Origin of the sequence: Paenibacillus jepli (assembly GCF_047238105.1) — a bacterium.
Classification (GTDB): Bacteria; Bacillota; Bacilli; order Paenibacillales; family Paenibacillaceae; genus Paenibacillus_D.
Genome location: NZ_JBDFMD010000001.1, coordinates 2,587,501 through 2,642,761, shown reverse-complemented (window position 1 = coordinate 2,642,761; position 55,261 = coordinate 2,587,501). Strand labels below are relative to the sequence as shown.

68 protein-coding genes, 3 pseudogenes and 1 other annotated feature (2 of these 72 running past the window's edge) are annotated in these 55,261 nt (G+C 54.0%); of the genes and pseudogenes, 67 read left to right on the top strand and 4 right to left on the bottom strand.

Features of this window, described 5'->3' with window-relative positions; genetic code table 11:
• From radA to pssA, 3 genes and pseudogenes are all read left to right on the top strand, one after another.
• Nucleotides 1–384, top strand: partial view of a DNA repair protein RadA gene (radA, locus tag ABC336_RS11710; protein ID WP_413238814.1) — the 3' portion only. 984 nt of this gene lie to the left of the window's left edge; the window shows 384 of its 1,368 coding nt (coding positions 985–1,368); its start codon lies off the left edge, out of view; its stop codon occupies nt 382–384.
• Between the two features lie 10 nt (nt 385–394).
• Nucleotides 395–1,469, top strand: a pseudogene (gene disA / locus ABC336_RS11705) (DNA integrity scanning diadenylate cyclase DisA).
• A gap of 94 nt (nt 1,470–1,563) precedes the next feature.
• A complete protein-coding gene (pssA, locus tag ABC336_RS11700; RefSeq protein WP_413238813.1) occupies nt 1,564–2,313 on the top strand; it encodes a CDP-diacylglycerol--serine O-phosphatidyltransferase in 750 nt (249 codons plus the stop codon).
• 366 nt (nt 2,314–2,679) lie between these two features.
• Here pssA and ABC336_RS11695 read toward each other — a convergent pair whose 3' ends face one another.
• Nucleotides 2,680–3,075, bottom strand: a complete 396-nt coding sequence (locus tag ABC336_RS11695) for a nucleoside triphosphate pyrophosphohydrolase family protein (RefSeq protein WP_413238812.1) — start codon at nt 3,073–3,075, stop codon at nt 2,680–2,682.
• A 188-nt stretch (nt 3,076–3,263) separates the two neighbouring features.
• Between ABC336_RS11695 and ABC336_RS11690 the strand changes: the two genes are divergently transcribed.
• The 59 genes and pseudogenes from ABC336_RS11690 to rpsI all read left to right on the top strand — a co-directional run bounded on the left by ABC336_RS11690 (nt 3,264) and on the right by rpsI (nt 47,827).
• The gene (locus ABC336_RS11690) at nt 3,264–4,361 is read left to right on the top strand and encodes a PIN/TRAM domain-containing protein (protein ID WP_413238811.1); all 1,098 of its coding nucleotides are present in this window, start codon (nt 3,264–3,266) and stop codon (nt 4,359–4,361) included.
• A 123-nt stretch (nt 4,362–4,484) separates the two neighbouring features.
• Nucleotides 4,485–5,204: a 2-C-methyl-D-erythritol 4-phosphate cytidylyltransferase gene (ispD, locus tag ABC336_RS11685; RefSeq protein ID WP_413238810.1), complete on the top strand. Its 720-nt coding sequence runs from the start codon at nt 4,485–4,487 to the stop codon at nt 5,202–5,204.
• A complete protein-coding gene (gene ispF, locus ABC336_RS11680) occupies nt 5,201–5,683 on the top strand; it encodes a 2-C-methyl-D-erythritol 2,4-cyclodiphosphate synthase (RefSeq protein ID WP_413238809.1) in 483 nt (160 codons plus the stop codon). Before ispD ends, ispF begins: the two co-directional genes overlap by 4 nt.
• 104 nt (nt 5,684–5,787) lie before the next feature.
• Nucleotides 5,788–7,248, top strand: a complete 1,461-nt coding sequence (gene gltX / locus ABC336_RS11675; RefSeq protein WP_413238808.1) for a glutamate--tRNA ligase — start codon at nt 5,788–5,790, stop codon at nt 7,246–7,248.
• A 470-nt stretch (nt 7,249–7,718) separates the two neighbouring features.
• On the top strand, nt 7,719–8,450 hold the full coding sequence (epsC, locus tag ABC336_RS11670; RefSeq protein ID WP_413238807.1) for a serine O-acetyltransferase EpsC: 732 nt from the start codon (nt 7,719–7,721) through the stop codon (nt 8,448–8,450).
• Nucleotides 8,447–9,869: pseudogene (cysS, locus tag ABC336_RS11665) on the top strand (cysteine--tRNA ligase). The gene epsC and the pseudogene cysS overlap by 4 nt, the downstream one beginning before the upstream one ends.
• Entirely contained in the window at nt 9,866–10,345 is a 480-nt protein-coding gene (locus ABC336_RS11660; RefSeq protein ID WP_413238806.1) for a Mini-ribonuclease 3, read from the top strand. The pseudogene cysS and the gene ABC336_RS11660 overlap by 4 nt, the downstream one beginning before the upstream one ends.
• Nucleotides 10,335–11,102 carry a 23S rRNA (guanosine(2251)-2'-O)-methyltransferase RlmB gene (gene rlmB / locus ABC336_RS11655; RefSeq protein ID WP_413238805.1) on the top strand — a complete coding sequence of 256 codons (768 nt, stop codon included), beginning with the start codon at nt 10,335–10,337 and terminating at the stop codon, nt 11,100–11,102. The genes ABC336_RS11660 and rlmB overlap by 11 nt, the downstream gene beginning before the upstream one ends.
• A 2-nt stretch (nt 11,103–11,104) precedes the next feature.
• The gene (locus ABC336_RS11650) at nt 11,105–11,635 is read left to right on the top strand and encodes an NYN domain-containing protein (RefSeq protein ID WP_413238804.1); all 531 of its coding nucleotides are present in this window, start codon (nt 11,105–11,107) and stop codon (nt 11,633–11,635) included.
• A 185-nt stretch (nt 11,636–11,820) separates the two neighbouring features.
• Nucleotides 11,821–12,471: an RNA polymerase sporulation sigma factor SigH gene (sigH, locus tag ABC336_RS11645; protein ID WP_413238803.1), complete on the top strand. Its 651-nt coding sequence runs from the start codon at nt 11,821–11,823 to the stop codon at nt 12,469–12,471.
• Nucleotides 12,472–12,857: 386 nt separating this feature from the next.
• Nucleotides 12,858–13,007, top strand: a complete 150-nt coding sequence (gene rpmG / locus ABC336_RS11640; RefSeq protein ID WP_081666981.1) for a 50S ribosomal protein L33 — start codon at nt 12,858–12,860, stop codon at nt 13,005–13,007.
• A 17-nt stretch (nt 13,008–13,024) separates the two neighbouring features.
• A complete protein-coding gene (gene secE / locus ABC336_RS11635; RefSeq protein WP_413238802.1) occupies nt 13,025–13,234 on the top strand; it encodes a preprotein translocase subunit SecE in 210 nt (69 codons plus the stop codon).
• Between the two features lie 23 nt (nt 13,235–13,257).
• Nucleotides 13,258–13,791 (top strand): transcription termination/antitermination protein NusG, encoded by a 534-nt coding sequence (nusG, locus tag ABC336_RS11630; protein WP_413238801.1) that lies wholly within the window; start codon nt 13,258–13,260, stop codon nt 13,789–13,791.
• A gap of 99 nt (nt 13,792–13,890) precedes the next feature.
• Nucleotides 13,891–14,316 carry a 50S ribosomal protein L11 gene (rplK, locus tag ABC336_RS11625; protein WP_020620125.1) on the top strand — a complete coding sequence of 142 codons (426 nt, stop codon included), beginning with the start codon at nt 13,891–13,893 and terminating at the stop codon, nt 14,314–14,316.
• 96 nt (nt 14,317–14,412) lie between these two features.
• Complete coding sequence (rplA, locus tag ABC336_RS11620; protein WP_413238800.1) at nt 14,413–15,105, top strand: 50S ribosomal protein L1; 693 nt, start codon at nt 14,413–14,415, stop codon at nt 15,103–15,105.
• Nucleotides 15,106–15,118: 13 nt separating this feature from the next.
• Nucleotides 15,119–15,288 (top strand) — a sequence feature (ribosomal protein L10 leader region).
• Nucleotides 15,289–15,344: 56 nt separating this feature from the next.
• Entirely contained in the window at nt 15,345–15,857 is a 513-nt protein-coding gene (gene rplJ, locus ABC336_RS11615) for a 50S ribosomal protein L10 (protein ID WP_413238799.1), read from the top strand.
• A 39-nt stretch (nt 15,858–15,896) separates the two neighbouring features.
• On the top strand, nt 15,897–16,265 hold the full coding sequence (gene rplL, locus ABC336_RS11610; RefSeq protein ID WP_413238798.1) for a 50S ribosomal protein L7/L12: 369 nt from the start codon (nt 15,897–15,899) through the stop codon (nt 16,263–16,265).
• Between the two features lie 80 nt (nt 16,266–16,345).
• Nucleotides 16,346–16,942, top strand: a complete 597-nt coding sequence (locus tag ABC336_RS11605; protein ID WP_413242492.1) for a class I SAM-dependent methyltransferase — start codon at nt 16,346–16,348, stop codon at nt 16,940–16,942.
• A gap of 329 nt (nt 16,943–17,271) precedes the next feature.
• Nucleotides 17,272–20,835 (top strand): DNA-directed RNA polymerase subunit beta, encoded by a 3,564-nt coding sequence (rpoB, locus tag ABC336_RS11600; protein WP_413238797.1) that lies wholly within the window; start codon nt 17,272–17,274, stop codon nt 20,833–20,835.
• A gap of 138 nt (nt 20,836–20,973) precedes the next feature.
• Entirely contained in the window at nt 20,974–24,594 is a 3,621-nt protein-coding gene (gene rpoC, locus ABC336_RS11595) for a DNA-directed RNA polymerase subunit beta' (RefSeq protein ID WP_413238796.1), read from the top strand.
• Between the two features lie 183 nt (nt 24,595–24,777).
• Nucleotides 24,778–25,008 (top strand): ribosomal L7Ae/L30e/S12e/Gadd45 family protein, encoded by a 231-nt coding sequence (locus ABC336_RS11590; protein WP_413238795.1) that lies wholly within the window; start codon nt 24,778–24,780, stop codon nt 25,006–25,008.
• Nucleotides 25,009–25,143: 135 nt separating this feature from the next.
• Nucleotides 25,144–25,563, top strand: a complete 420-nt coding sequence (gene rpsL, locus ABC336_RS11585) for a 30S ribosomal protein S12 (RefSeq protein WP_413238794.1) — start codon at nt 25,144–25,146, stop codon at nt 25,561–25,563.
• Nucleotides 25,564–25,829: 266 nt separating this feature from the next.
• A complete protein-coding gene (gene rpsG, locus ABC336_RS11580) occupies nt 25,830–26,300 on the top strand; it encodes a 30S ribosomal protein S7 (protein WP_128659922.1) in 471 nt (156 codons plus the stop codon).
• A gap of 77 nt (nt 26,301–26,377) precedes the next feature.
• Nucleotides 26,378–28,455, top strand: a pseudogene (gene fusA / locus ABC336_RS11575) (elongation factor G).
• A gap of 97 nt (nt 28,456–28,552) precedes the next feature.
• Nucleotides 28,553–29,743 (top strand): elongation factor Tu, encoded by a 1,191-nt coding sequence (gene tuf / locus ABC336_RS11570; RefSeq protein ID WP_413238793.1) that lies wholly within the window; start codon nt 28,553–28,555, stop codon nt 29,741–29,743.
• A 579-nt stretch (nt 29,744–30,322) separates the two neighbouring features.
• On the top strand, nt 30,323–30,631 hold the full coding sequence (gene rpsJ / locus ABC336_RS11565; protein ID WP_005544556.1) for a 30S ribosomal protein S10: 309 nt from the start codon (nt 30,323–30,325) through the stop codon (nt 30,629–30,631).
• 57 nt (nt 30,632–30,688) lie between these two features.
• Nucleotides 30,689–31,312 (top strand): 50S ribosomal protein L3, encoded by a 624-nt coding sequence (gene rplC, locus ABC336_RS11560; protein ID WP_413238792.1) that lies wholly within the window; start codon nt 30,689–30,691, stop codon nt 31,310–31,312.
• A 27-nt stretch (nt 31,313–31,339) separates the two neighbouring features.
• Nucleotides 31,340–31,963, top strand: a complete 624-nt coding sequence (rplD, locus tag ABC336_RS11555; RefSeq protein ID WP_413238791.1) for a 50S ribosomal protein L4 — start codon at nt 31,340–31,342, stop codon at nt 31,961–31,963.
• Nucleotides 31,963–32,256, top strand: a complete 294-nt coding sequence (rplW, locus tag ABC336_RS11550) for a 50S ribosomal protein L23 (RefSeq protein WP_413238790.1) — start codon at nt 31,963–31,965, stop codon at nt 32,254–32,256. Before rplD ends, rplW begins: the two co-directional genes overlap by 1 nt.
• A gap of 32 nt (nt 32,257–32,288) precedes the next feature.
• Nucleotides 32,289–33,119: a 50S ribosomal protein L2 gene (gene rplB / locus ABC336_RS11545; protein WP_413238789.1), complete on the top strand. Its 831-nt coding sequence runs from the start codon at nt 32,289–32,291 to the stop codon at nt 33,117–33,119.
• A 66-nt stretch (nt 33,120–33,185) separates the two neighbouring features.
• The gene (gene rpsS, locus ABC336_RS11540; RefSeq protein ID WP_413238788.1) at nt 33,186–33,467 is read left to right on the top strand and encodes a 30S ribosomal protein S19; all 282 of its coding nucleotides are present in this window, start codon (nt 33,186–33,188) and stop codon (nt 33,465–33,467) included.
• Between the two features lie 43 nt (nt 33,468–33,510).
• Entirely contained in the window at nt 33,511–33,849 is a 339-nt protein-coding gene (gene rplV, locus ABC336_RS11535; RefSeq protein ID WP_020620142.1) for a 50S ribosomal protein L22, read from the top strand.
• A 13-nt stretch (nt 33,850–33,862) separates the two neighbouring features.
• A complete protein-coding gene (rpsC, locus tag ABC336_RS11530) occupies nt 33,863–34,534 on the top strand; it encodes a 30S ribosomal protein S3 (protein ID WP_413238787.1) in 672 nt (223 codons plus the stop codon).
• Nucleotides 34,535–34,536: 2 nt separating this feature from the next.
• On the top strand, nt 34,537–34,971 hold the full coding sequence (rplP, locus tag ABC336_RS11525) for a 50S ribosomal protein L16 (protein WP_020620144.1): 435 nt from the start codon (nt 34,537–34,539) through the stop codon (nt 34,969–34,971).
• The gene (rpmC, locus tag ABC336_RS11520) at nt 34,961–35,161 is read left to right on the top strand and encodes a 50S ribosomal protein L29 (protein WP_020620145.1); all 201 of its coding nucleotides are present in this window, start codon (nt 34,961–34,963) and stop codon (nt 35,159–35,161) included. Before rplP ends, rpmC begins: the two co-directional genes overlap by 11 nt.
• A gap of 61 nt (nt 35,162–35,222) precedes the next feature.
• A complete protein-coding gene (gene rpsQ, locus ABC336_RS11515; protein ID WP_128659932.1) occupies nt 35,223–35,486 on the top strand; it encodes a 30S ribosomal protein S17 in 264 nt (87 codons plus the stop codon).
• Nucleotides 35,487–35,542: 56 nt separating this feature from the next.
• Nucleotides 35,543–35,911 (top strand): 50S ribosomal protein L14, encoded by a 369-nt coding sequence (rplN, locus tag ABC336_RS11510; RefSeq protein WP_413238786.1) that lies wholly within the window; start codon nt 35,543–35,545, stop codon nt 35,909–35,911.
• A 58-nt stretch (nt 35,912–35,969) separates the two neighbouring features.
• A complete protein-coding gene (rplX, locus tag ABC336_RS11505) occupies nt 35,970–36,320 on the top strand; it encodes a 50S ribosomal protein L24 (protein ID WP_413238785.1) in 351 nt (116 codons plus the stop codon).
• A gap of 30 nt (nt 36,321–36,350) precedes the next feature.
• Complete coding sequence (gene rplE / locus ABC336_RS11500) at nt 36,351–36,893, top strand: 50S ribosomal protein L5 (RefSeq protein WP_413238784.1); 543 nt, start codon at nt 36,351–36,353, stop codon at nt 36,891–36,893.
• A gap of 26 nt (nt 36,894–36,919) precedes the next feature.
• Nucleotides 36,920–37,105, top strand: a complete 186-nt coding sequence (locus ABC336_RS11495) for a type Z 30S ribosomal protein S14 (protein ID WP_013312154.1) — start codon at nt 36,920–36,922, stop codon at nt 37,103–37,105.
• A gap of 32 nt (nt 37,106–37,137) precedes the next feature.
• Complete coding sequence (gene rpsH, locus ABC336_RS11490; protein ID WP_020620150.1) at nt 37,138–37,536, top strand: 30S ribosomal protein S8; 399 nt, start codon at nt 37,138–37,140, stop codon at nt 37,534–37,536.
• A gap of 30 nt (nt 37,537–37,566) precedes the next feature.
• On the top strand, nt 37,567–38,109 hold the full coding sequence (gene rplF, locus ABC336_RS11485) for a 50S ribosomal protein L6 (RefSeq protein ID WP_413238783.1): 543 nt from the start codon (nt 37,567–37,569) through the stop codon (nt 38,107–38,109).
• Nucleotides 38,110–38,173: 64 nt separating this feature from the next.
• Complete coding sequence (gene rplR / locus ABC336_RS11480) at nt 38,174–38,539, top strand: 50S ribosomal protein L18 (protein WP_413238782.1); 366 nt, start codon at nt 38,174–38,176, stop codon at nt 38,537–38,539.
• A gap of 30 nt (nt 38,540–38,569) precedes the next feature.
• On the top strand, nt 38,570–39,067 hold the full coding sequence (gene rpsE, locus ABC336_RS11475; RefSeq protein WP_413238781.1) for a 30S ribosomal protein S5: 498 nt from the start codon (nt 38,570–38,572) through the stop codon (nt 39,065–39,067).
• A 13-nt stretch (nt 39,068–39,080) separates the two neighbouring features.
• The gene (gene rpmD / locus ABC336_RS11470; RefSeq protein WP_020620154.1) at nt 39,081–39,266 is read left to right on the top strand and encodes a 50S ribosomal protein L30; all 186 of its coding nucleotides are present in this window, start codon (nt 39,081–39,083) and stop codon (nt 39,264–39,266) included.
• Nucleotides 39,267–39,316: 50 nt separating this feature from the next.
• A complete protein-coding gene (rplO, locus tag ABC336_RS11465) occupies nt 39,317–39,757 on the top strand; it encodes a 50S ribosomal protein L15 (protein ID WP_020620155.1) in 441 nt (146 codons plus the stop codon).
• A gap of 1 nt (nt 39,758) precedes the next feature.
• Nucleotides 39,759–41,060: a preprotein translocase subunit SecY gene (gene secY / locus ABC336_RS11460; RefSeq protein ID WP_413238780.1), complete on the top strand. Its 1,302-nt coding sequence runs from the start codon at nt 39,759–39,761 to the stop codon at nt 41,058–41,060.
• 90 nt (nt 41,061–41,150) lie between these two features.
• Nucleotides 41,151–41,801 carry an adenylate kinase gene (locus ABC336_RS11455; protein ID WP_413238779.1) on the top strand — a complete coding sequence of 217 codons (651 nt, stop codon included), beginning with the start codon at nt 41,151–41,153 and terminating at the stop codon, nt 41,799–41,801.
• Entirely contained in the window at nt 41,798–42,550 is a 753-nt protein-coding gene (gene map, locus ABC336_RS11450) for a type I methionyl aminopeptidase (protein WP_413238778.1), read from the top strand. Before ABC336_RS11455 ends, map begins: the two co-directional genes overlap by 4 nt.
• A 7-nt stretch (nt 42,551–42,557) precedes the next feature.
• A complete protein-coding gene (locus ABC336_RS11445; protein ID WP_413238777.1) occupies nt 42,558–42,845 on the top strand; it encodes a hypothetical protein in 288 nt (95 codons plus the stop codon).
• Between the two features lie 2 nt (nt 42,846–42,847).
• A complete protein-coding gene (infA, locus tag ABC336_RS11440) occupies nt 42,848–43,063 on the top strand; it encodes a translation initiation factor IF-1 (protein WP_020620160.1) in 216 nt (71 codons plus the stop codon).
• 45 nt (nt 43,064–43,108) lie between these two features.
• Nucleotides 43,109–43,222 (top strand): 50S ribosomal protein L36, encoded by a 114-nt coding sequence (gene rpmJ, locus ABC336_RS11435; protein ID WP_003333770.1) that lies wholly within the window; start codon nt 43,109–43,111, stop codon nt 43,220–43,222.
• 18 nt (nt 43,223–43,240) lie between these two features.
• A complete protein-coding gene (gene rpsM, locus ABC336_RS11430) occupies nt 43,241–43,609 on the top strand; it encodes a 30S ribosomal protein S13 (protein ID WP_020620161.1) in 369 nt (122 codons plus the stop codon).
• A 14-nt stretch (nt 43,610–43,623) separates the two neighbouring features.
• Nucleotides 43,624–44,019, top strand: coding sequence for a 30S ribosomal protein S11 (gene rpsK, locus ABC336_RS11425; protein WP_020620162.1), 396 nt, complete (start codon nt 43,624–43,626; stop codon nt 44,017–44,019).
• A gap of 126 nt (nt 44,020–44,145) precedes the next feature.
• A complete protein-coding gene (locus tag ABC336_RS11420) occupies nt 44,146–45,090 on the top strand; it encodes a DNA-directed RNA polymerase subunit alpha (protein WP_413238776.1) in 945 nt (314 codons plus the stop codon).
• A gap of 55 nt (nt 45,091–45,145) precedes the next feature.
• Complete coding sequence (rplQ, locus tag ABC336_RS11415) at nt 45,146–45,511, top strand: 50S ribosomal protein L17 (RefSeq protein ID WP_020620164.1); 366 nt, start codon at nt 45,146–45,148, stop codon at nt 45,509–45,511.
• A gap of 482 nt (nt 45,512–45,993) precedes the next feature.
• Entirely contained in the window at nt 45,994–46,749 is a 756-nt protein-coding gene (gene truA / locus ABC336_RS11410) for a tRNA pseudouridine(38-40) synthase TruA (RefSeq protein ID WP_413238775.1), read from the top strand.
• 228 nt (nt 46,750–46,977) lie between these two features.
• Complete coding sequence (gene rplM, locus ABC336_RS11405; protein ID WP_413238774.1) at nt 46,978–47,415, top strand: 50S ribosomal protein L13; 438 nt, start codon at nt 46,978–46,980, stop codon at nt 47,413–47,415.
• A 19-nt stretch (nt 47,416–47,434) separates the two neighbouring features.
• Nucleotides 47,435–47,827: a 30S ribosomal protein S9 gene (gene rpsI / locus ABC336_RS11400; RefSeq protein WP_020620167.1), complete on the top strand. Its 393-nt coding sequence runs from the start codon at nt 47,435–47,437 to the stop codon at nt 47,825–47,827.
• Nucleotides 47,828–47,893: 66 nt separating this feature from the next.
• On the opposite strand, the gene ABC336_RS11395 is transcribed toward rpsI, so the two are convergent.
• The gene (locus ABC336_RS11395; protein WP_413238773.1) at nt 47,894–49,285 is read right to left on the bottom strand and encodes an aldehyde dehydrogenase; all 1,392 of its coding nucleotides are present in this window, start codon (nt 49,283–49,285) and stop codon (nt 47,894–47,896) included.
• 193 nt (nt 49,286–49,478) lie between these two features.
• Here ABC336_RS11395 and ABC336_RS11390 point away from each other — a divergent pair, with 193 nt between their 5' ends.
• From ABC336_RS11390 to ABC336_RS11375, 4 genes are all read left to right on the top strand, one after another.
• Complete coding sequence (locus ABC336_RS11390) at nt 49,479–50,171, top strand: phosphoadenylyl-sulfate reductase (RefSeq protein ID WP_413238772.1); 693 nt, start codon at nt 49,479–49,481, stop codon at nt 50,169–50,171.
• A gap of 67 nt (nt 50,172–50,238) precedes the next feature.
• Nucleotides 50,239–51,405 (top strand): sulfate adenylyltransferase, encoded by a 1,167-nt coding sequence (gene sat / locus ABC336_RS11385; RefSeq protein ID WP_413238771.1) that lies wholly within the window; start codon nt 50,239–50,241, stop codon nt 51,403–51,405.
• 128 nt (nt 51,406–51,533) lie between these two features.
• Nucleotides 51,534–52,325: an N-acetylmuramoyl-L-alanine amidase CwlD gene (cwlD, locus tag ABC336_RS11380; RefSeq protein WP_413238770.1), complete on the top strand. Its 792-nt coding sequence runs from the start codon at nt 51,534–51,536 to the stop codon at nt 52,323–52,325.
• A 120-nt stretch (nt 52,326–52,445) separates the two neighbouring features.
• Entirely contained in the window at nt 52,446–53,555 is a 1,110-nt protein-coding gene (locus ABC336_RS11375) for a P-loop NTPase (RefSeq protein WP_413238769.1), read from the top strand.
• Between the two features lie 90 nt (nt 53,556–53,645).
• Here ABC336_RS11375 and gerD read toward each other — a convergent pair whose 3' ends face one another.
• Complete coding sequence (gene gerD / locus ABC336_RS11370) at nt 53,646–54,344, bottom strand: spore germination lipoprotein GerD (protein WP_413238768.1); 699 nt, start codon at nt 54,342–54,344, stop codon at nt 53,646–53,648.
• Nucleotides 54,345–54,518: 174 nt separating this feature from the next.
• Here gerD and ABC336_RS11365 point away from each other — a divergent pair, with 174 nt between their 5' ends.
• On the top strand, nt 54,519–55,142 hold the full coding sequence (locus ABC336_RS11365; protein ID WP_413238767.1) for a KinB-signaling pathway activation protein: 624 nt from the start codon (nt 54,519–54,521) through the stop codon (nt 55,140–55,142).
• On the opposite strand, the gene pdaB is transcribed toward ABC336_RS11365, so the two are convergent.
• Nucleotides 55,143–55,261, bottom strand: the end of a protein-coding gene (gene pdaB / locus ABC336_RS11360; protein WP_413238766.1) for a polysaccharide deacetylase family sporulation protein PdaB. 691 nt of this gene lie beyond the right edge of the window; the window shows 119 of its 810 coding nt (coding positions 692–810); its start codon lies beyond the right edge, outside the window; its stop codon occupies nt 55,143–55,145. It abuts the gene before it with no gap.

The window sequence follows — 55,261 nt, the reverse complement described above, 5'->3', positions numbered from 1 at the left end:
GATCATAACCGGATGGCGCTCATCATCGCCGTGCTGGAGAAGCGGATGGGGATGTTCCTGCAGAACCAGGATGCTTATCTCAATGTTGCCGGCGGGGTCAAGCTCGACGAACCGGCAGTCGATCTGGCTGCGGCGATCTCGCTGGCTTCCAGCTTCCGCGACGTGCCGACCCGCCCCTTCGATGTGGTATTCGGAGAGATCGGCCTAACGGGCGAGGTCCGTGCGGTACCGCGGGCGGAGCAGCGGGTGAAGGAAGCCCAAAAGCTTGGCTTCCGGCGAGTAATTATGCCGCACAAAAGTCTCAAAGGGTGGAAGCCGCCCGAAGGAATCGAAATTATCGGCGTGAATACCGTCTCAGAAGCGCTCTCGGCAGCGCTTGGCTAGAGGAGGCCATATGAAAGATACTAACCAACAAGACATAACCAATCAACTGCTGCAGCTGGTCGCCCCCGGCACAGCATTTCGAGAAGGGGTGGAGAATGTACTTCGTGCCAAAACTGGCGCGCTGATCGTCGTCGGTTACAGCCCCGAAGTGATGGAGGTGGTCGATGGCGGCTTCTCCATCAACTGCGATTTCTCGCCCAACTATCTGTATGAACTTGCCAAGATGGATGGAGCGATTATCCTAAGCGAGGATCTGCGGCGCATCCTGTTTGCCAATACCCAGCTGATCCCGGACAGTTCTATCCCCTCCATCGAGACGGGTCCGGCACCGGACTGCGGAGCGGGTCGCCAAGCAGACCGGCAAGCTAGTCGTCTCCATCTCCCAGCGGCGGAATGTCATCACGCTTTACCAGGGCAGCCTGCGCTATTCGCTCAAAGAGATGGGGGTTATCCTCACCAAGGCGAATCAAGCGATCCAGACGCTCGAGAAATATAAAGCGGTGCTCAGTCAAGGGCTGACCAATCTGTCCGCCTCCGAGTTCGAAGAGCTGGTCACGCTGCAAGAAGTGGCAGCTGTCATCCAGCGTTTGGAAATGGTGCTGCGCATCAAAACGGAGATCAAGCGCTACGTCAATGAGCTTGGCACCGAAGGACGGCTGATCAGCATGCAGATGGAAGAACTGGTAGGTGGCGTCGAGGAGGATGCATGGTTCCTACTCAAAGACTACGCAAGAGACAACAGCGATGAGCGGATCCGGGAAATCCGGGCTGGACTGAAGAAGATGACCTCCGAAGAGCTGCTCGATATCCATCATATCGTCAGGCTGCTGGGTTTCCCGTATACCAATACCATTGCGGACGAGGCGATTCTGCCGCGGGGGTACAGGCTTTTGCACAAAATTCCGCGGCTGCCGATTATTATCATCCACAATTTGGTGGAACGCTTCAAATATTTGCCTGATGTCGTAAATGCGAGTATCGAGCAGCTGGATGAAGTGGACGGCATCGGCGAAGTGCGCGCCCGGGCGATCCGGGAAGGGTTGAAACGAATTCAAGAGCAGGTATTGATTGACAGACAGATTTAATTCCCATACAATATTAAAATGCTTTCATAACGCTTACGGACAATGTAGAGGCGATGAAGTATAATTGGGCATAGTAAAGATGAGGTGGATAGAGATGTTCATAAAATCGATACCGAATCTTTTTACCATAGGCAACTTATTCCTTGGCGTAGTAGCGATTATCCTCGTATTCAATGAAAGACCGGAATATGCGGCAATGATGGTGATTATTGCGATGCTGCTCGATGGTGTCGACGGCAAAGTAGCTCGCGCTTTAAATGTGCAGAGCGAATTTGGCAAAGAGCTGGACTCCTTGTCGGATGTCATCTCATTCGGGGTGGCGCCGGCATTTATCATGTACGTCGTCGCTTTCCAGGAGCTGAGCCCCGCAGCAGCCTGGATCATTACCGCGCTGTTCCCGATCTGCGGGGCGCTGCGGCTGGCCCGGTTCAACGTCGTAGCCGGCACGCCAGGTTATTTTATCGGCTTGCCGATTCCGGCGGCTGGCGGCGTGCTGTGTACGCTGGCGCTGTTCTATCAGGATATCCCGGTGGTCGTCCTGCTGCTCAGTACGGTTGTGCTGTCCTATTTGATGGTGAGCAAGGTGAAGTATCCCAACTTCAAAAAAGTCGGCATTCCCAAAGGCTCGATCTGGGTCATTCCGCTCGTCGTGCTGATAGCGGTTGTGCTGGGGATTATTTTCCCCGATCAGCTGTCCAAGATTATCTTCGTGCCGCTGGTGCTTTATGCACTATATGGCCTAAAAAAAAACGTTGACCGCAGGCTATCGGGACGCAAGCGCAAACGACGCGGCCAGGTTGTGGATTGCCCGGAAGACGCTTCAAAATCAGAGAATAGCGCTTAGAGCTTGGAAGGATTCATGAAGTTGCAGCAAGGACACCTATCGTAACTCGGTAGGTGTCTTTTCTATATTATTAGGGAGTTGTTAACAAACTGTGCACACTCTGTGTGTAACTGGACAACTTCTGTGGGCAACCGAGACGTTTTTGGGGATAAAGCTGTGGATAGAATGAATCAAGGTGAAACGGCTGTCGCCGTCTGCTTACGATGCCAGTTTTGCTTCGCAAAACTCTGAGCGCAGCGCGTTTCATTCCGGAGAAATATAAGCCAAGTAAATATGTGATAACACATACTTTCTAATATTTTGAAAAAAGCCGTCTGTCGACGGCTTGCCTTGCGATAATTGGTATCGTGACTTCGTAATCATAGTTCAGGTCAGATTGAACATGCCAAGCGTGGAACATTTCTGCGACTCGGCCTCCACAACTTCCTCCAGCTTGATATCGAGCAGATTGCACAAAGCGGACATATAGAAAAGGTTCTTGCCCAGTTCGGACTGCAATACGTCCTTGCAGTGCTCGCACAGATCGCCGTCCATGTGGCTGTCCAGCTGATCCTTGGCTTCATCCAGTCCAAGATCGGCAGGGAATACTTGCTTGCGGGCATTCAGCTCGACACATCCGCACTCGGTGATGGTTTTGGTCACCGCACGGTTGACGGATGCGGCGGCCTGCCCATATTTGGACATTACGTCAAGCAAACTCCGGTGACGAAGCAGCAATTCGGACACCTGCTGCTGAAATTGCTCCAGTGTAGGGGCGCTCATCAGTTCCACCTCATTCCATGATTTGCTTTCCCCTCCCATTATAGTCGATTTGAAGTCCACTTTACAAAAGTCTTTTTTGCTGACACCGGCCAATACCACTCGCGGAGCTGTCCCGCCAACTTCCGTGAGGCTCCCCGTTTAAGGCGCCGAAAACTGGCACATAATGGATAGTGGAGGTGTGGATAATAATGATGAAACGCATGATTCAACTGTTGGGTCTTATTTTAGGAGGCATGCTCGGAACGGAACTGAATCGGATGATCTCGGGCGCTATGCTGCGTTCCCAGGGACTGATCCCGATGACGGATTATACGGGCATGCATTACATGAGTATGGCGCTCGGAGCGCTGGGCGGCTGGGTGTTGGCTACGCTGATCGCCGGACCGCTGCTGATGCAGCTGCGGCGGGGAGCCGAGCAGGCGGCGCAGCTGCCCACCGGCGATCTGGTGTCAGGCGGCGCCGGTCTGATCTCGGGGCTGGCTGTCGCGGCGCTGATCTTCCCGGCGATGTCGCAGCTGCAAGGCGCCTGGCTGCTCCTGCCGGCTGCGGTGACATTGATCCTCGGCTACATGGGATTGGCTATCGGCTGGCGAAAACGCGAGGCGATCGCAGCAGCATACGAGGCTTTCCTCCTCTCGCGGGAGCCCAAGGAGGCGCCGCCGGAGACGCCGCGCTTTGAAGAGCACAAGATTCTGGATACGAGCGTGATCATCGACGGCAGGATTGCGGATATCTGCAAAACCGGATTCATCGAGGGTACGCTGGTCATCCCGGAGTTCGTCCTGGAGGAGCTGCAGCATATCGCGGACTCATCGGATCTGCTTAAGCGCAACCGGGGACGCCGGGGACTCGACATTCTCAATAAGATCCAAAAAGAGCTCAATGTGCATGTGCTGATCTACGAAGGGGACTTTGAGGAGATCGGCGAGGTGGACAGCAAGCTGGTCAAGCTGGCCAAGGTGCTGGGCGGCAAAGTCGTCACCAATGATTTCAATTTGAATAAGGTGTGCGAGCTGCAGGGTGTATCCGTGCTCAATATTAATGACCTGGCCAATTCGGTCAAGCCGGTCGTCCTGCCGGGCGAGGAGATCGTCGTCCAGGTTATCAAGGACGGCAAGGAGCATGGTCAGGGCGTCGCGTATCTCGACGACGGGACGATGATCGTCGTCGAAGGCGGCCGGGATTATATCGGGATGACGATGGAAGTGCTGGTAACCAGCGTGCTGCAGACGTCGGCAGGACGGATGATCTTCGCCAAGCCCAAGCTGCTGGAGCGGGCTCAATAACGCCGGCTTGCCTGCTTCTGCCTGCCTGTTGAAGGAAAAGGACTTTATGAATCGGTGTCTTCATTGTATGATGGGAATATCCATTCATTTTGAACAACCTCAAGAAAGCGGGCAGAGAAACTAATGCAGAATGACAGATGGGCGGCGGTCGTCGTCGCGGCCGGCCGGGGGACCCGTATGGGCTCGGCCGAGAGCAAGCAGTATCTGATGCTGGGCGGTCAGCCGATCCTGGCCCGCTCGCTCGCGCTGTTCGAGTCGATGCCCGAGGTCACGGAGATCGTGCTGGTGGTCGGCTCGCAGGATGTGGAGCGCTGCAGCGGCTGGGCCGCGCGCTATGGACTGGACAAGCTGAGCAGGGTTGTCGCGGGCGGCAAGGATCGGCAGGAATCAGTCTATCTCGGCCTTCAGGCCGTAACGGCGTCATGGGTCATGGTGCATGACGGCGTGCGGCCGCTGGTCAGCCGGGAGGCAGTACGGCGTTGCTGCACGATGGCAGAGCGTCAAGGTGCGGCCGTACTGGCCGTGCCTGTGAAGGATACGATCAAACAGGTAGACGAAGACGGTCTTATCGCGGCAACTCCGGACCGGCGAAGCTTGTGGGCGATCCAAACCCCGCAGGCTTTTCGCTATGATCTGCTGCTGGCTGCTCACGAATCCGCCCGGGAGGCCGGCTTCGCCGGTACTGACGATGCGATGGTGGTGGAACGCGCAGGAGCGCCAGTGGCCGTCGCCGAGGGCGAATATACCAATATCAAAATTACTACACCGGAGGATCTGCCTTATGCGGAGTTCCTGCTCACACAGGCGATCGGCGATCCTGGCGGAGGAGGAGCTAGATCATGATAAGGGTTGGACAAGGATTCGATGTGCATCAACTGGTGGAGGGACGTCCCTGTATTATCGGCGGCGTGTCAATCCCTTATGAACGGGGACTGCTGGGCCATTCGGACGCTGACGTACTGCTGCATGCCATCACCGATGCGGTGCTCGGAGCGCTGGGGCTCGGCGATATCGGCAAGCATTTTCCCGATACTGATGAGGCCTATAAGGATGCGGACAGCCTGAAGCTGCTGACCGACGTATGGCAGATGGTCAAGGACAAAGGGTATAAGCTGGGCAATCTGGACGCGACGATCATCGCCCAGAAACCCAAGATGTTGCCCTACATCCCGCAAATGATCGAGACGATCGCCGGCGCGCTTGAAGCCGAGCCGTCCCAGGTCAATGTCAAGGCGACGACGACCGAGCAGCTCGGTTTTACCGGCCGCGGCGAAGGGATCGCCGCCCAGTCGGTTGTCTGTCTGATCAGGGATGTGCTATGATGTTGACCAACTGAACCGGCTCCGCGTTTTCGCAGACAACGACTTGGGAAGCGTGGCCAGGTAAGAACCTAATCGCAAGCTTCATAAGAAAGGAATGATTGTACATGGCACAGGAAGTCCGCGTACGCTATGCACCCTCACCGACGGGACATTTACATATCGGCAATGCCAGAACGGCCTTATTCAATTATTTATTCGCACGCAGCCAGGGTGGCAAATTCATCATCCGCATCGAAGATACGGATCTGAAACGCAATGTCGCCGGAGGAGAAGAAAATCAGCTGAATTATCTGAAGTGGCTCGGCATCGACTGGGATGAGAGCGTCGATATCGGCGGCGGCTACGGGCCGTACCGTCAGACCGAGCGGCTGGATATCTACCGTCGGCATTATGAAGAACTGCTCGACAAAGGGCTCGCTTATCGCTGCTACTGTACGGAAGAAGAGCTCGAGCGCGAGCGCGAGGAGCAGACGGCACGCGGGGAGATGCCCCGTTATTCCGGCCGGCACCGCGATCTGACACCAGAGCAGCAGCAGGCCTTCGAGGCGGAGGGCCGGGTGCCGAGCATCCGTTTCCGCGTTCCGGAGGGGAGAACCTACACCTTCCACGATATGGTCAAGGGCGATATCAGCTTCGAATCGGAAGGGACGGGCGACTTTGTCATCGTCAAAAAAGACGGCATCCCGACCTACAACTTTGCTGTCGTCATCGACGACTATCAGATGCGGATCAGCCATGTGCTGCGGGGCGAGGACCATATCTCCAATACGCCGCGCCAGCTGATGATCTACGAGGCGCTGGGCTGGGAGCCGCCGCAGTTTGCCCATATGACGCTGATCGTCAACGAACAGCGCAAGAAGCTGAGCAAGCGGGACGAGTCGATCGTCCAGTTTATCGAGCAGTATGACGAGCTGGGATATCTGCCGGAGGCGCTCTTCAACTTTATTGCGCTGCTGGGCTGGTCGCCGGAGGGCGAGCAGGAGATCTACACCCGCGGCGAGCTGGTGGAGATCTTCAATGCTGCCCGCCTCTCCAAGAGCACGGCGGTGTTCGATACACAAAAGCTCAGCTGGATGAATAATGAATATATCAAGCAGGCGGACACCAGCCGGATCGCCGAGCTGGCCTTGCCTTATCTGCAGCGTGCCGGACGACTGCCCGAGGTGCTGAGCGAAGAGCAGCGCGCCTGGACAGATGAGCTGGTGGCGCTGTACCAGGAGAAGCTGACCTGCGTGTCGGAGATTGTACCGCAGACCGCGCTTTTCTTCAAGGATGCGGTGGAGGACGAAGAAGAGGCTGTCGCCGTGCTGGCCGAGGAACAGGTGCCGGCGGTGCTGGCCGCCTTCGCTGCGCAGCTCGATGTAGCCGAAGAGGCGCTTACCGCAGACAGCATCAAGTCGATGATCAAAGCGGTACAGAAAGAGACCGGGGCTAAAGGCAAGCAGCTGTTCATGCCGATCCGCGCTGCCGTGACCGGTCAGACGCACGGCCCCGACCTGAACCAGACGATCAAGCTGCTCGGCAGCCACAAAGTGCGGGAGCGGCTCGCTGACAGACTGGCCTAGCGACATGGCCGGGGAACTCTTGTCATCCCTAGGGGATAGGAGTATACTATGGGTACCATTTTCGTTGACTGTAAGAGGTTGTACAATAAGCGATGAATTTAACTGCGTTGATGATTAATGATAGATAACAGCTGTGAACAGGAGAAGTAAGCCGGGCAGGAGATCTCAGAGAGGACGACCGGCGCCATCGCACCCTTCAGGTGCGGCGTCGGCTGCGAGTCGTCCATCTCCCCCGGCCGAACATGCGCCTGGGAGCCGCGCACTGAGCCTGATGTCCGCGCGACGGACATGAGGGGTAGGCTGCGCCGCGTGCCTGCGTTACAGGCTAGAGAAGGATGACGAGTCACTTGTATGCCGGCATGGGCGCAGCGGAGTGATGCGTCTGTCCAAGCAGAGTGGGACCGCGTCGAGACGTCTCTGCAGCGCAAGCTGCAGGGGCGTTTTCTTTTATAGGTTAGGAGGTGGAAAGCATGGGTCATATCAAATCCGATATTCAAGCTGTCATGGAAAACGATCCGGCAGCCCGCAGCAAATGGGAAGTTATCTTTACGTATTCCGGTCTTCACGCCATCTGGGCGCACAGGGTGGCCCATGCATGCCATAAGCGCGGCATGCCGACGCTGGCCCGATGGATCTCGCAGGTCAGCCGCTTTTTCACCGGCATCGAGATCCATCCCGGCGCTCGAATCGGCAAGAAGCTCTTCATCGACCACGGTATGGGCGTCGTCATCGGAGAGACGTGCGAGATCGGGGAGAATGTCGTTATCTATCAGGGCGTGACCCTGGGCGGCACCGGCAAGGAGCGCGGCAAGCGCCATCCGACGATCGGCAACAATGTGGTCATCTCCTCCGGCGCCAAAGTACTGGGATCGTTCACCGTGGGAGACAATTCAAATATCGGCGCCAATTCGGTCGTACTCCGGGAGGTGCCGCCCTATAGTACGGTCGTCGGCATCCCCGGACGGATCGTCAAGCGCAACGGCGTACGGGTGAAAGACCGGCTCGACCATGCGCAGATGCCGGATCCTGTGGTCGAGATGTTCCGCCAGATGCAGGCCGAGATCCAGCAGCTGCGTGCCGAACTGGAGGCGGTCAGGGAGCAGAGATCATCTGATGAGCGCGGACAGAGTGGTCCGGGGGACCCAGGGGACCCGGAGACGGACAAAGAACCGATAGGCAGTGGGAGGAATACGAGAACATGACTGTAACGATCTATAATACGCTGACCCGGCAGCGGGAAGCGTTCGTACCGCTGGAGCCGGGCAAAGTGAAGATGTATGTTTGCGGCCCAACCGTGTATGACTATATCCATATCGGCAATGCAAGACCGGTCATCTTCTTCGATGTGGTGCGGCGTTACCTGGAGTCGGTGGGCCACGAGGTGCATTATATCGTCAACTTCACGGACGTCGATGATAAGCTGATCCGCAAAGCCGAACAACTCGGGACGACTGTGCCGGAAGTGGCCGATCGCTTCATCGCCGCCTTCAATAGCGATATCGAGGGGCTGGGCGTCCGCAAGGCGACGCTCAATCCCCGCGTAACGGAACACATCGGAGAGATTATCGAGTTTATCCAGGGGCTGGTGGACAAAGACCTTGCCTACTCGAGCAGCGGCGATGTCTACTTCCGCACCTCGCGGTTCGAGGATTACGGCAAGCTGTCCCATCAGAATCTTGACGAGCTGCAGATGGGCATCCGGATCGGGATCGGCGAGCGCAAGGAGGACGCCCAGGACTTCGTGTTGTGGAAGGGCGCCAAGCCGGGCGAGATCTTCTGGGAGAGTCCGTGGGGCCCGGGCCGTCCGGGCTGGCACATCGAATGCTCGGCGATGGCCCGCAAGTATCTGGGCGATACGCTGGACATTCATGGCGGCGGCCACGATCTGCAGTTCCCGCATCATGAATGCGAGGTGGCCCAGTCCGAGTCCCTGACCGGCCAGCCGCTGGCGCGGTACTGGATGCATAACGGCTACATCCATATCAATAATGAGAAAATGTCCAAATCGCTGGGCAACGGCATCACGGTTCAAGCGCTGCTGCAGCAGGTGAAGCCCGAGGCGATCCGTTACTTTATGCTCTCTACCCACTACCGCTCGCCGCTCAATTTCAGCGACGAGACGATCAAGCAGGCAGAGAACAGCGTCGAGCGGATACGCAATTGCCGGGATAATCTGCTGCATCGCCTGCAGGCGATGCAGGCCGCTCACGGTCTGCCGCTGCCGCCCGGACCGAAGCCGGTGCTCAGTGAGCGGATCCAGGCGATCCGCGATACCTTTCACCAGAAGATGAACGATGATTTCAATACGCCGGATGCGATCACCGCCTGGTTCGAGCTGGTCAGCGAGGCCAATCAGTATCTGCAGCGCGATGTGGTCTCGGCACAGGATCTGGAGGAGCTGCTGGCGCTGATCAGCGGTCTGGACCGTGTGCTGGGTCTCCTGCCTGCGGAGCGAGGCGGAGGGTCTGGCGGCGGACGAGGTGGAGCGTCTGATCGAAGAGCGGATCGCGGCCCGCAAGGCCAAGAACTGGGCGCGGGCCGACGAGCTGCGGGATCAGCTGGCGGCGGAAGGCATCATCCTTGAGGATACGCCGCAAGGCATCCGCTGGCGGCGCCGATGAGCGAGCCCCGCACAGGCGAGCTCGGAGAGCCGGGATTGTGGTTCCACATCCCCGCCAAGCATCCGAACCAGATGAACCCTGTCGTCCTCGCCTACATCGGAGATGCCGTCTATGAGCTGCTGGTCCGCCAGTACCTGCTCTCCAAACCGAACCACAAGCTGCATCACTTGCATTCGCAAGCCGTGTCTTTCGTCTCCGCCAAAGCGCAAAGCGCGCTGCTGCGGCGTCTGCAGCCGCTGCTGACGGAAGAAGAGGCGGATATCGTCAGACGGGGACGCAACGCCAAATCCGGGGCCCCGCCCAAAAATGCGGACGTCCAGGAATACCGGTTGGCGACTTCTTTCGAGTGTCTGCTGGGCTATCTGTACTGCCAGAAACGGACGGAGCGTCTACACGAGCTGCTGGCATATGCTTGGCCGGAGGCAAACGGCCGGCAAGAGGATCAACATGAGGAGGCAACGGAGGATGGACATTGACAAACAGGAAGAGTGGATTGCCGGCAAGCATCCGGTCCTTGAAGCGTTAAGGTCGGGACGCGAGATCAACAAGCTGTTGATTGCGGAGAATGCCCAGAAAAATCTGACCCTGCCGATCATTGCGGAGGCCAAAAAGCATGGCGTCATCATCCAGCATGTCGACAAGCGAAAGCTGGATCAGCTGGCTGATGGTGTCCAGCACCAGGGCGTGATCGCTCAGGCGGCGGCCTACCGGTACGCTGAGCTTGAAGAAATCCTCGAGAAGGCGCATTCCCGAGGCGAGGAGCCGTTCCTTCTGCTGCTCGACGAGATCGAGGACCCGCACAATCTCGGCTCGATCCTGCGAACGGCTGAGTGCACCGGCGCCCACGGCGTTATTATCCCCAAGCGCCGCTCCGCTTCGCTCAATGCCACGGTGTATAAGACTTCTGCCGGGGCGGTCGAGCATGTGCCGGTAGCGCGCGTGACCAACCTGGCTCAGACGATCGAGTCGCTGAAGAAGCAAGGCGTCTGGATCGCCGGCGCAGATGCGGCGGCAGAGCAGGAAGTGTACGAGACCAATCTGAACCTGCCGCTTGCCGTCGTGATTGGCAATGAGGGCAAGGGGCTGGGCCGGCTGATCCGCGAGAAATGCGATTTTCTCGTCAAGCTGCCGATGCGGGGCCGGCTCAACTCGCTGAATGCGTCGGTAGCTGCGGGCGTGCTGATGTACGAAATCGTCCGGCAGCGCGGCGCAGGAATCCCGGCCAGGGACTAGGCATGCGCCGGCAGGATGTACTGTTGGTCGACGGCTATAATATGATCGGAGCCTGGCCTGAGCTGGAGCGGCTCAAGGAAGAGGGGCTGGAGGAAGCCAGAGACCGGCTCCTCGAGCTGTTGGCCGATTACCAGGGTTTTACCGGCATACAGGTGATCGTCATCTTCGACGCCCATCGCGTACCGGGACATGGAGCGATGTACAAGCAGTACAACATCACAGTGATCTACACCCGTGAGAAGGAAACGGCGGACGAGGTCGTCGAGCGGCTGGTCGGCGAGCTCAAGCAGCGCGGTCGCGACATCTACGTCGCAACCTCGGACATGGCCGAGCAACATATGGCCTTCGGCAAAGGGGCGCTGCGCCTCTCCGCCCGCGAGCTGCTGATCGAGCTGGGCCAGAGCCGCAAAGAGCTGGAGCAAACGCTTAGGTCCAGCGACGCATCGCCGGGCAAGCGCAATCCGCTCGACGATGTGCTCAGTTTGGACGTGCGGACGAGGCTGGAGCGGCTGCGCCGGGGCGGGAAGCCGTGATGCTTCGGAGCAGAGGCCATGTCATCTTTCCGTACGAGAGGAGCAGTTGTTCTGTTGACGCCTCAAGGTTACATAATGTATACTGATCCTATGTTTTATGGATAAGAACGGTATTTGCAAGGTGGTTCGACCTTTTGAGCACGTACTTTAAGCAGCGCACGCCGTGCAGGCCGGAGGGATAGTTCGTGAGCATCGACCTCAAAGAATTGAGTATGCACGAATATGACTGCAATACGGACGAGGACAACGTCGAAGCCGTGCGCGAAGGCGACAGCGAAGCCTTGGAATACTTGATCAACAAGTACAAGAACTTCGTCCGCGCCAAAGCCCGGTCCTATTTTCTGATCGGCGCCGACCGCGAGGATATCGTGCAGGAAGGCATGATCGGATTGTACAAGGCGATCCGCGATTTCAAAGGGGACAAGCTGGCTTCATTCAAGGCTTTCGCCGAGCTCTGCATCACCAGGCAGATCATTACCGCGATCAAGACGGCGACCCGTCAGAAGCATATCCCGTTGAATTCTTACGTATCTCTGGACAAGCCCATCTATGACGAGGACTCCGACCGTACGCTGCTGGACGTGATCTGCGGCTCGCGCGTCTCCGACCCGGAGGAACTCATCATCAACCAGGAAGAATTCGTCGGGCTTGAGGACAAGATGGCTGAGATTCTGAGCGATCTCGAACGCAAAGTGCTGATGCTGTATCTCGATGGAAGATCGTATCAAGAAATTGCAGTTGACCTCGACCGTCACGTCAAGTCGATCGATAATGCGCTGCAGCGCGTCAAGCGCAAGCTCGAGCGTTATCTGGAAGTGCGGGATGTCCCGGGGTGAGTCCAGCCCGCCGCTGGAGTAAGAGATGTGAATACGCAGTACACCTAAGGCTCGCGGGCGAGTCTTTTTTTATTTCGCGCCACCGAGTTTCTTTGAGGTGCAGGATTATCCGCCGGAGCATCTGGCAATAATGGGAAGACAGACGGCCAGTCTGCTATTTTTGTGGAGATCTACCGAGAGGGACCTGCGGCTGGTTCATACCGAAATAATCCAGCCGGGGGGCTTGACATTTGCACAAGTTTATCGTTGACATGAAATAGGCCATGTGCTAAAGTATTTTAGGTAGGCCTAAATGCGCGTATTGTAACAAATGGCTCATATCAAGATAAACGTTTATGGTGTAAGATTTATGCTTTTCATAAGGTTAGACCGGGAGGTGTACTGCAATGCGTGTTATTATCACGTTGGCTTGTACGAACTGCAAACAAAGAAACTACACGACCAACAAGAACAAACGTAATCACCCCGATCGCATCGAGATGAAGAAGTTTTGCAAGTTTTGCAACGAGCATACTCCTCATCGCGAAACTAGATAGCAACTGGAGGTGTGGACGTGTCTTTTCTTGGTAAAATGAAGCAGGGCTTCGGATCAACATTTGCCTTCTTTGCCGATAGCTGGGCGGAGCTTAAGAAAGTCCGCTGGCCAAACCGTAAAGAGTTGACGAGCTACACGATCGTTGTTATGGTGACGATTATAGCGGTGACGATTTACTTTTGGCTTCTTGACATCGGGATCTCCGAACTGGTCGAACTGATTGTTTAAGAAGGAACCAAAGGTGGTTTGTTATGGAAAAGAGATGGTACGTCGTTCATACTTACTCCGGCTATGAGAACAAGGTGAAGGCGAATCTCGAAAAACGTGTGGAATCGATGGGCATGGAGGACAAGATCTTCCGCGTGCTAGTGCCGATGGAAGAAGAAGTGGTGAACAAGGACGGCAAGAAAAAAACCGTCATGCGTAAAGTTTACCCCGGCTATGTGCTCGTCGAGATGATCCAGACGGACGATTCGTGGTACGTTGTTCGCAATACCCCCGGCGTGACTGGATTCGTCGGTTCTACAGGCTCGGGCTCCAAGCCTACGGCATTGCTGCCTGATGAAGTGGAACAGATCCTGAAGCACATGGGCATGGAGGAGCCGAAACCGAAGATCGAATTTGATCTGAAGGAGACGGTTCGAGTCAAGGTGGGCCCGTTTGCCAATTTTGTCGGCACGGTCGAAGAGATCCTGATCGACAAGAGCAAGCTGAAGGTCCACGTGAACATGTTTGGCAGGGAAACCCCGCTTGAGCTGGATTACACTCAGGTGGAGAAGATATAATATCTGGTTTCTGAAGTCGCTTGTCGTACATTGACGGGCGATGGTGGGAGGGAAGCGATTCCCGTTCGACCACAACTTAGGGCAGGGAGGTGCACTATCATGGCAAAGAAAGTCATCAAGATGGTCAAGCTGCAAGTTCCGGCAGGTAAAGCGAATCCGGCTCCGCCGATCGGTCCTGCACTCGGACAAGCGGGTGTGAACATCATGGCCTTCTGTAAAGAGTTCAACGCTCGTACTGCAGATCAAGCGGGATTGATTATCCCGGTCGTTATCTCGGTATTCGAGGACCGCTCCTTTACATTCGAGACCAAGACGCCGCCTGCGGCTGTTCTGCTCCGCGTAGCAGCTGGGATCGAGAAAGGTTCGGGCGAACCGAACAAGAAGAAGGTTGCAACTGTAAAACGCGACAAAGTACGTGAGATCGCCGAGCAAAAAATGCCTGATCTGAACGCGGGTTCGGTCGAAGCAGCGATGCTGATGGTCGAAGGTACAGCGCGCAGCATGGGCATCAATATCGTCGACTGATCGTCGGCAAGCATCGCAGCCCGGGCGGGGCTGTGACGTGGGAGGATCATCCACAAGGAGGATATTCCGCTACCACCACACAAGGAGGAGAAAATCATGGCAAAACACGGTAAGAAGTACCTGGAAGCTGCCAAGCTGTTCGACGGCGAAGCCAGCTACGAGCCTTTGGAAGCCATCGAATTGGTGAAGAAGGCTGCATCTGCAAAGTTCGACGAGTCCGTTGAAGTTGCAGTCCGTCTGGGCGTAGACCCACGGAAACAGGATCAGGCTGTGCGCGGTGTCGTTGTACTCCCGCATGGTACAGGCAAGACCAAACGCGTCCTCGTATTCGCCAAAGGCGACAAAGCGAAGGAAGCTGAAGCCGCTGGCGCTGATTTTGTCGGAGATTCCGATATGATCAACAAAGTTCAGCAAGGCTGGTTCGATTTTGATGTCTGCGTAGCAACGCCGGACATGATGGCGGAAGTCGGTAAGCTCGGTCGGATTCTCGGCGGTAAGGGCCTCATGCCTAACCCGAAAGCCGGTACGGTAACGTTTGACGTTTCCAAAGCGGTACAAGAGATCAAAGCCGGTAAAATCGAATACCGTCTGGACAAAGCAGGTCAAATCCATGCGCCAATCGGCAAGGTGTCCTTCGATGCCGACAAATTGAACGAAAACCTTCGTTCGCTTGTCGAAGCATTGGTTCGTGCCAAGCCCGCTGCGGCCAAAGGTGTATACCTGAAAAACATTGCGGTTTCCTCGACGATGGGCCCAAGCGCTCGCGTCAATGCAACGGTATTCCGCTAAAGGAAACCAGCTCAAGAATTGAATATGCATACCGTAGACAGTAGGTGCCGCGAGGCTTAATTTCCTACCGAGGTGTTATGATATAACGTTTGTTTTTCACATATGCGTGCAATCGTATATGGAATGATGAACCATCATGGCCTTCGCTTGCGGTTTGCGGCGAAGGTCTTTCTCATGTTTAAGACGGAGAGGGACGCCGAAAATAACGGAATGCTGATTATTTATAGGAGGTGTAAAGTTTGGCAAACGCAAAGATTATCGAAAGCAAACAACAAGCGGTTGAAGAAATCGCGGGCAAGCTGCGCGAGAGTTCCTGCACCGTGATCGCCGATTACCGCGGTCTGAACGTAGCTCAGGTAACGGAACTGCGCAAAGAGCTTCGGGATGCGGGCATCGAGTTCCGGGTTCTCAAGAACTCGCTCGTGCGCCGCGCTTCGGCTACTGCCGAGCTGAACGGACTGGAAGAAGTGCTGACTGGTCCCACAGCGGTCGCATTCAGCAAAGAAGACGCAGTTGCACCAGCCAAGATCCTGAACTCTTTCGCGAAGAAGAATGATGCTTTGAAACTTAAAGGCGGCATCGTCGAAGGTCAAGTCGTCAGCGTGGACGAGATCAAAGCTCTGGCTGATCTGCCGTCCCGCGAAGGCTTGCTGTCGATGCTCCTCAGCGTCCTTCAAGCGCCTATGCGCAACTTCGCGCTGGCGGTCAAAGCAGTTGGAGAAAAGCAAGAACAAGAACAACAAGGCGCATAGCACGCCAATTAATAAACTAAAATTATGGAGGTTTATCTCATGAGTAAAGAGCAAATCCTGGAAGCAATCAAAGGCATGAACGTTCTTGAACTGAACGACCTGGTCAAAGCAATCGAAGAAGAATTCGGCGTAACTGCTGCAGCTCCAGTAGCTGTTGTCGGCGGTGGCGCAGGCGGCGGCGAAGCAGCTGCTGAGCAAACCGAATTCGACGTTATCCTTAACAACGCTGGCGCTTCCAAAATCAACGTCATCAAAGCCGTTCGCGAAATCACAGGTCTCGGCCTGAAAGAAGCAAAAGAACTGGTAGACGGCGCACCAAAGCCAATCAAAGAAAAAGTATCCAAAGAAGAAGCAGACGGCGTGAAAGAGAAGCTGGAAGCGGCTGGCGCAGCTGTAGAAGTGAAATAATTTAACGTATGGGGCATAACCCCTTGAAGCTAACGCTTCAAGGGGTTTGCTGTACGCGGGAGTAGAAAGCGAGGGGCATGATGTCTAACCACTACTACACACGTGAGCCTGGCGGGGCACATGATCGGCGTCTTCATGAATCCGATCTGCGAGGGATGCGATTTCGCTTCATGACAGACAGCGGTGTATTCTCCAAAGGTGGGGTCGACTTCGGCAGCCGGCTGCTGATCGAGACGATGGAGCTGGCTGAAGATGCCAGGGTGCTGGATGTTGGTTGCGGCTACGGACCGATTGGTCTGGTTGCAGCCAAGCTTGCCGCCTCCGGGAAGGTCACGATGATCGATATCAATGAACGGGCCGTAGAGCTGGCGAAGGAGAATGCGCGACTCAATGGGATCGCCAATTGCGAGATTGTGCAAAGTGATCTCTTCGAGGCGGTAAGCGGCGGCAGGTATGATGTGATCCTGACAAATCCGCCTATCCGGGCAGGCAAAGAAACGGTGCATCGGATTTATGAAGAAGGCGCAGCATTACTCGTGCCCGGCGGAGCGATGTGGGTGGTTATTCAGAAGAAGCAGGGCGCGCCTTCCACTCAGGCCAAGCTGGAGCAGTTGTTTTCCACGGTAGAGGAAGCCGCTAAAGATAAGGGATATCGTATATTCAAGGCAACTCTGTGATATCCTATCTTGTTCTTGACTCCGCTGTTCTGCTGTGGTATTATTATAAAATGTCAGCATTAATATGGGCTCAATTTCTTTAGTGGACTAAAATGTCAAGCGTATTTTTTGAGGCGGCAATGCATAAAGTCTTCAAACTTGACGTATAATGTTTAGATTTTGGGCAAAATTAGTGGATATGTAGGTTTGGCAGCATGCGCCACGGCACTTGAGACAACGCTCTTTTTTCGAAACTCAATTCGATAAGGGCTTTTCTTTATTGGGAGAATAGTTGGTGGGCCGGGCGCTTGACTATAGCAATGTCTTGTTCCGCAAGCGTTGAAGCAGACATGAGGGGTGAGGTTAAGTTGGCAGGACAACTTGTTCAGTATGGCCGACGCACGCGTAGAAGTTACGCTCGCATCAGCGAGGTGCTCGATGTTCCTAACCTGATCGAAATCCAACAGAAATCGTATGATAAATTCCTGGAAAAGGATTTGCTTGAATTGTTCCAGGATATTTCACCGATTTCGGATTTCACGGGTAATTTGTCGCTCGAATTTATCGATTACAGCCTGGGCGAACCGAAGTATTCGGTAGACGAATCTAAGGAGCGTGATGTGACGTATGCAGCGCCGCTGCGGGTAAAGGTGCGTCTCATCAACAAAGAAACCGGCGAAGTTAAGGAACAAGAAGTGTTTATGGGCGACTTTCCGCTGATGACAGAAACCGGCACATTCATCATCAATGGTGCCGAACGGGTTATTGTCAGCCAATTGGTACGCTCACCCAGTGTATACTTCAGCACCAAAGTGGATAAAAACGGGAAGAAAACGTACACTGCGACTGTGATTCCGAACCGCGGCGCCTGGCTCGAACTGGAGACTGACGCGAAGGATATCGTCTATGTACGGATCGACCGCACGCGCAAGATTCCTGTTACGGTTCTGCTCCGGTCGCTGGGCTTTGGCACAGATGCCGAGATCCTCGACTTGCTGGGACACGATGAATATATTCGCAATACACTCGATAAGGACAACACGGATTCCACCGAGAAAGCCTTGATCGAGATTTACGAGCGTTTGCGTCCGGGTGAGCCGCCAACGCTGGATAATGCGAAGAGCTTGCTCGTCGCGCGATTCTTCGACCCGAAACGATATGACTTGGCCAATGTGGGTCGTTACAAGATGAATAAAAAGCTTCATATCAAAAATCGGCTGTTCAATCAACGTCTTGCCGAGACGCTGATCGACCCGAGCACTGGCGAGATTCTGGCCGAGACCGGTCAGATGATCGATCGTCGCCTGCTTGATGAGATCCTTCCGCTGCTCGAGAAGAACGTCGCGTTCAAAACGTATCATGTCGCGAACGGCGTCATGGATGCCAGTAGTATTCCACTACAGACCATCAGCGTATTCTCGCCGGATGAAGACGGCAAGATCATCAAGATTATCTCCAACGGCATTATCGACAAAGCCGTCAAGAATATTACACCGGCAGACATCATTGCATCGATCAATTATTTCCTGAATCTGCTGCATGGTGTCGGCAGTACGGACGATATTGATCACTTGGGCAACCGTCGTCTGCGTTCGGTTGGCGAGCTGTTGCAAAACCAGTTCCGGATCGGCCTCTCGCGGATGGAACGCGTCGTGCGCGAGCGGATGTCGATTCAGGATGCGAACGCGATTACGCCACAAGCGCTGATCAACATTCGTCCGGTTATCGCCTCGATCAAGGAGTTCTTCGGCAGCTCCCAGCTGTCGCAGTTTATGGACCAGACCAATCCGCTCGCGGAGCTGACGCATAAGCGTCGTTTGTCTGCGCTCGGTCCAGGCGGCTTGACGCGTGAGCGCGCCGGCTTTGAGGTCCGTGACGTTCATAACTCTCACTACGGCCGCATGTGTCCGATTGAGACCCCGGAGGGGCCGAACATCGGTCTGATCAACTCCCTGTCCAGCTTCGCCCGGATCAATGAGTATGGCTTCATCGAAGCGCCATACCGCTGGGTGGATCCGAAGACAGGCATCGTCACTGAGCAGATCGCTTATCTGACGGCTGACGAAGAGGATAACTATGTCATCGCTCAGGCGAATGCGCAATTGACAGCCGAGAGCAAGTTCGCCGAAGAGAGTGTCATTGTCCGCTACAACAAGCAGGCTGACAACATCCTGACGATGCCGAGCGATCGCGTCGATTATATGGACGTTTCACCGAAGCAGGTTGTATCCGTAGCGACAGCGCTGATCCCGTTCCTCGAGAACGATGACTCCAACCGCGCGCTTATGGGATCCAACATGCAACGGCAGGCGGTTCCGCTGCTCATCCCCAAAGCTCCGCTGGTCGGTACCGGGATGGAGCACAAGTCGGCGAAGGATTCCGGAGTCTGTATCGTGACCAAGCACGACGGCATCATCGAGCGCGTCACAGCCAACGAGATCTGGCTGCGCCGCGTCGAAGAGATCGACGGCAAGCAGGTAACCGGAGACTTGATCAAGCATAAGCTCCATAAGTTTATGCGCTCCAATCAGGGAACGTGCATCAATCAGCGGCCGATCATCCGCAAGGGCGAGTTTGTCCGCAAAGGCACGATCCTAGCTGACGGGCCGTCGACGGAGTCCGGCGAATTGGCGCTCGGCCGCAATGTCGTCGTTGCCTTTATGACCTGGGAAGGCTACAACTATGAGGATGCGATCCTCTTGAGCGAGAAGCTGGTCAAAGAGGATGTATACACCTCGATCCATATCGAGGAATACGAGTCGGAGGCCCGCGATACTAAGCTGGGACCGGAAGAGATCACGCGTGACATCCCGAATGTCGGTGAGGAAGCGCTGAAAAATCTCGATGAGCGCGGTATCATCCGCGTCGGTGCGGAGATTGGTGCCGGTGATATCCTGGTCGGTAAAGTTACACCTAAGGGTGTAACAGAGCTCACTGCCGAGGAACGGCTCCTGCACGCGATCTTCGGCGAGAAGGCGCGTGAAGTGCGTGATACGTCGCTGCGAGTGCCTCACGGAACCGACGGCATCGTCGTCGACGTCAAAGTGTTCACTCGTGAGAACGGCGATGAGCTGCCGCCAGGAGTTAACCAGCTCGTACGTGCATACATTGCCCAGAAGCGTAAGATTTCTGAAGGCGACAAGATGGCAGGACGCCATGGCAACAAAGGGGTTATCGCACGCATTCTGCCGGAAGAAGATATGCCGTTTATGCCAGATGGCACGCCGGTTGAGGTTGTCCTGAACCCGTTGGGCGTACCGTCGCGGATGAATATCGGTCAGGTGCTCGAAGTCCATCTTGGCATGGCCTGTAAGCACTTGGGTATCCATGCGGCGACGCCGGTATTTGACGGCGCGCGCGAGTATGACGTATTCGATGCGATGGAAGAGGCTGGCATGCAGCGCAACGGCAAGACCAAGCTGTTCGACGGCCGCACAGGCGAGACGTTTGAGCGCGAAGTGACGGTTGGCGTCATGTATATGATCAAGCTGGCGCATATGGTCGACGATAAGATCCATGCCCGTTCCACCGGACCTTACTCGCTCGTTACACAGCAGCCGCTCGGCGGTAAGGCGCAGTTCGGCGGCCAGCGTTTCGGGGAGATGGAGGTATGGGCGCTCGAGGCCTACGGTGCAGCTTATACGCTGCAAGAGATCCTCACTGTCAAGTCGGATGACGTGGTAGGCCGCGTGAAGACGTACGAATCGATCGTTAAAGGTGAGAATGTGCCGGAGCCGGGTGTGCCGGAGTCGTTCAAGGTTCTCATCAAGGAGCTCCAAAGCCTTGGCATGGATGTCAAGATCCTCAGTGAGGATGAAGAAGAAATCGAAATGCGTGAAATCGACGACGAGGATGAAGGCCAAGGCGACAAGCTCAACCTGAATCTCGAAGGTGCGGAAGTAGGCGTAGAGTAGCACGCAAGCCTAGGTGTCGAGTAAGCGGCCACCGCATATGACGTTTCACTGCAGCGCGTGCGCAGCGATTCCCACCCTCCAGGCGGGAATGGCTGTCCGCGTACATTTGCCTGACACAGACTTAAGGAGGGTTGCTCCTTGTTGGATGTTAACAACTTCGAGTACATGAAAATAGGTTTGGCCTCACCGGACAAGATCCGTTCCTGGTCCCGTGGTGAAGTGAAGAAGCCGGAGACGATCAACTACCGTACCCTGAAGCCGGAGAAGGAAGGTCTGTTCTGTGAGAAGATCTTCGGACCGACTAAGGACTGGGAATGTCACTGCGGCAAATACAAGCGTGTACGTTACAAAGGTGTCGTCTGCGACCGCTGCGGCGTTGAAGTAACACGAGCCAAAGTACGCCGTGAGCGCATGGGGCACATCGAACTGGCGGCGCCTGTATCCCATATCTGGTATTTCAAAGGCATTCCGAGCCGCATGGGGCTGGCGCTGGATATGTCTCCCCGTTCGCTGGAGGAGATCATCTACTTTGCTTCTTATGTGGTGACAGATCCGGGTGAGACGCCGCTGGAGAAGAAACAGCTGCTCTCCGAGAAGGAATACCGCAGCTACCGCGAGAAGTACGGCTATGGCTTCCAGGCTGGCATGGGTGCGGAAGCGGTCAAAAAGCTGCTTCAGGATATCGATGTCGAGCGCGAGCTTGAAATGCTGAAGGAAGAGCTGCGCTCGGCACAAGGCCAGCGCCGCAACCGGGCGATCAAACGTCTGGAAGTCATCGAGGCGTTCCGTAACTCCGGCAATGATCCGGAATGGATGATCCTGGACGTGCTGCCGGTCATCCCGCCGGAGCTGCGTCCGATGGTACAGCTGGACGGCGGTCGCTTCGCGACCTCCGACCTCAACGACCTGTACCGCCGGGTTATCAACCGCAACAACCGTCTGAAGCGTCTGCTCGATCTGGGCGCGCCGGACATCATCGTGCAGAACGAGAAACGGATGCTGCAGGAAGCAGTGGACGCGTTGATCGACAACGGCCGCCGCGGCCGCCCGGTTACGGGTCCAGGAAATCGTCCGCTCAAATCGCTCAGCCATATGCTCAAAGGTAAGCAAGGCCGCTTCCGTCAGAACCTGCTGGGTAAACGCGTCGACTATTCCGGTCGTTCGGTTATCGTCGTCGGGCCTAGCTTGAAGATGTACCAGTGCGGTCTGCCGAAGGAAATGGCGCTGGAGCTGTTCAAGCCTTTCGTGATGAAGGAGCTTGTGAACAAAGGCCTGGCGCACAATATTAAGAGTGCGAAACGCAAGGTTGAACGCGTCAGCCCTGAAGTATGGGATGTGCTGGAGGAAGTGATTAAGGAGCATCCGGTGCTCCTCAACCGTGCCCCCACACTTCACCGTCTCGGGATTCAGGCATTCGAGCCGATCCTGGTTGAAGGACGCGCAATCAAGCTTCATCCCCTCGTATGTACGGCCTACAATGCCGACTTTGACGGGGACCAGATGGCGGTTCACGTGCCGCTCTCGGCTGAAGCCCAAGCTGAAGCGCGCTTGCTGATGCTGGCTTCCGGCAACATCTTGAATCCCAAGGATGGCAAGCCGGTCGTTACGCCTTCGCAGGATATGGTACTCGGCAGCTTCTATTTGACAATGGACAACAACGAAGCCAAGGGCTCCGGCTCGATCTTTGGCACAGTGAACGAAGCGATCTCGGCTTACCAACGCGGAATCGTCTCGCTTCATGCGCGTATCGTTATCCCTGTCAAAGTGCTAAATAAACGGACCTTTACTGAAGAGCAGCAAAAAGCGCTCATCGTGACAACGGTCGGCAAAGTGATCTTCAACGAAATTTTCCCGGAGGACTTCCCGTACATCAACGAAGCCACCAAAGGCAACCTGTTGAACGGAACGCCGGATAAATATTTTGTCTACGAAAAAGGTACGGATCTGACCAAGTTCACAGGGGACTTGGCTATAGCGGGAGCTGTAGGCAAGGAGTACCTCGGTCTAATCATTGCCGAGTGCTTCCGTCAGTACCATACGACCCAAACTTCCATGATCCTGGACAAAATCAAGCAGCTGGGCTTCACGTACTCGACCCGTGCGGGTATCACCATCGCGGTCGATGATGTTGTCGTACCTGATGAGAAGCAGGCGCTTATGAAAGAGTCCGAGGAGAAGGTAGCTGTCGTTACGAATCAATACCGCCGCGGTCTGATCACCAATGAAGAGCGTTATGACCGCGTCATCAGCATCTGGAGCAAGGCGAAGGATCAGATCACCGATATCCTCATGAAATCGATGGAACGTTACAATTCGATCATGCTCATGGTGGACTCCAAAGCACGGGGTAACAAATCGCAGATCACCCAGCTGGGCGGTATGCGGGGTCTGATGGCCAACCCGTCGGGTCGGATCATCGAGCTCCCGATCAAGTCGAACTTCCGCGAGGGACTGACCGTCCTTGAGTACTTCATCTCGACGCATGGCGCGCGGAAAGGTCTTGCAGATACGGCCCTGCGTACAGCAGACTCGGGCTACCTGACCCGTCGTCTCGTCGACGTGGCCCAGGACGTCATCGTTCGCGAAGACGACTGCGGTACGGACAAAGGCTTCACCGTCAGCAAGATCCAGGATGGCAAAGAGGTCATCGAGGATCTGTATGACCGGATCGAGGGACGCTACTCCTTTGAGACGATTCGTCATCCGGAGACTGGCGAGGTCATCGTTCAGCGCAATGATCTCATCGACTCCGCCAAAGCGGACGAGATCATCGCAGCCGGCGTGGAACGTCTGCAGATCCGTTCAGTGCTGAGCTGCCGCGCCCGTCACGGCGTCTGCAAGATCTGTTACGGACGCAATCTGGCTACCGGCAAGCATGTGGAGATCGGTGAAGCGGTCGGCATCATCGCTGCCCAGTCGATCGGTGAGCCGGGTACCCAGCTGACGATGCGTACGTTCCATACCGGGGGCGTCGCCGGAGACGATATTACCCAAGGTCTGCCGCGGATTCAGGAGCTCTTCGAGGCTCGGAATCCAAAAGGTCAGGCGATCATCTCCGAGCTCGATGGCACGATCAAGGAGATCCGCGAAGCCAAGGACCGTCGCGAGATCGAGGTGCAGGGGGAGGCCGAATCCAAGGTCTACTCCGTTACGTACGGTTCGCGGATCCGGGTTAGCGTCGGTCAGCAGATCGAGGCAGGCGACGAACTGACCGACGGCTCGATCGATCCGAAGGATATGCTGCGCATCAAGGGCATCCGTGGCGTGCAGAACTATATTCTGCAAGAGGTTCAACGCGTATACCGGAACCAGGGCGTTGAGATCAACGACAAGCATATCGAAGTCATGATCAAGCAGATGCTTCGTAAGATCCGCATCGTCGATGCTGGCGGCACAACCTTGCTGCCGGGCGCCTTTGTGGATATTCATGAGTACGAGGCGGCCAACACCACTGCGATCTTCTCGGATCGCGAGCCAGCGGTTGCGAAGCCGGTCCTGCTCGGTATTACGAAGGCATCCTTGGAGACCGATTCGTTCCTCTCCGCGGCTTCCTTCCAGGAGACGACTCGTGTCCTGACGGATGCTGCGATCAAGGGCAAGGTCGACCAGTTGCTTGGTCTGAAAGAGAATGTCATCATCGGCAAGCTGATTCCTGCCGGTACAGGCATGAACCGCTACCGCAGCATCAAGTTCGCCGGCGACGACGAGCAGCCGGAGTCCGGCGAAGAGCAACTCGAAGGCGTACCGGTCGAGCTGTAAGGCCGATATTAAGTCGGGGAATTGCAGGCAGCCTGCGGGCTGCCTGCAATTCCCTGTTTATTGAGAAAGAGTCCTTGACACCCTGGGCACCAAAATGCTACTATATCAGTGTGCCAACATGCTGGTTTGGGCTCGGCCATCCGATGGTCGCAGGACCATCCTTGGAATGGAGGGTTACATTCTATGCCATTCAAGATCGGCAGCAAGCAGACGACGAAGATGGTGGAGCAAGGTCTTGCCACTGCGGTCTATGTTGCGGAAGATGCAGATCAGCGAATAACAGGCAAGATTGTAGAGCTCAGCGAACGGGCAGGAATTGAAGTCATCTGGATAGACACGATGGAACGCCTCGGGGCAACCTGCGGTATTGACGTCGGGGCTGCGATGGCGGCTGTCATTCCTGAAGAAGAATAAGAGACATTCGTTTTTGCAGTGGCGGCGAGACTCGTCAGGCAAAAACTTTCGTTTGTTCTTTTATGAACCACCTGGATCTGTGGGCTTAAGCAAGACGTAGTTGGTCAGTCAAAAATTGAGGAAGGGGGTGGCAACATGCCAACAATCAACCAGCTGGTCCGCAAGGGCCGTGAAGCTAAAGTAGTCAAGTCGAAATCGCCTGCACTTCAGAAGGGTTTCAACGCGCTGAAGCGTGAAGAAACGAACCTGAGCGCCCCGCAAAAACGCGGTGTCTGCACTCGTGTAGGTACGATGACGCCGAAGAAACCGAACTCCGCTTTGCGCAAATACGCGCGTGTTCGCTTGACGAACCGTGTAGAGGTTACTGCTTACATCGGAGGCATCGGTCACAATCTGCAAGAGCACAGCGTGGTTCTCGTGCGCGGCGGCCGGGTAAAAGACCTCCCGGGTGTTCGTTACCACATCGTTCGCGGTGCGCTTGATACTGCAGGTGTCAACAACCGTATGCAAGCTCGTTCCAAATACGGCACGAAGCGTCCTAAAGCTAAGAAGTAAGACTCACATCTTGAATCTTAAGAAATCACCTCGTGATCAAAAGGATCGGTTTTCAGCACCGAGAAGGTTGGAGGCAGGAGAAAATGAGGAGTGTCCACGTTTTCGTAGAAAACGACCTCGGAAGCATGGCTACGTGAACCCCTAAGAAGGAGCTTGCGAAGCTAGTTTCCTTCGGAAACTCTCATTCGAGTGCATTCAAGATTCGACGTCGAATCCGCTACTGTGAATCACATCGTGATCAAAACCGACTGAAAGGGGGATACCTCATGCCACGCAAAGGTCCTGTTCCAAAAAGAGACGTATTGCCGGATCCGCTCTATAACAGCAAGCTTGTTACTCGTCTGATCAACCGCATCATGATCGACGGCAAGCGCGGTGTAGCGCAGACCATCCTGTATGATGCCTTCACACTTATCCAAGAACGTACAGGCAAAGAGCCTATGGAAGTGTTTGAAGTAGCCATCAAGAACATCATGCCCGTCCTCGAAGTTAAAGCCCGTCGTGTTGGTGGTGCCAACTACCAAGTACCGATCGAGGTTAAGCCAGAGCGCCGTACGGCACTGGGACTTCGTTGGCTCGTGAACTACTCGCGTAACCGCGGGGAGAAAACGATGGAAGAGCGTTTGGCTGCCGAGATCATCGACGCATCCAATAACACTGGCGCTTCCGTCAAGAAGCGTGAAGATACACACAAGATGGCGGAAGCAAACAAAGCGTTTGCCCACTATCGCTGGTAGTATCACATTGAGAGTTCAAAAAGGTCGGTTAAGCGGACTTTTTGAACAACCTCTAAAACTCGAAAGGAGACATATTCATGGCTAGAGAGTTCTCCTTGAAAAATACGCGTAATATCGGGATTATGGCGCATATTGATGCGGGCAAGACCACCACTACCGAGCGGATCCTGTTCTACACAGGCCGTACCCACAAAATCGGCGAGGTGCACGAAGGTGCAGCGACGATGGACTGGATGGAGCAAGAGCAGGAGCGCGGGATTACGATCACTTCCGCTGCGACTACAGCTCAATGGGATGGTCACCGCATCAATATCATCGACACCCCGGGACACGTTGACTTCACAGTTGAAGTTGAACGTTCCCTGCGCGTATTGGACGGGGCGGTAGGTGTATTCAGTGCAAAAGAAGGCGTAGAGCCGCAATCCGAAACGGTATGGCGTCAAGCTGACCGCTACGGTGTTCCACGGATCGCATACGTGAACAAGATGGACATCATCGGTGCTGACTACCTCAACGTTATCAAAGATATGCGCGAGCGTCTGCAAGCCAATGCCGTCGCGATTCAATTGCCGATTGGTGCCGAGAATGATTTCCAAGGCATGATCGACATCGTCGAGCGCGTGGCGTTCATCTACAAAGACGACCTTGGTCGGGATCCTGAGAAAGTCGAGATCCCTGCAGAATTTGCAGATCAAGTAGAAGAACTGCGTGCAGAGCTCGTTGAGAAAGTTGCTGAACTGGACGAAGAGCTCACAATGAAGTATCTTGAAGGTGAGGAGATCACCGTCGAGGAACTGAAAGCAGCACTCCGTAAAGGGGTCTGCGACGTGAAGATCTTCCCCGTAATCTGTGGTTCCTCTTACCGCAACAAAGGCGTACAGCCAATGTTGGACGCGGTCGTTGATTACCTGCCTGCGCCAATCGACGTGCCTGACATCAAGGGTGTCCTTGAAGACGGTACGGAAGTTACGCGCAAATCGGGTGACGACCAGCCGTTTTCGGCACTCGCGTTCAAGATCATGACTGACCCTTATGTCGGTAAACTGACGTTCTTCCGCGTGTACTCCGGTGTTCTGGCATCCGGATCCTACGTACTGAATGGTACGAAGGGCAAGCGTGAGCGCGTTGGACGGATCCTGCAGATGCATGCTAACAGCCGCCAAGAAATCTCCGAAGTTTACTCCGGTGATATCGCAGCAGCTGTAGGTCTGAAGGACACCGTTACCGGTGACACCCTCTGTGACGAGAAAGCTCCGGTTATCCTGGAGTCCATGAACTTCCCAGAGCCTGTTATCCAGATCGCGATCGAGCCAAAGACCAAAGCCGACCAAGACAAAATGGGCGTTGCCCTGTCCAAGCTGTCGGAGGAAGATCCTACGTTCCGTGCCTACACGGATGAGAGGAGACTGGACAAACAATCATCGCTGGTATGGGTGAGCTCCATCTGGAGATCATCGTCGACCGTATGGTTCGCGAGTTCAAAGTCGAGACAAGCGTAGGTAAACCGCAGGTTGCTTACCGTGAGACGTTCAAGCAAGCAGCCAAGGTCGAAGGCAAGTTCGTTCGTCAGTCCGGTGGCCGTGGTCAATACGGTCATGTATGGATCGAGTTCGAACCGCAAGAAGCCGGTGCCGGCTTCGAGTTCGAGAACAAAATCGTCGGCGGTGTCGTACCGCGTGAGTACATCCCTGCTGTTCAGGCTGGTATCGAAGAAGCGATGAAAAACGGCGTTCTTGCCGGATTCCCGCTTGTAGACGTAAAAGCCCGCATCGTAGACGGATCGTACCATGATGTCGACTCCTCGGAGATGGCGTTTAAGATCGCTGGTTCCATGGCGCTCAAAGCTGCCAAGGATAAATGTGCTCCAGCTCTGCTTGAGCCGATCATGAAGGTTGAAGTTACCGTGCCGGAAGAGTACTTCGGCGACGTTATGGGGATGCTCAGCTCCCGTCGCGGACGCATCGAAGGTACAGACTCCCGTTCGGGCGCTCAGATCATCCGTTCCAAAGTGCCTTTGGCCGAGATGTTCGGGTACTCTACTACCCTTCGCTCCGGTACACAGGGACGCGGCGTATTCTCGATGGAAATCTCCCATTACGAAGAAGTGCCGAAGTCGATTGCGGAAGAGATTATCTCCAAGCATAAGGGCGAGTAATCCCCTGTTTGCCACGGCCGTCATTCTGTATGCCTCATAGCTGAGAGTGTGCGGCCGATACCTATAACTTTCCATTTATTAAGGAGGAATAAGTTCAATGGCTAAGCAAAAATTCGAACGTAACAAACCGCACGTTAATATCGGTACAATTGGTCACGTTGACCATGGTAAAACAACTCTGACTGCTGCCATCACAACTGTACTTTCCAAAAAGTACGGCGGTGCTGCTATCGCTTTTGATCAAATCGACAAAGCGCCGGAAGAGCGCGAGCGCGGGATCACAATCTCCACAGCTCACGTTGAGTATGAGACGCCTAACCGTCACTACGCTCACGTAGACTGCCCAGGCCATGCTGACTATGTTAAAAACATGATCACTGGTGCTGCTCAAATGGACGGCGCGATCCTGGTTGTATCCGCTGCTGACGGCCCAATGCCGCAAACACGTGAGCACATCCTGCTCTCCCGCCAAGTAGGCGTTCCTTACATCGTCGTATTCCTGAACAAATGCGACATGGTTGAAGACGAAGAGCTTCTCGAGCTGGTTGAGATGGAAGTTCGCGACCTGCTGAGCGAGTATGAGTTCCCAGGCGACGACACGCCAATCATCCGTGGTGCTGCTCGTGAAGCGCTGCAAAACCCTGATGGCGAGTGGGCTGACAAAATCGTCGAGCTGTTCGAGCAAGTGGATACTTACATCCCAACGCCTGAGCGTGACGTTTCCAAGCCATTCCTGATGCCTGTCGAGGACGTATTCACCATCACTGGTCGCGGTACAGTTGCTACTGGCCGTGTAGAGCGGGGCGAAGTTAAAGTCGGCGACGAGATCGAAATCGTTGGTTTGCAAGAAGAGACTCGCAAAACTGTATGTACTGGTGTTGAGATGTTCCGCAAATTGCTGGACTCCGCACAAGCTGGCGACAACATCGGCGCCCTGCTGCGTGGTGTTGAGCGTAAAGACATCGAGCGCGGTCAAGTACTTTCGAAGCCAGGTTCCGTTAAGCCACACACGAACTTCACGGCTCAAATCTACGTCCTGACCAAAGAAGAGGGCGGACGTCATAAGCCTTTCTTCACAGGCTACCGTCCACAGTTCTACTTCCGTACAACGGACGTAACAGGTATCATCACTCTGCCAGAAGGAAGCGAGATGGTTATGCCTGGCGACAACATCACCGTTACTGTTGAACTGATCGCTCCAATCGCGGTAGAAGAAGGTACTCGCTTCTCGATCCGTGAAGGCGGCCGTACAGTAGGCGCTGGCGCTGTTGCTTCGATCCAAAAATAATCCTACTGCAGCGTGAGCTGCGCAGGATCTACACCAGAGGTTGTCCAACCGGTCTTGGCCGGGAGGGCAGCCTCTTTTTTTGAGGGCTATATATAATAGAAGAAAGATTATTATAACAGCCTGTTAAAAAACGGCCGGAGAGGCACGGAATCGAATCTGGAGAAGCGAAGGGTTCGCCTGAAAGCTTTTCGCAGAAAAGCTAGCTTCGAAAGCATACGCTGTCCCCGGATTTCAACCGATAAAGCGGTTATAAATCAAGAAATCTGGGGGCAACAGAGATCGGAAGATCGATCCGTGACTGTAGGTCTCCTTTTTCAACAGACTGATTTTAAGCAGTTATTTAAAGTGCAAATTCCCCTTATTACAGGTTGAAACAGGAAACTGAAAATAAATACGCATTAGCGGATATTTTTCTTGCAAATGCCTTTCATTTTGTATATAATAGTGAACGTTGGTCTGTGGCTGTGCGATGATGCGAGAGGTTGCCGACACACCCGGCCCCTTTGCCATGGGGCGTAAGTCGGGTTTTCTCGCGGAGTATGTCCGATACTAAATTGGGCGATAGAAGGAGGGAATTACATGGCAAAGCAAAAGATTCGTATTCGTTTGAAAGCTTACGATCACAGAATTCTTGACCAATCAGCAGAGAAAATTGTTGAAACTGCAAAGCGTTCCGGAGCAGGCGTGTCCGGTCCGATTCCGTTGCCAACGGAAAAGCAAATCATCACCATTCTGCGTGCGGTTCACAAGTACAAGGATTCGCGGGAACAATTCGAAATGCGCACACATAAGCGTCTGATCGACATTGTCAACCCAACGCCGCAAACGGTTGATGCATTGATGCGTTTGGATCTGCCATCCGGTGTAGATATTGAGATTAAACTGTAAGAACACGTACCAAAGCAAGATCTACTACTTATTACGTAAGAGAAACGAGGTGTCAACATGAAAGGTATCTTAGGGAAAAAACTCGGCATGACACAAGTCTTTACGCCTGAGGGCAACGTAATTCCGGTTACGGTCATCGAGGCAGGACCTTGTGTGGTTCTCCAGAAGAAGGATCAGGAGAATGACGGCTATGAGGCAATTCAGCTCGGCTTCGTCGACAAGAAGAAGCAAAGAGCGAACAAGCCCGAAACAGCTCATGCTCAAAAAGCCAATACGGCTCCTAAGCGCTACATTCGTGAATTCCGCGGGGTTAACCTGGGTGAATACGAAGTTGGCGCAGAAGTAAAAGCGGATCTGTTCTCCGAAGGTGAATTTGTTGACGTGACAGGAATCTCTAAAGGCAAAGGATTCCAAGGCGTGATCAAGCGTTGGGGACAAAGCACAGGTCCAATGTCGCACGGTTCCCGCTACCATCGCGGACCGGGCTCCATGGGTTCCATCCAGGCTAACCGCGTACCGAAAGGCAAGCGTCTGCCAGGACACATGGGTCAAGACACCATCACGATTCAACGTCTGGAAGTTATCCGCGTTGATCTCGAGCGCAATGTGCTGCTCGTCAAAGGATCCATTCCCGGAGCTAAGAACAGCTTCGTCAAAATTAAATCGACGGTGAAGAAATAACACCCCTGAAGAAAGGAGGAACACGTAATGCCAAAGGTAGCAGTATACAACGTGAGCGGTTCGCAGGTCGGCGATATTGAGCTGGCTGAAGCGATCTTCGGCATCCAGCCGAACACCCACGTTATGCACAGTGCCGTGGTCCTGCAGCAAGCTGCAGAGCGCCAAGGTACACACAAAACCAAAGGTCGTTCGGAGGTTCGCGGCGGCGGCCGCAAGCCATGGAAGCAAAAAGGTACGGGCCGTGCTCGTCAAGGCAGCATCCGCTCCCCGCAATGGGTTGGCGGCGGTACCGTATTCGGACCGACTCCGCGTACTTACGGATTCAAGCTTCCTAAGAAAGTGCGTCGTCTTGCGATCAAATCCGCACTGTCTTCCAAAGTGATCGGCAACGAAATCATCGTATTGGATCAATTGGCGCTGAGCCAACCGAAGACGAAGGAATTCAAAGGAATTCTCGGCAGTCTGAAGGTTGCCCGCAAAGCTCTGATTGTAACCGCAGGATACGAAGACAATGTTGCACTGAGCGCTCGCAATATTCCAGGCGTCAAATTCCTGACAGTCGAAGGCATTAATGTTCTGGATGTATTGGCTCATGACCAACTGATCATCACCAAGGAAGCGGTCGAGAAAGTACAGGAGGTGCTTGCGTAATGAAGAACGCCCACGATATTATCAAGCGCCCGATCATTACTGAGCGTACAAGCGAACTTATGGTAGCGAAACGTTATGTGTTTGAAGTCGACCTGCGCGCCAACAAAACGGCGATCAAGCAAGCGATCGAAGCCATCTTTAACGTAAAAGTCGCTAGCGTCAACACCATGCGCGTACCTGGTAAGCCAAAACGCCAAGGTCGCCACGCCGGATATACATCCGAGTGGAAAAAAGCGATCGTGCAGCTGACAGAAGAGAGCAACGAGCTCGAGTTCTTCGAAGCTTCGGTATAATAAGAGACTAGTTAAGTAAGGAGGGAATCGAAGTGCCTATTAAGAAGTATAAGCCGACTTCTCCAGCACGTCGTGCGATGTCCGTCTCGACATTCGAAGAGATTACGACAAGCACACCGGAGAAATCGCTCTTGGCGCCGCTTTTCAAAAAAGCAGGCCGCAACAACCAAGGTAAAATTACGGTACGTCACCACGGTGGCGGGCACAAGCGTAAATACCGGATTATCGATTTCAAGCGCAACAAGGACGGCATTCCTGGTACAGTAGCTACCATCGAGTACGATCCGAACCGCACCTCGAACATCGCACTGATCCACTATGCTGACGGTGAGAAGCGCTACATCATCGCTCCAAAAGGGCTGAAGGTTGGCGACGTGATCACTTCCGGACCTGCAGCCGACATCAAAACAGGTAACGCGCTGCCACTCGAGAATATCCCGGTTGGTACAGTGATCCACAACATTGAGATGAAGCCTGGCAAAGGCGGCCAACTGGTTCGCGCAGCCGGTACAGAAGCTCAATTGCTCGGTAAAGAGGAAACGTATGCGGTCATCCGCTTGTCCTCTGGCGAAGTTCGCCGCATCTTGAAAGTATGCCGCGCGACCATCGGCTCCGTAGGCAACGAGGATCACGAGCTCGTGAAAATCGGTAAAGCCGGCCGTTCCCGCTGGCTGGGCAAGCGTCCTGAAGTACGCGGCGTTGTCATGAACCCGAACGATCACCCACACGGTGGTGGTGAAGGCCGTGCGCCAATCGGACGCAAATCGCCTATGTCCCCATGGGGCAAACCGACACTGGGATACAAAACCCGCAAGAAGAAAAAAGCTTCCAGCCAATATATCGTTCGCGGCCGCACGAAGTAAGCTTAGCTTGACTCCGAGCGGCTCGGACACTATTCTACGCCAGGTTAGCTGAAGGGAGGATCACCTATGGGTCGCAGTTTGAAGAAGGGGCCGTTTATCGACGGTTACCTACTGAAAAAGGTCGAGGAACTCAATGAGACGGACAAGAAAGTTGTCGTCAAAACTTGGTCCCGTCGCTCCACCATTTTCCCGCAGTTCATTGGTCACACGTTTGCTGTCTATGACGGTCGTAAGCATGTGCCAGTATACGTAACCGAGGACATGGTCGGACATAAATTGGGCGAATTCGCGCCTACACGTACGTACAAGGGCCATACCGCTGACGATAAGAAAACAGGCAGAAGATAATCTGCTTGATGCATAGTTAACTGTTCTGAGAGGAGGTTCTACCATGGCACAACAAGCAAAAGCTGTTGCGAACTTCATCCGCATCGCGCCCCGCAAGGCTCAACTGGTCGTTGACCTGATCCGCGGCAAGCAAGTCGGTGAAGCGATCGCGATCCTGCGTCACACTCCGAAGTCGGCATCGCCGATCGTGGAGAAGCTGCTGAACTCTGCCATTGCCAATGCGGATCATAACTATCAGCTGGACGTCAATAAGCTGGTCGTATCCGAGGTTTATGTCAATCAGGGTCCAACAATGAAACGTTTCCGTCCACGCGCGATGGGTCGTGCGAGCCGGATCAACAAACGAACCAGCCACATCACATTGGTGGTATCTGAAAAATAAGGAGGGATAACGTGTGGGTCAAAAAGTAAATCCCGTCGGTCTGCGGATCGGTATTATCCGTGACTGGGAATCGAAATGGTATGCCGGCAAAGACTTCGGTGATCTCTTGCTGGAAGACGTGAAAATCCGCGAGTATCTGAAGAAGAAACTGAAAGATGCTGCTGTATCGAAATTCGAAATCGAGCGTGCCGCTAACCGCGTCAACGTAACGATTCATACCGCTAAGCCAGGCATGGTTATCGGTAAAGGCGGATCTGAGGTAGAGAACCTGCGGACGGAGCTTGCCAAGATTTCTGGAGGCAAGAAGGTTCATATCAACATCGCCGAGATCAAGCAAGCTGACCTGGATGCGATCCTGGTAGCCGAGAGCATCGCACTGCAGCTGGAGCGCCGGACTTCGTTCCGCCGTGCCCTGAAGCAAGCGATCCAACGGACTATGCGCGCTGGCGCAAAAGGAATCAAAACATCGGTTAGCGGACGTCTGGGCGGCGCTGAGATCGCCCGTACTGAAGGATACAGTGAAGGAACCGTGCCGCTGCATACGCTGCGTGCCGATATCGATTACGGAACAGCTGAGGCGTTCACGACTTATGGTCTGATCGGCGTCAAAGTCTGGATCTACCGTGGCGAAGTCCTTCCTGCCAAGAAAAGAACAGCAGCAGCTCCCCAGGAAGGAGGCAACTAATCATGTTGGTACCTAAACGCGTCAAACACCGCAAGCAACAGCGCGGTCATATGAGAGGTCGGGCTAAAGGCGGCACTGAAGTGCTCTTCGGCGAATACGGCCTGCAGGCTACTGAGCCGGCATGGATCACGAACCGTCAGATCGAGGCTGCTCGTATCGCGATGACCCGTTACATCAAACGGGGCGGTAAAGTCTGGATCAAGATTTTCCCTGCCAAGCCAATCACCCAAAAGCCTCTTGAGGTTCGGATGGGTAGTGGTAAAGGTAACGTTGAGAAATGGGTAGCGGTGGTCAAACCGGGCAAGATCATGTTTGAACTCGCCGGCGTACCTGAAGATATCGCACGTGAAGCAATGCGTCTTGCTTCTCACAAACTGCCAGTCAAAACGAAGTTTGTGAAGCGCGAAGAAGTGGGTGGTGAAGCAAATGAAAGCTAGTGAATTTCGCAACCTGACCTCCGCCGAGATCGAGCAAAAGGTCGCCGGCTTCAAGGAAGAGTTGTTCAACCTACGTTTTCAATTGGCTACCGGTCAACTCGACAATCCGACTCGCATCCGCGATGTGCGGAAAGAGATTGCTCGCGCCAAAACGGTTTTGCGCCAAAGAGAGCTCGGAATCAGCAGCTAATTCATAGATTACGATTAGATGCCTTAAGCCTCTCTGACAGGCTGAAGGAAGGAGGAAGAACATGAGCGAACGTAATGCCCGCAAAGTTCAAACCGGCAAAGTTGTCAGCGACAAGATGGACAAAACGGTAGTGGTGGCTGTAGAAACCTACAAAAAGCACACGCTGTACAACAAGCGGATCAAGTACACCAAAAAGTTTAAAGCCCATGATGAAAACAACCAAGCCAAAATTGGTGATGTGGTACGGATCATGGAAACCCGTCCGCTTTCCAAGGACAAACGCTGGAGACTCGTTGAAGTCGTCGAAGCAGCGATTATCCTGTAAGCTGAACGAACCCAAGCTTTCGAATTTGTATTTCTGACCGGAAGGAGGACGTTACAATGATTCAACCATTTACACGCTTGAAAGTGGCTGACAACTCTGGTGCTAAGGAACTGATGTGTATTCGAGTTCTGGGCGGTACAGGACGTCGTGTCGGACACATCGGCGATCTGATCGTATGCTCTGTCAAACAAGCAACACCCGGTGGCGTTGTCAAAAAAGGTGATGTAATTAGAGCAGTTATCGTACGTACAAAGAACTCTGTGCGCCGGAAAGACGGCTCTTACATCGCATTTGACGAGAATGCAGCAGTTATCGTGAAAGAGGATAAAAGCCCGCGCGGCACCCGTATCTTCGGACCAGTAGCTCGCGAACTGCGCGACAGAGATTTCATGAAAATCGTATCGCTCGCTCCAGAAGTTATCTAAGACCGCTGCGGTCTTACGCAATACCCAAAACCTATGCTCACGAAGTGAGGTGTGAGAAATGCCAAGGCTGAAAAAGATTCTTGAATCCCATAACAACAAACTGCATGTGAAGAAGGATGATAATGTCATCGTCATCACAGGCAAGGATAAAGGCAAGAAGGGTCGCGTCATCGCTGCTTATCCGCGTGAGAACCGCGTGCTGGTAGAAGGCGTGAACATGGTAAAAAAACATGCGCGTCCAACCCAACAAAACCCGCAAGGCGGCATCCTGGAGCAGGAAGCAGCCATTCACGTATCCAACGTTATGCTGCTGGATCCCAAATCGGGCAAGCCGACTCGTATCGGATATAAAGTGCAAGACAACGGTAAAAAAGTCCGGGTAGCTAAATCCGGCGCAGTAATCGACTAATCCCTTTGACGGAAAGGAGGTCCATAAATCGTGGCAATCAGAATGAAAGACCGCTTTTTGAATGAAATCACACCAAGTCTGATGCAGAAGTTCAACTACTCCACTGTGATGCAGGTGCCGAAGATCGAGAAGGTTGTTATCAACATGGGTGTTGGTGAAGCCGTTCAGAACTCCAAGGTACTCGACGTAGCGGTAGAAGAGCTGAGAATCATCTCTGGTCAGAAACCCGTAATCACACGGGCAAAGAAATCGATCGCCGGTTTCAAGCTTCGTGAGAATATGCCGATCGGGGTCAAAGTAACACTGCGCGGCGAGCGTATGTACTACTTCCTCGACAAACTGTTTAATGTCGCTCTTCCGCGTGTACGTGACTTCCGCGGGATCTCCAATAAAGCGTTCGACGGCCGTGGCAACTACACGCTGGGTCTGAAAGAACAGCTGATCTTCCCGGAGATCGAGTACGATAAAGTCGACAAAGTCCGCGGTATGGACATTGTCATCGTAACAACGGCAAAAACGGATGAAGAATCTCGTGAATTGCTGACCCAATTGGGTATGCCGTTTGCGAAGTAATCCACTTCTAGGAGGTGTAATACCCAGTGGCAAAAACTTCGATGAAAGTTAAGCAACAACGTACTCCGAAGTTCAAAGTGCGTGCCTACACTCGCTGTGAGCGTTGCGGCCGCCCGCACTCCGTGCTTCAAAAATTCAAGATCTGCCGGATTTGTTTCCGTGAATTGGCATATAAAGGCCAGATCCCTGGCGTCAAAAAAGCAAGCTGGTAATCAGCCGAGTTCGGGAAGGAGGTTTACAACAAATGGTTATGTCTGATCCGATTGCAGATATGCTGACACGCATCCGCAACGCGAATGTCGTCCGTCATGAAACCGTGGAAATGCCCGCTTCGAAGTCGAAGAAGCAAATCGCAGAAATTCTGAAACGCGAGGGCTTTATCCGCGATGCTGAATATATCGAGGACAACAAACAAGGGATGATCCGTATTTTCCTGAAATACGGCCCTAACAACGAGCGTGTCATCACTGGTTTGAAACGCATCAGTAAACCAGGTCTGCGCGTGTATACGAAAAGCACGGAAGTACCGCGCGTGCTGGGCGGATTGGGAATCGCGATTATTTCCACATCCAAAGGCATCGTGACCGACAAGGAAGCTCGCCAAGGCAAAGCCGGCGGCGAAGTCCTTTGCTACGTTTGGTAATCACTCGTTAGAACGATTGGAGGTGTAAGAATGTCCCGTATTGGTCGTAAACCTATCCAGGTGCCTGCTGGCGTAGACATTAAACTGGATAACACTCAAATTACTGTTAAAGGTCCAAAGGGCACGCTCACCCGTGAGCTGCACAAGGACATGAAAATCGTTATCGCTGAGAACGAGATCTCGGTCGAGCGTCCGTCCGATAACAAACTGCATCGCTCCCTGCACGGCACGACGCGCAGCGTCGTCGCTAACATGGTTAACGGTGTAACGGAAGGCTTCGCCAAATCGTTGGAACTGGTTGGTGTCGGTTACCGCGCCAGCAAGTCCGGCGAGAAGGTCGTCTTGAACGTTGGTTACTCCCACCCGGTTGAGATCAACCCTGAGGGCGGCGTTGAGTTCGAGGTTCCTACGAACACGAAGATCATCGTTAAAGGAATCGACAAAGAGCTGGTCGGTGCTTTTGCAGCAAAAATCCGCTCCGTACGTGAGCCTGAGCCATATAAAGGTAAAGGCATCAAGTACGAAGGCGAGCGTATCCTTCGCAAAGAAGGTAAAGCCGGTAAGAAGAAATAAGCTCTCCGCGTGAGCGCTTAGCTACGATTACCGGTTCAAGGCAGAAGAAGGGAGTGAACCTCTAATGATTACTAAAGGCGATAAGAACAAAGCGCGTCTGAAACGGCATCTGCGTGTGCGCAAGAAAATCAAAGGCACCACTGAGCGCCCAAGACTGTCCGTATTCCGCTCCGCTAAACATATCTACGTCCAGCTGATCGATGACGTCAAAGGTGTAACCCTGGCAACGGCATCGACACAGGACAAAGAGCTTCAGTCGATCACAAACGGCGGCAACGTCGAAGCAGCCAAGCAAGTGGGCCAACTGATCGCTGACCGTGCAAAAGCTCAAGGCGTAAGCAAAGTGGTCTTTGACCGCGGCGGTTACTTGTACCATGGCAGAATTCAAGCATTGGCAGACGCAGCTCGCGAAGCCGGTATGGAATTCTAGTCAAATTCACTAATAAGGAGGTAAATCGACTTGCGTGTAGATCCTAATTCGTTAGATTTGACAGAAAAAGTTGTCCAGATCAACCGCGTATCTAAAGTTGTCAAAGGCGGACGCCGTTTCAGCTTTAGTGCTCTTGTGGTTGTAGGCGACGGCAAAGGCTGGGTTGGCGCAGGGATCGGTAAAGCTGGCGAGGTTCCGGATGCGATCCGCAAAGGGATCGACGATGCCAAGAAAAACCTGATCCAAGTTCCACTCGTAAAAACAACGATTCCTCACCTGGTGCTCGGCCATTTCGGCGCTGGCGAAGTCCTGCTGAAGCCGGCTTCCGAAGGTACGGGCGTTATCGCTGGCGGACCGGTACGTGCGGTTCTTGAGCTGGCAGGTGTGGGCGATATCTTGACCAAATCTCTCGGTTCTTCCAACGCGATCAACATGGTGAATGCTACGCTTGAGGGTCTGTCCCGTCTGAAGCGTGCTGAAGATGTAGCTAAATTGCGCGGAAAAACCGTCCAAGAGATCTTGGGCTAAGGAGGGGTATACGATGGCAAAATTGCAAATCACCCTCGTGCGCAGTTTGATCGGCCGTAACGAGAAACAACGTGCGACAGTTCAAGCTCTTGGACTTCGCAAAGTGAATCACTCGGTTATCCAGTCGGATAACGAAGCCATTCGCGGCATGGTGAATCATGTCAGTCACTTGGTTAAAGTCGAAGAAGTGCAGGCTTAAGCAGTCCGCGCTTGGCGATCTATTGAAACAATAAGGAGGTGCAACGAACGATGAAATTGCATGAGCTTCAGCCAGCGCCCGGGTCCAAGCAAGTTGGTAAGCGCAAAGGCCGCGGGATCGGTACCGGCAACGGCAAAACTGCAGGTCGCGGTCACAAAGGGCAAAACGCTCGCTCCGGCGGCGGTGTCCGTCCAGGCTTCGAAGGCGGACAAAACCCATTGTATCGTCGCTTGCCGAAACGTGGTTTTAACAACCCGTTCCGTAAAGAATATGCCGTTGTAAACATTGAAGATTTGAACAGCTTTGCAGCAGGAACCGAGATCACGCCTGAGCTTCTGATGGAGCAAGGGGTTGTCAAAAACCCGCAGGACGGTATCAAGATTCTCGGAAACGGTGAAATCAAGGTTCAACTGACTGTTAAAGCCAACAAATTCTCTCAATCTGCGGTAGAGAAAATTCAAGCTGCCGGCGGTAAAACCGAGGTGATCTAACGTGTTCAAGACTTTGTCCAACATATGGAAAGTGGAGGATCTGCGCAAACGCGTCATGTTCACCCTTTTCGTATTGCTGATTTTCCGCATCGGATCTTTCATCCCGGTTCCCAACATTGACAAGTCGGTATTCGAGTCGATGAATGAACAAGGTACGAACATTTTTGGTCTTCTCAACACCTTCTCCGGTGGCGCGCTGTTCCAATTCTCCATCTTCGCGTTGGGGATTATGCCTTACATCACAGCGTCCATCATCGTCCAGCTGCTCTCTATGGATGTCATTCCTAAGTTTGCAGAGTGGGCGAAGGAAGGCGAGAACGGAAAACGCAAGCTTGCACAAATCACCCGGTATGGTACAATCATTCTCGGTCTGATCCAAGCCTATGCGACCGCGATTGGCTTTAACCGCCAATACAATTTCAACTTTGTTCTCGATCCGAGTTTTGCCACCTATACGATGATTGCCATCGTATTGACGGCTGGTACGGCATTTCTGATGTGGCTTGGTGAGCAGATCACCGAGAAAGGAATCGGCAACGGGATCTCGATCATTATCTTTGCCGGTATCGTCGCAGGTATCCCGGGACATATCCGCACCATCTACACCGACAAGCTGGCAGATGCGGGTGATCAGCTCTTCCTGAATATCCTTCTGGTCTTGCTCATCGTCATCGCGGTCATCCTGATGATTGTCGGTGTCATCTATGTCCAGCAAGGTATCCGTAAGATTCCGGTCCAATACGCCAAGCGTGTCGTTGGACGCAAGATGTACGGTGGACAGTCGACGCATATCCCGCTTAAAGTGAACGGCGCAGGTGTTATTCCGGTCATCTTTGCGGTTTCGCTGCTCATGTTCCCTGTGACGATCGCCCAGTTCTGGACAGGACAGACATGGTCCGACTGGATTCAGAACAACCTGTACTATACGCAACCGCTTGGTATGGTACTGTATGTGCTGCTGATCATTGGATTTACGTTCTTCTACACGTTTGTACAGATCAATCCGACCCAGATGGCGGATCAGATGAAGAAGAATGGCGGTTATATCCCGGGCGTACGTCCAGGCAAGCCGACCAGCTCCTACATCACTCGCGTGATGTCGCGGATTACGCTCTCCGGAGCGCTGTTCCTGGCACTCATCTCCATCATCCCGATTTTCTTCGGGCAGTTGGCTGGTCTTCCGGATTCTGTACAGCTCGGCGGAACCTCGCTCTTGATCGTCGTCGGCGTTGCGCTTGATACGATGAAGCAGATCGAGAGCCAATTGATCAAACGCCACTACAAAGGGTTTATCAATAAATAACAATAGGTTCAGTAGCGGGCTTCGCGAGCATCCTCCGGATGCTTCGTCGGCCCGGCCGAACCTATTGTGCTTAAAGTGAGGAACTCGACAATGAATATTCTATTCATGGGCCCTCCTGGCGCTGGCAAAGGTACGCAAGCGGAGCGGATCGTAGAGGAATTCGACATTCCCCACATCTCGACCGGCGACGCGTTCCGTCTTGCGATGAAGCAAGGCACACCGCTCGGTCAGAAGGCCAAAGAGTACGTCGATCAAGGACTCTTGGTGCCGGACGATGTCACCAACGGCATCGTGCGTGAGCGTCTGCAGCAGGATGATTGTGCGGCAGGCTTCCTCCTCGACGGCTTCCCGCGGACGATCTCCCAGGCAGAAGCACTGGATGAGATGCTGGCAGGGATGAGCCGGAAGCTGGATCATGTCATCAACCTTAAGGTTGACCGCAGCTTGCTGCTTGCCCGTCTCACGGGACGGCGCATCTGCAAATCGTGCGGCTCTACCTATCATGTCCTCTTCAACCCTCCAGCGGAGGAAGGCGTATGCGCGAAGTGCGGCGGCGAGCTGTACCAGCGCTCGGATGATACGGAAGAGAAAGTCGGAACCAGACTCGACGAGTACATCTCGAAGACTGCTCCGCTGCTCGCTTATTACGAGAAGCAGGATCTGCTGCGTGAAGTGGACGGAGAGAAGGAAATCGATACGGTAACCGCCGAGATTGCCGATTGCTTGCGGGGTACAGAATGATCATCTGCAAATCCGAAGTGGAACTGGGTTTCATGAGGGAAGCAGGACGCATCGTTGCGGATACACACCGCCTGATGGCGCAATCTGTCAAGCCGGGCGTGACAACCAAAGAACTTGACCGGATTGCCGAAGCGTATATACGGAGCCAGGGCGCCGTACCGTCTTTCAAAGGTTACAATGACTTTCCTGCCAGCATATGTGCTTCTGTAAATAACGAGTTGGTGCATGGCATCCCCGGTTCGCGCAAGCTGAACGAGGGCGATATTATCAGCATCGATATCGGCGCACAATTCAATGGCTACCATGGAGATTCGGCCTGGACCTACGGGGTTGGGGAGATCTCCGAGGAGGCCGCCCGCCTGCTTGACGTAACGGAGCAATCGCTATACGCCGGACTCGCGATCATCAAGCCTGATGTCAGGTTGTTCTCGGTCTCGCATGCGATTCAGCAAGTTGTGGAGAAAGCAGGATTTTCGATCGTACGCGAGTATGTCGGCCACGGCATTGGGGCCAAACTGCATGAAGAGCCGCAGATTCCTAACTATGGCATCCCGGAGCGCGGACCGCGTCTGAAGCCGGGAATGGTGCTGGCGATCGAACCGATGGTCAACATCGGCGAACGCTATGTACGCACCTTGCAGGACAACTGGACCGTCGTGACGGAGGACGATTCCTGGTGTGCCCACTTCGAGCATACGGTAGCAGTCACTGAGGACGGGTATGAGATCTTGACCCGCAGCCAAGGGTAGAACCGTGATGCCGGATAAGGGTCTTCCCCAGATCGGCCAGATCGTCACTGTACTGCGCGGCAAGGACGAAGGCACACCGGCTGTTATCATCGCTATCCTGGATGAACGGTTTGTGTTGATCGCCGACGGCCATAAGCGCAAAGTCCAGGAGCCGAAGAAGAAGAATCTGCTTCATCTGGCGCTCGTGCCGCTGGTTAGTCAGGAAGTGGCGAACAGCCTGCGCGAGAGCGGCAGCGTGACGAACGGGAAACTGCGATTTGCGATTCAGAAGTATATACAATGGAAAGGAGAATAACTGTGACCAAGGAAGATGTGATTGAAGTCGAAGGTACGGTGATTGAGCCGCTGCCCAACGCGCATTTCAGGGTGGAACTGGAAAACGGCCATCAAATCCTCGCCCATGTGTCCGGCAAGCTCAGAATGCACTTTATCCGCATCCTGACCGGAGACAAAGTGGTAATCCAGTTGTCGCCTTATGATTTAACTAAAGGTCGTATCACCTATCGGAAGTAGGCTGCTAAGCATGCCTGGTTACGAAGTATTCGGGAGGTAATCACAATGAAGGTCAGACCTTCGGTCAAGCCGATCTGCGAAAAATGCAAAGTCATTCGTCGCAAAGGCAATGTAATGGTGATTTGTGAAAATCCTAAGCATAAACAAAAACAAGGTTAAGAAGGAGGGAAACGGAATATGGCTCGTATAGCTGGTGTAGACTTGCCGCGTGACAAACGCGTAGAGATTGCTCTGCAGTATATCTTCGGAATTGGTCAAACCACGGCCAAGAAAATCCTGGGTGAAACAGGCATCGACGCACAGACACGTGTTCGCGATTTAACGGAAGACGAGGTTAGCAAACTGCGCGAGACGATTGACAAATCAGTCAAGGTAGAAGGCGACCTGCGTCGTGAAATTTCGTTGAATATTAAAAGGTTGATTGAGATCGGCTGCTACCGCGGTATCCGTCACCGTCGTGGATTGCCTGTTCGTGGTCAACGGACAAAAACGAACGCCCGTACACGGAAAGGTCCTCGTCGGACCGTTGCGAATAAGAAGAAATAAGGGGGGATACTGAAATGGCTAAACCGAAAAAAGTGGTCCGTACCAAACGTCGTGACCGTAAAAATATTGAATCTGGCGTAGCGCACATCCGCTCGACTTTCAACAACACTATCGTGACGATTACGGATCCGCACGGCAACGCGATTTCTTGGGCAAGTGCTGGCAACCTGGGCTTCAGAGGTTCCCGTAAAAGCACGCCGTTTGCAGCGCAAATGGCAGCCGAGTCCGCCGCGAAAGCCGCAATGGAGCACGGAATGAAAGCTGTAGAGGTCATGGTTAAAGGTCCTGGCGCAGGCCGTGAAGCTGCGATCCGTTCGCTGCAAGCCGCTGGTCTTGAAGTGAACATGATCAAAGACGTAACGCCGGTTCCGCACAACGGATGCCGTCCACCTAAACGTCGCCGCGTATAGTTCATCTGATTGTGGTATCAAATATCTGCAACTTGTGAATAATGGTTGTGAAGGTTAGGCATACTACATGATTTGACCGCATAACGCTATGGATACGGAGCGACGTTTTGAAGGAGGGTTCAATTAGTGATTGAGATCGAAAAGCCGAAGATCGAAACGGTAGAACTGAATGAGGATGGCACGTACGGACGGTTCGTCGTCGAGCCGCTCGAGAGGGGCTATGGCACGACGCTGGGCAACTCGCTGCGCCGGATTCTGCTTTCGTCGCTGCCGGGCGCGGCAGTGATATCAGTCCAGATCGATGGAGTGCTGCATGAGTTCTCAACGATTCCGGGCGTGATTGAGGATGTGACCGAGATCATTCTGAATCTGAAGGGCCTGTCTCTGAAGATTCATTCCGACGAAGAGAAAGTGTTGGAAATCGATGCGGAAGGCGAAGGCAGCATCACGGCCGGCGACATTCGCGCAGACAGCGATGTCGAGATTCTCAATCCTGATCTTCATATCGCCACCTTGGCTTCCGGTGCCAGACTCCACATGCGGGTGTTCGCCAATCGCGGCCGCGGATATGTGCAGGCTGACCGCAACAAGCGGGAAGACCAGCCGATCGGCGTCATCCCTGTGGATTCCATCTACACGCCTATTACTCGTGTGAACTATGCCATCGAGAATACGCGTGTGGGCCAGGTGACCAACTATGACAAGCTGACCCTGGAAGTCTGGACGGATGGCAGCATCCGGCCGGAGGAAGCCGTCAGCCTGGGCGCCAAAATTCTCACCGAGCATCTGGACCTGTTCGTCGGCCTGACTGACGAAGCTAAAGATGCTGAGATTATGGTGGAGAAGGAAGAAGACAAGAAAGAGAAGGTCCTCGAGATGACGATCGAGGAGTTGGATCTCTCTGTCCGTTCGTACAACTGTCTGAAGCGTGCAGGCATCAACACCGTCCAGGAGCTCATCACCAAGACGGAAGAAGACATGATGAAGGTCCGCAACCTGGGCCGCAAGTCTTTGGAAGAGGTACAGGAGAAGCTCGAAGAGCTGGGCCTGGGCTTGCGCACGGAAGAATAAAATATAGCACGGCACACTACCGTTTATAGACATGTTTGAAGGAGGTTCTACGCAAATGGCTTATCAAAAGTTGGGCCGTGATGCGAGCGCGCGGAAAGCACTGTTCCGTGATCTCGTCACCGACCTGTTCTTGTATGAGCGCATCCAGACAACGGAAGCGAAAGCAAAAGAAGTTCGCTCCATTGCCGAGAAGCTCATCACCAAAGCAAAACGCGGCGATCTGCATGCCCGCCGTCAAGTAGCAGCATTTGTTCGTCGTGAAACCATTGATGGAGAGCAAGATGCCATCCAGAAGTTGTTCTCCGAATTGGCCACCCGTTACTCAGAGCGTGCGGGCGGGTACACACGGATCCTGAAGCTCGGTCCTCGTCGCGGCGATGCTGCGCCTATGGTTTACCTGGAGCTTGTCGATCGTGCGTAATTGACCGGAACGAGAAGGGGTGGACCACTTGGGCCACCTTTTTTTTGTGAGATTCGCGGGGCAAGGTGAATCTCGCTCAGATCAGGCCGGCTATGGCCTGGCCCTTAAAGCGATTTTGCTAAGAACCAGACCCTAGAAATAGCCAACCTTCAAGTCACGGATCGTTCTTCCGATCGCTGTTGTTCCCGGATTTCTTTGAATTAATCGTATGAACGGTTGAAATCCGGGAACAAAGGCGAGCATTTCATTTCTCCAGAACGATTCCGCGCCTCTTGGGGCTTTTCAGACCTGGATCGAGCAACCGTAGCTTTAAAGCAGGACTTCGGCCAATGCCGGCCTCGTCTGGGAGCCTCACTTGCTGGTTCATAGGAGCAGGGGCCAGATGCTCGCTTGCGCCGCATCTGGGGAGCAGAAGCGGCGAGAGGGTTGGTGAGCAGGAGCGGTAGGGTTGCAGCAAGGCAGACAGATAGGGGAGAAGAGCAATGCGGAACCTATGCATGACGGTGAGCTATGACGGGACGGACTATCACGGGTTTCAGAGTCAGCCGATCGGGAACACGGTGCAGGATGAGATCGAGAAGGCGATTGGCAAGCTGACCGGCGAGGCGGTCAAGATCCACGGATCGGGTCGTACCGATGCGGGGGTCCACGCCTATGGCCAGGTATTCAACTTTCAAACGTCTTCGCAAATTCCTGTCGGGCGCTGGGCGGTAGCGATGAATACGTGGCTGCCCGATGACATCGTCATTCGCGATGCGGTCGAGGTCCCGCTGGCGTTTCATGCCCGCAAGTCAGCCAAACGCAAAACTTACCGCTATGCGATCCGACTGGGCAAGCATCCGGATGTGTTCAGCCGGCGGTATGAGTTCCATCATTACACCCCGCTGCAACTGGAGCCGATGCAGGAGGCGCTGGCCTGTCTGATTGGCGAGCATGACTTCACCTCGTTCACTTCGATCCATTCGACCAAGACGTCGCATGTCCGGACGATCTATGAGGCGTACATGGAAGAGAAGGATGGGGTCCTCTACACCTATATCTCCGGCAACGGGTTTCTCTACAACATGGTGCGTGTCATTATGGGGACGCTGATGCGGATCGGCGAAGGACGGATGGCGGCGGCAGATATGCCGGCGATTCTGGCCGCCCGGGACCGCGCCAAGGCAGGCCCGCGTGCGATGGCGCACGGGCTGACACTATGGAGCGTCGAATATGGAGATGTTGCAAGTTTTACTTGATCTTCATGCTTTATTGTAGTAAAATATAACTTGTGCTTTCTTAGTGGCTATCCCACGGCCCCCAGCTAAGAACAGCGCAACCGCAACACTTTTTAATGCTTGACCCTTTATTGACATCAATGTTTTACGGTATAAAAAACCACATTAAAGTGAGAGTTCAACCTCTTAACACGATAACGTTGTTTGAATGAATACATGTTTGTTTGAACGAATGAAGGAGGATCATCCATGCGTACCACGTATATGGCCAAGCCGAATGAAGTAGAACGCAAATGGTACATTATCGACGCTGAAGGCAAAACGCTTGGCCGTCTGGCCAGTGAAGCTGCCGCTCTGCTTCGCGGTAAGCACAAGCCACAATTTACTCCGCATGTTGACACAGGCGATTTCGTCATCGTCATCAATGCTGAGAAGATCGTACTGACCGGAAACAAAATGAAAGACAAGAAGTACTACCGTCACTCGATGCATCCAGGCGGCCTGAAAGTTACTTCCGCTGAAGAACTGCTCGCGAAGTTTCCAGAGCGCGTGATTGAGAAAGCCATCCACGGCATGATCCCTCACAACCGTCTGGGCAACAAGATCAGACTGAAGCTGAAAGTCTATGCCGGCGCGGAACACCCACATCAAGCCCAAAACCCTGAAGTGTACGAGCTTCGCGGTTAATTAGAAGGAGGACAGTTTCATGGCTCAAGTCCAATACTATGGAACAGGTCGTCGTAAACATTCGGTCGCGCGCGTGCGTCTCGTACCGGGTGAAGGACGAATCATCATTAATAAACGTGATCTGAACGAATATTTCGGTCACGAAACCTTGAAATTGATCGTGAAGCAGCCACTTGCGCTGACAGAAACACTGTCCAAGTACGACATTCTCGTACTGGCTCATGGCGGTGGCACAACAGGTCAAGCTGGCGCAATCCGTCACGGGATTTCCCGCGCATTGCTCAAAGCTGATCCTGAGTTCCGTCCGGCTCTGAAGCGTGCTGGCTTCCTGACACGTGACCCACGGATGAAAGAGCGTAAGAAGTACGGCCTGAAAGCCGCTCGTCGCGCGCCTCAGTTCTCCAAACGTTAATCTTTATTGTACATCAAGCCCTTGGCCCTCACCGGCCAAGGGCTTTTGTCGTTCACAGGCAAGCATTTATCTGAGAAATTTCTTGAGCTTCTCCAGTTTGTTGCCGTATGGGGGGAAGGCAAGTCCGGTCTCGAGGCGGCTGCTCTTCTTCAGGATGCTCTTGCGGTGGGAGAACAGCTCGAAGCTGTGGCGACCGTGATAAGCGCCCATTCCTGACGGCCCGACGCCGCCAAAAGGGAGATGGTGGCTCGCGACATGCATGATCGTATCGTTGATGCAGCCGCCGCCAAATCGCACCCTCTCGATCACCTGGCTCTCGCTGCTCTCACTCTCGGTGAAGAGATAGAGTGCCAGTGGTTTCGGGTGGCGGTCGATGATCGCATATGCCTCCTCCCATGACTCATAAGTGAGGATCGGCAGGATCGGACCGAAGAGCTCTTCTTGCATGACAGCATGCTCTAGCATGATGCCATCGAGCAACGTAGGGGCGATATACAGATCGCCGCGGTCGCGCTCGCCGCCAAAGACGATCCGCTCTGCATCGTGGTCCAAAAGGGCTGCCAGGCGGTCATACTGCCGCTCATTGACGATCCGGCCGTAATCGGGGGAGAGCTGCGGCTGATCGCCATAAAAGGCGACGATTGCCTTCTTCATCCGCTCCAGTAGCTCATCTTTGATCGATTGGTGGGCAAGAACATAATCGGGAGCAATACAGGTCTGTCCGGTATTGATCAGCTTGCCCCAGATGATGCGTTTGGCTGCTATGTCCAGCTTGGCCGTCTTGTCGACGATTACCGGGCTTTTGCCGCCAAGCTCGAGTGTGACGGGGACCAGACGCTTCGCCGCGGCTTCCATGACGATCCTGCCGACGGCGGTACTCCCGGTAAAAAAAATGTAATCAACCTCGGCATGGATCAGTTCAGCCGTCGTCTCGCGTTCGCCCTGAACGGCGCTGACATGCCCGGAATCAAAGGTCTCTTCGACCAACTGTTGGATGAGAGCAGCGACATGAGGGGTATTTTCCGAGGGCTTGACGATCGCACAGTTACCTGCCGCAATCGCGCCGATCAGCGGTTCAATGACAAGCTGGAACGGATAATTAAACGGCCCGATGATCAGTACGGTCCCGTAAGGCTCGTAACGGACCTCGCTGGAGGACGGCTGAAGCGGCAGCGGTGTCCGTACTTTCTGAGGATTGGCCCACTTGCGCAGATGCTTGATCGTATAGTCGATGCTCCGGAGGACGATCAGGATCTCGGTGAGGTACGTCTCTGTATCATTTTTACGCAGGTCCTGGTGCATAGCCTTCATGATCTCCGGTTCAAACCGCTGAGTCGCCTGTTTCAGGCGTTGGAGCTGTGCGATCCGGTGAGACATATCACGGGACCGGCCCGCATCAAAGTATCGCTTGTGCTGTTGTACGATGTCGTCAATCAGCCGTTTGGTTGCTGGTATCATGGGGGAACCTCCAATCGTATCGGATATTTTGCTCCTAGTGTAACAGTTCACTACAGCCCGTGCCACCAAAGGCGCGAATACGAGAATATGGGCATAGAATAGGAATAAAAACATTGAACTCTTGGGCTGGAAGACGTATAATAATTAAAGCATATAAAATTACTAGGAATTATTATTAACGGAGGTCATTCCAATGAATCTGTTTGAAAAGGAAGCGTTGATCCAGCAAAAGGCGGTGGAGCTGGAACACGCATCGCCGGAGGCGATCCTGAAATACGCCGTCGAAACGTTCCCGAACATCTCCTTTGCCTGCAGCTTTGGTGCAGAGGATGTTGTCATTGTCGATATGCTCCAGAAGATCAGCCCGGGCACGGATATTTTCTACCTGGATACGGACTTTCACTTCAAAGAAACCTATGAGACCCGCGACAAGATGATCGAGCGTTACGGGATCAAGTTTGTAGAAGTGAAGCCTGAACTGACGCCGCAGGAGCAAGCACAGCAGCATGGGGAAGAGCTGTGGAAGAGCGATCCCAATCTGTGCTGCAACATCCGCAAGGTTCAACCGCTCACCCAGATTCTCTCCAAATACGAGGCCTGGATCACCGGAATCCGCCGCGACCAGGCACCGACACGTGCGAACTCCAAGAAGATCGAATATGACACCAAGTTTGGTCTGGTGAAATTCAATCCGATCGCGCACTGGACTAGCGAGGATGTATGGAACTATATCCGCACCAATAATGTCTATTATAACCCGCTGCACGACAATAATTATCCGAGCATCGGCTGCGAGCATTGCACCCGCCAAGTCATGCCGGGCGAGGATCCGCGGGCAGGCCGCTGGTCGGGCAATGAGAAGACGGAATGTGGACTGCACAAGTAATATAAGCACATGTTCAAAAAATGACATTTACATCATCAAATAGTATGCACAGGAGGCATCTTAGCCTATGAGTACGATAGAGCCACATGGCGGCTTACTGGTCAACCGGGTAGCCGAAGGGGAAGCGCGCGAGGCATTGTTGGCCGAGTCCGCATCTCTGAAGTCGATTACGATCAATCCGTGGACGATCTCTGATCTGGATCTGATCGGTGTTGGAGCCTTTTCTCCTCTACAGGGCTTCTTGAATGAAGAGGATTATCGTTCGGTAATCGAGCGGATGCGACTGGCGGACGGCACAGTCTGGAGCATCCCGATCACATTGTCGGTAAGCGAAGGCAAGGCCGCGGAGCTGGCAGTTGGCGAACGAGCTGCGCTGGTGGGAGAAGATCATGTAACTTACGGCGTGATCGATATCAGCAGCATCTACAAGGTGGATCAGCTGCATGAAGCGCAGCAGGTATTCAAGACGACAGACGAAGCGCACCCCGGCGTCCAGAAGCTGCTGTCGCGTTCGGCTACTTATGTAGGCGGAGAGATCACTGTGCTGAATCGTCCCAAGCCGGCGCGGTTCGAAGAGTATTACTTTGATCCGGCCGAGACGCGCAGGATCTTCGCTGAGAAGGGCTGGCGCACGGTCGTCGGCTTCCAGACCCGCAACCCGGTCCACCGCGCGCATGAATATATCCAGAAGTGCGCCATGGAGGTCGTCGATGCCTTGTTCCTGAACCCGCTCGTGGGCGAGACGAAGTCAGACGATGTGCCAGCAGGTGTGCGGATGAAGAGCTATGTGGCACTCCTGAAGAACTATTATCCGCAGGACCGGGTGTTCCTCGGCGTGTTCCCGGCAGCGATGCGTTACGCAGGGCCGCGGGAAGCGATCTTCCATGCAATGGTCCGCAAGAACTATGGCTGCTCTCACTTCATCGTCGGTCGCGACCATGCAGGCGTTGGTGATTATTACGGCACGTACGAAGCGCAGGATCTGCTGCGTTCGTTCCCGCCGGAAGATCTCGGCATTACACCGCTCTATTTCGAGCACAGCTTTTTCTGCAAGACTTGCGGCAATATGGCTTCCAGCAAAACTTGCCCCCATGACAAGGAGCAGCATCTGACGCTCTCTGGAACCAAAGTGAGGGCGCTGCTGCGTGACGGCGTATGTCCGCCGCCGGAGTTCTCCCGTCCGGAAGTGGCCAAGATCCTGATCGAGGGCATGGCCGAGACATACGTCCTCTAGTCTCTATTCTTCAAGCATAAGCGCATAATGAACCGCCTCGTCCCATAAGATGGTAAGGAGCGCAGGTTGTCCCGCAAGGACGGTCTGCCAAGCCTTGGACATTCGAGGGAATCGGGGGGCGGTTTTTTGTGCTACGGCGCTGGCAACGAAGGAAACGTCTGATTATTTGGCTCAATCATCGGGGCGCGCTGCGGATCGGTATCGCCGTCAGTACGGTCGTACTGACGCTTATCCTGTTAACGCAGCAGCTGCCAGCTTCTCGAACCTGGACCTATTGGACGCTGCCGCTCTCCGGCAAAGTCATCGCTATCGATGCCGGGCATGGAGGGGTGGATGGCGGCGCGCTCAGCAAGCAGGGGCTGATCGAGAAAGATCTTAACCTCGCCATCGCGCTGCAGCTGCGGGACTACCTGCAGGAGGCCGGCGCACTGGTCTATCTGACCCGGGAGGGGGATTATGATCTCGCCCAGGAGGGGACGCGAGGCTACAGCCGGCGGAAGACCGAGGATCTGCTCGAGCGGGTGAAGGTGATAAAGGAGAAAGAGACGGATCTGCTAGTGAGTATCCATATGAACAGCATTCCCCAGACGAGGTGGTCTGGCGCTCAGACATTCTACTATGCCAACCATCCGGACAATGAGGTGGTGGCGTACTTCATCCAGGAAGAGCTCAGACGCAATCTGGAGAACACCAAACGGCTGGCCGGGGAGGTCAATACGATCTATCTGCTCAAGGCGCTGGAAGAGATCCCAAGCGTGCTCGTCGAGGTCGGTTTCCTATCTAACCCAGGCGAGGCGCAGCGGCTTGGCGACCCGGCATATCAGAAGCAGGTGGCGGCCTCCATTTATCAGGGGATTATGCGCTATGCTTCCGGTGAAAAAGCACCCGGTCTGATTGGCTCAGGCCGCCAGGAGAGGTGAATCGGAGCTTGAAGCTCGGGTTGAGCGCAGAGGAAGACAAGTGTGGATTTATGCTATAATATACGCATCTGTGGACTGAAGAGTCCAATTGAACCATTGCAAAGGTGTGTGAAGCCACAAATGTTAACCCGAGAGCAAGTGTTGGAAGCGATACAGCCTTTTACCGAGCCGGGGGCTGGCGACGGCTCCCAGGAGCAGATCGTCCAGATTCGCGATGTGATGGTCAAAGACCGTCAAGTGTCGATGACGGTACTCACGGCCAGTGATGAAGCGCAGCCGCCGTTGGAGACCGCACTGCGGGAGGCGCTGGAGCGGATCGGCGCCGAATCGGCGCATCTGCGGTTCAGGCCGCTAGATGGGCAGGCTGCGGCCGATCAGGGGGGCGGCGATGCCAGTCCATCTGGCGGTCCTGCTGCAACGGGTGAAGGTCCGGTGCGCGGACACAGCGCTGGACTGGAGTCCCCGTTGCTCGATGAGGCCAGCGGCGTTGAGTTTATCGCTGTCGCCAGCGGCAAAGGAGGCGTAGGCAAATCTACGGTTACCGTCAATCTGGCGGTGGCCCTCGCCCGCAAGGGCAAACGAGTCGGCATCATCGATGCCGATATCTATGGCTTCAGCGTACCCGATATGATGGGTATCGAGGAGCGGCCGGAGGTCGTTGGCGATCGTGTTATCCCTATCGAGCGTCAAGGGGTCAAGGTGATCTCCATGGGCTTCTTCGTCGAGGATAACAGCCCTGTCGTCTGGAGAGGCCCGATGCTGGGCAAGATGCTGCGCAACTTTTTCGCCGAGATCGCTTGGGGGGAGCTCGACTATCTGCTGCTGGATCTGCCGCCGGGCACGGGAGACGTGGCGCTGGATATTCACCAGATGATCCCGCAGAGCAAAGAGATTATCGTCACCACGCCGCATGCGACAGCCGCCTTCGTAGCGGCCAGAGCAGGGACGATGGCGATCAAGACGGAGCATCAGATTCTCGGTGTCGTAGAAAACATGGCTTGGTACGAGAATAAGGATGGAGAGCGGGATTACATCTTTGGCCGCGGCGGCGGCGGCAGGCTGGCAGAGACGCTGGGCGTCGAGCTGCTGGCACAGATTCCGCTGGGCGCGCCGGACAATCACATTTCCGAACCGGATTTCTCGCCGTCCATTTACAAAGCCGAGACGCCGACCGGTCAGTTATATGATGCGATGGCAACGCGAGTCCTGAAGCTCTGTGAGACTTCATAGAGACTTAGGAGCCTGGAGAACCACACCTTATTCCAAAAAGAACCCCGGAGATTGCTTATAGCGATCTCCGGGATTTCTATAAGCAAGATTTTAAGATGAGCCCTCCTCGCCCTGGCCTTCATTTTCGCTGCCATCCTCACCTTCTCCTCCGCCTTCGCCGCCTTCCTCACCGCCTTGTTTTTCCTTGTCAACCTTTTCATTCGGCTTTGGTTCCAGCTCTTCTTTAACAGCGGCGCGCATCAGATCGAGCATTTGGAGCTTAACTAGCGGACTCTGCATATTTTCTTGCATGACGGTAGCGATATGCTTGCGGTATTGCGTGCTTTGCAGGACATCAAGAATCATGCGATCCATCTCGGGGTTTTTCATCACCTTGATCAATTCCTGCTGGTAGGCAGGGTCTTTCATAAGTTCTTTGTGGATTTCTTTGTTTTGCGTATTAACGGATTTGGCGAACTCACCGGCAAACCTTGGGTCCACCATTAGCTTTTTGATCACCTTATCGTATTCGGGGGAAACCAGCACTTCTTTGACAGCCATCCTTACTTGCTCTTTGTCATTCACCGAGAGCATGCCCATACTCATGCCGCTGCCCTGGCCGCTTGTGGTCATGGCTGATTCCTGCAGCGCTTTTTGTGCATCCTCCGTCTTGAGGATATCGATCACCATGGTTTTCATATCCTTATAGCTGATTGGCTCGCTGCTGCTGGTGGGTTCCGTCCCGCAGCTGGCCAGCACGACCGTCATGAGAGCTGTAAGTAAAATAAAGGACCAGCGGTTACAGCGCATATATCATGTACTCCCTTCTGCGCAGTCGAAGGTGGCATGGATTATCAGGTGGACTGCGAGCTGATTTAGTCCCGGTTAGTATGCTTCATTGTTCACGGTATTATCATGGGATGACGATAGCTTTTTGTTGTGGAAGTGGTAAAATGAAGGGGATACGGAGGAGGCTGGGAAGCAGTGAATTTGAAGAAATGGTTTTTCCTGTTCTGGAGCTGTATGGCGCTTGGTGCGGTAGCGACCGCTATTACCGGTTCAATCATGCAATGGACGGATCAGGATTTTGGCTTTATGGGGCTTGAGGCTGCGGGCTTCAATGCCGCAATGATGGCGCTGGTGGGGACAATGATCGGAGCGTTCAGCCAGATGGGCTTTTTTGCCTACTTGACCCTTAACTATATCGCCTTGAGTATTTTGCGCAAGAAGTATTTGTGGAATGCTCTGCAGGCTTACACCACGCTGTTCGGATTGCTTGCACTGGGGTATATTCTATATGAGAACCGCGCAAGCTTCAATAACTGGCTTTTCTGGGTACTGCCGGTCGTCCTGGCTGCAATAGCGTTTACTGTAGCTACAGTCAAGACGCGGCAGACTAACAAATCGGCATTTGTGCCGACCATGTTTCTGATGATCGTCGTTACTTTCATCGAAGCATGGCCGGCTTTGGGCTCGGAGAACAACGCATCGGCGGTCATCTTCATGTTCGTTCCGCTCATCGTCTGCAATGCGTATCAGATCCTGATGCTGCACCGGCTCATCAAGCCGCGAGTTGAAGAGGATACGGCCGGAGCAAAAGCAGGATAATTAGAAAGCCTTATAGCGATCCAGGTCGGATGCCGGAACGAAGGAGGCTTTGTCCTGAACCGACTTGCCTTTGATCTCGGTCTGATTGATCAACTGAGAGACGGTGACGAATTCGTAGC

Bases quoted from the DNA above. Each gene is read 5' to 3' on its own strand.
- gltX (WP_413238808.1), top strand. From the start codon at position 5,788: ATGGCACAGGAAGTCCGCGTACGCTATGCACCCTCACCGACGGGACAT.
- ispD (WP_413238810.1), top strand. From the start codon at position 4,485: ATGCAGAATGACAGATGGGCGGCGGTCGTCGTCGCGGCCGGCCGGGGG.
- rplK (WP_020620125.1), top strand. From the start codon at position 13,891: ATGGCAAAGAAAGTCATCAAGATGGTCAAGCTGCAAGTTCCGGCAGGT.
- rpsG (WP_128659922.1), top strand. From the start codon at position 25,830: ATGCCACGCAAAGGTCCTGTTCCAAAAAGAGACGTATTGCCGGATCCG.
- rplA (WP_413238800.1), top strand. From the start codon at position 14,413: ATGGCAAAACACGGTAAGAAGTACCTGGAAGCTGCCAAGCTGTTCGAC.
- ABC336_RS11650 (WP_413238804.1), top strand. From the start codon at position 11,105: ATGCGCCGGCAGGATGTACTGTTGGTCGACGGCTATAATATGATCGGA.
- rplD (WP_413238791.1), top strand. From the start codon at position 31,340: ATGCCAAAGGTAGCAGTATACAACGTGAGCGGTTCGCAGGTCGGCGAT.
- rplF (WP_413238783.1), top strand. From the start codon at position 37,567: ATGTCCCGTATTGGTCGTAAACCTATCCAGGTGCCTGCTGGCGTAGAC.
- pssA (WP_413238813.1), top strand. From the start codon at position 1,564: ATGTTCATAAAATCGATACCGAATCTTTTTACCATAGGCAACTTATTC.
- rplN (WP_413238786.1), top strand. From the start codon at position 35,543: ATGATTCAACCATTTACACGCTTGAAAGTGGCTGACAACTCTGGTGCT.
- rpmD (WP_020620154.1), top strand. From the start codon at position 39,081: ATGGCAAAATTGCAAATCACCCTCGTGCGCAGTTTGATCGGCCGTAAC.
- ABC336_RS11375 (WP_413238769.1), top strand. From the start codon at position 52,446: ATGTTAACCCGAGAGCAAGTGTTGGAAGCGATACAGCCTTTTACCGAG.
- ABC336_RS11605 (WP_413242492.1), top strand. From the start codon at position 16,346: ATGTCTAACCACTACTACACACGTGAGCCTGGCGGGGCACATGATCGG.
- ABC336_RS11660 (WP_413238806.1), top strand. From the start codon at position 9,866: ATGAGCGAGCCCCGCACAGGCGAGCTCGGAGAGCCGGGATTGTGGTTC.
- rplR (WP_413238782.1), top strand. From the start codon at position 38,174: ATGATTACTAAAGGCGATAAGAACAAAGCGCGTCTGAAACGGCATCTG.
- rpmG (WP_081666981.1), top strand. From the start codon at position 12,858: ATGCGTGTTATTATCACGTTGGCTTGTACGAACTGCAAACAAAGAAAC.
- ABC336_RS11445 (WP_413238777.1), top strand. From the start codon at position 42,558: ATGCCGGATAAGGGTCTTCCCCAGATCGGCCAGATCGTCACTGTACTG.
- rpsS (WP_413238788.1), top strand. From the start codon at position 33,186: ATGGGTCGCAGTTTGAAGAAGGGGCCGTTTATCGACGGTTACCTACTG.
- ispF (WP_413238809.1), top strand. From the start codon at position 5,201: ATGATAAGGGTTGGACAAGGATTCGATGTGCATCAACTGGTGGAGGGA.
- gerD (WP_413238768.1), bottom strand. From the start codon at position 54,344: ATGCGCTGTAACCGCTGGTCCTTTATTTTACTTACAGCTCTCATGACG.
- nusG (WP_413238801.1), top strand. From the start codon at position 13,258: ATGGAAAAGAGATGGTACGTCGTTCATACTTACTCCGGCTATGAGAAC.
- truA (WP_413238775.1), top strand. From the start codon at position 45,994: ATGCGGAACCTATGCATGACGGTGAGCTATGACGGGACGGACTATCAC.
- rpsI (WP_020620167.1), top strand. From the start codon at position 47,435: ATGGCTCAAGTCCAATACTATGGAACAGGTCGTCGTAAACATTCGGTC.
- tuf (WP_413238793.1), top strand. From the start codon at position 28,553: ATGGCTAAGCAAAAATTCGAACGTAACAAACCGCACGTTAATATCGGT.
- rplO (WP_020620155.1), top strand. From the start codon at position 39,317: ATGAAATTGCATGAGCTTCAGCCAGCGCCCGGGTCCAAGCAAGTTGGT.
- rlmB (WP_413238805.1), top strand. From the start codon at position 10,335: ATGGACATTGACAAACAGGAAGAGTGGATTGCCGGCAAGCATCCGGTC.
- ABC336_RS11695 (WP_413238812.1), bottom strand. From the start codon at position 3,075: ATGAGCGCCCCTACACTGGAGCAATTTCAGCAGCAGGTGTCCGAATTG.
- sat (WP_413238771.1), top strand. From the start codon at position 50,239: ATGAGTACGATAGAGCCACATGGCGGCTTACTGGTCAACCGGGTAGCC.
- rpsH (WP_020620150.1), top strand. From the start codon at position 37,138: ATGGTTATGTCTGATCCGATTGCAGATATGCTGACACGCATCCGCAAC.
- rpsM (WP_020620161.1), top strand. From the start codon at position 43,241: ATGGCTCGTATAGCTGGTGTAGACTTGCCGCGTGACAAACGCGTAGAG.
- rplW (WP_413238790.1), top strand. From the start codon at position 31,963: ATGAAGAACGCCCACGATATTATCAAGCGCCCGATCATTACTGAGCGT.
- rplQ (WP_020620164.1), top strand. From the start codon at position 45,146: ATGGCTTATCAAAAGTTGGGCCGTGATGCGAGCGCGCGGAAAGCACTG.
- rpsQ (WP_128659932.1), top strand. From the start codon at position 35,223: ATGAGCGAACGTAATGCCCGCAAAGTTCAAACCGGCAAAGTTGTCAGC.
- rplL (WP_413238798.1), top strand. From the start codon at position 15,897: ATGAGTAAAGAGCAAATCCTGGAAGCAATCAAAGGCATGAACGTTCTT.
- rpsL (WP_413238794.1), top strand. From the start codon at position 25,144: ATGCCAACAATCAACCAGCTGGTCCGCAAGGGCCGTGAAGCTAAAGTA.
- rplV (WP_020620142.1), top strand. From the start codon at position 33,511: ATGGCACAACAAGCAAAAGCTGTTGCGAACTTCATCCGCATCGCGCCC.
- rpmJ (WP_003333770.1), top strand. From the start codon at position 43,109: ATGAAGGTCAGACCTTCGGTCAAGCCGATCTGCGAAAAATGCAAAGTC.
- epsC (WP_413238807.1), top strand. From the start codon at position 7,719: ATGGGTCATATCAAATCCGATATTCAAGCTGTCATGGAAAACGATCCG.
- rpsJ (WP_005544556.1), top strand. From the start codon at position 30,323: ATGGCAAAGCAAAAGATTCGTATTCGTTTGAAAGCTTACGATCACAGA.
- map (WP_413238778.1), top strand. From the start codon at position 41,798: ATGATCATCTGCAAATCCGAAGTGGAACTGGGTTTCATGAGGGAAGCA.
- rpoB (WP_413238797.1), top strand. From the start codon at position 17,272: ATGAGGGGTGAGGTTAAGTTGGCAGGACAACTTGTTCAGTATGGCCGA.
- ABC336_RS11455 (WP_413238779.1), top strand. From the start codon at position 41,151: ATGAATATTCTATTCATGGGCCCTCCTGGCGCTGGCAAAGGTACGCAA.
- rpsK (WP_020620162.1), top strand. From the start codon at position 43,624: ATGGCTAAACCGAAAAAAGTGGTCCGTACCAAACGTCGTGACCGTAAA.
- rplC (WP_413238792.1), top strand. From the start codon at position 30,689: ATGAAAGGTATCTTAGGGAAAAAACTCGGCATGACACAAGTCTTTACG.
- rplX (WP_413238785.1), top strand. From the start codon at position 35,970: ATGCCAAGGCTGAAAAAGATTCTTGAATCCCATAACAACAAACTGCAT.
- rplP (WP_020620144.1), top strand. From the start codon at position 34,537: ATGTTGGTACCTAAACGCGTCAAACACCGCAAGCAACAGCGCGGTCAT.
- rplM (WP_413238774.1), top strand. From the start codon at position 46,978: ATGCGTACCACGTATATGGCCAAGCCGAATGAAGTAGAACGCAAATGG.
- rpmC (WP_020620145.1), top strand. From the start codon at position 34,961: ATGAAAGCTAGTGAATTTCGCAACCTGACCTCCGCCGAGATCGAGCAA.
- ABC336_RS11690 (WP_413238811.1), top strand. From the start codon at position 3,264: ATGATGAAACGCATGATTCAACTGTTGGGTCTTATTTTAGGAGGCATG.
- ABC336_RS11590 (WP_413238795.1), top strand. From the start codon at position 24,778: ATGCCATTCAAGATCGGCAGCAAGCAGACGACGAAGATGGTGGAGCAA.
- ABC336_RS11395 (WP_413238773.1), bottom strand. From the start codon at position 49,285: ATGATACCAGCAACCAAACGGCTGATTGACGACATCGTACAACAGCAC.
- ABC336_RS11390 (WP_413238772.1), top strand. From the start codon at position 49,479: ATGAATCTGTTTGAAAAGGAAGCGTTGATCCAGCAAAAGGCGGTGGAG.